This is a genomic window from Rothia sp. HMSC072B03 (genome assembly GCF_001809565.1).
GTDB lineage: Bacteria > Actinomycetota > Actinomycetes > Actinomycetales > Micrococcaceae > Rothia > Rothia mucilaginosa_A.
The window spans coordinates 267,583-325,253 of sequence record NZ_KV797969.1; the positions used below are offsets into that span (position 1 = coordinate 267,583).

At 61.4% G+C, this 57,671-nt stretch carries 48 protein-coding genes, 4 tRNA genes and 1 pseudogene (1 of these 53 running past the window's edge); 36 read left to right on the plus strand and 17 right to left on the minus strand.

Annotated elements, in window-relative coordinates:
- From HMPREF2630_RS04505 to HMPREF2630_RS04520, 4 genes and pseudogenes are all read left to right on the plus strand, one after another.
- Positions 1-233 (plus strand): annotated as a pseudogene (locus HMPREF2630_RS04505) (ATP-dependent RNA helicase); the annotation flags it as partial.
- Positions 234-491: 258 nt separating this feature from the next.
- A tRNA-Thr gene (locus tag HMPREF2630_RS04510) sits at positions 492-563 on the plus strand.
- Positions 564-597: 34 nt separating this feature from the next.
- Positions 598-671 (plus strand) — tRNA-Met (locus HMPREF2630_RS04515).
- Between the two features lies 1 nt (position 672).
- Positions 673-744, plus strand: a tRNA-Thr gene (locus HMPREF2630_RS04520).
- 173 nt (positions 745-917) lie between these two features.
- On the opposite strand, the gene HMPREF2630_RS04525 is transcribed toward HMPREF2630_RS04520, so the two are convergent.
- Positions 918-1,919, minus strand: coding sequence for an LLM class flavin-dependent oxidoreductase (locus HMPREF2630_RS04525; protein ID WP_070483610.1), 1,002 nt, complete (start codon positions 1,917-1,919; stop codon positions 918-920).
- Positions 1,920-2,123: 204 nt separating this feature from the next.
- Here HMPREF2630_RS04525 and HMPREF2630_RS04530 point away from each other — a divergent pair, with 204 nt between their 5' ends.
- From HMPREF2630_RS04530 to HMPREF2630_RS04540, 3 genes are all read left to right on the plus strand, one after another.
- On the plus strand, positions 2,124-2,576 hold the full coding sequence (locus tag HMPREF2630_RS04530) for a MaoC family dehydratase N-terminal domain-containing protein (protein ID WP_070483612.1): 453 nt from the start codon (positions 2,124-2,126) through the stop codon (positions 2,574-2,576).
- A complete protein-coding gene (locus HMPREF2630_RS04535; protein ID WP_070483614.1) occupies positions 2,576-3,037 on the plus strand; it encodes a MaoC family dehydratase in 462 nt (153 codons plus the stop codon). The genes HMPREF2630_RS04530 and HMPREF2630_RS04535 overlap by 1 nt, the downstream gene beginning before the upstream one ends.
- 234 nt (positions 3,038-3,271) lie before the next feature.
- On the plus strand, positions 3,272-4,378 hold the full coding sequence (locus HMPREF2630_RS04540) for a UDP-N-acetylmuramate dehydrogenase (RefSeq protein WP_049343279.1): 1,107 nt from the start codon (positions 3,272-3,274) through the stop codon (positions 4,376-4,378).
- Positions 4,379-4,521: 143 nt separating this feature from the next.
- On the opposite strand, the gene HMPREF2630_RS04545 is transcribed toward HMPREF2630_RS04540, so the two are convergent.
- Both HMPREF2630_RS04545 and HMPREF2630_RS04550 read right to left on the minus strand, forming a co-directional pair.
- Positions 4,522-5,526: a histidine kinase gene (locus HMPREF2630_RS04545; RefSeq protein ID WP_070483616.1), complete on the minus strand. Its 1,005-nt coding sequence runs from the start codon at positions 5,524-5,526 to the stop codon at positions 4,522-4,524.
- Between the two features lie 117 nt (positions 5,527-5,643).
- Complete coding sequence (locus HMPREF2630_RS04550; RefSeq protein WP_083298885.1) at positions 5,644-7,047, minus strand: MFS transporter; 1,404 nt, start codon at positions 7,045-7,047, stop codon at positions 5,644-5,646.
- Between the two features lie 311 nt (positions 7,048-7,358).
- Between HMPREF2630_RS04550 and HMPREF2630_RS04555 the strand changes: the two genes are divergently transcribed.
- Positions 7,359-7,619 carry a PGPGW domain-containing protein gene (locus HMPREF2630_RS04555; RefSeq protein WP_239653565.1) on the plus strand — a complete coding sequence of 87 codons (261 nt, stop codon included), beginning with the start codon at positions 7,359-7,361 and terminating at the stop codon, positions 7,617-7,619.
- A gap of 126 nt (positions 7,620-7,745) precedes the next feature.
- On the opposite strand, the gene asd is transcribed toward HMPREF2630_RS04555, so the two are convergent.
- The 7 genes from asd to HMPREF2630_RS04590 form a co-directional block, all read right to left on the minus strand.
- Positions 7,746-8,885, minus strand: a complete 1,140-nt coding sequence (gene asd / locus HMPREF2630_RS04560; RefSeq protein ID WP_070483620.1) for an aspartate-semialdehyde dehydrogenase — start codon at positions 8,883-8,885, stop codon at positions 7,746-7,748.
- Positions 8,886-9,089: 204 nt separating this feature from the next.
- Positions 9,090-9,764 (minus strand): dihydrofolate reductase, encoded by a 675-nt coding sequence (locus HMPREF2630_RS09420; protein WP_070483622.1) that lies wholly within the window; start codon positions 9,762-9,764, stop codon positions 9,090-9,092.
- A 24-nt stretch (positions 9,765-9,788) separates the two neighbouring features.
- Positions 9,789-10,670 (minus strand): thymidylate synthase, encoded by an 882-nt coding sequence (locus tag HMPREF2630_RS04570; protein WP_070483624.1) that lies wholly within the window; start codon positions 10,668-10,670, stop codon positions 9,789-9,791.
- A gap of 153 nt (positions 10,671-10,823) precedes the next feature.
- Positions 10,824-11,831: an NUDIX hydrolase gene (locus HMPREF2630_RS04575; protein WP_049343275.1), complete on the minus strand. Its 1,008-nt coding sequence runs from the start codon at positions 11,829-11,831 to the stop codon at positions 10,824-10,826.
- Positions 11,832-12,086: 255 nt separating this feature from the next.
- Positions 12,087-14,357, minus strand: coding sequence for an RNA degradosome polyphosphate kinase (locus HMPREF2630_RS04580; protein WP_080975241.1), 2,271 nt, complete (start codon positions 14,355-14,357; stop codon positions 12,087-12,089).
- A 114-nt stretch (positions 14,358-14,471) separates the two neighbouring features.
- Positions 14,472-15,506, minus strand: coding sequence for a mycothiol synthase (gene mshD / locus HMPREF2630_RS04585; RefSeq protein WP_143131605.1), 1,035 nt, complete (start codon positions 15,504-15,506; stop codon positions 14,472-14,474).
- Positions 15,507-15,628: 122 nt separating this feature from the next.
- Complete coding sequence (locus tag HMPREF2630_RS04590) at positions 15,629-16,306, minus strand: winged helix-turn-helix transcriptional regulator (protein ID WP_049343273.1); 678 nt, start codon at positions 16,304-16,306, stop codon at positions 15,629-15,631.
- Between the two features lie 502 nt (positions 16,307-16,808).
- On the opposite strand from HMPREF2630_RS04590, the gene HMPREF2630_RS04595 reads away from it, so the two are divergent.
- The gene (locus HMPREF2630_RS04595; protein ID WP_049331824.1) at positions 16,809-17,501 is read left to right on the plus strand and encodes a heme-binding beta-barrel domain-containing protein; all 693 of its coding nucleotides are present in this window, start codon (positions 16,809-16,811) and stop codon (positions 17,499-17,501) included.
- A gap of 70 nt (positions 17,502-17,571) precedes the next feature.
- Positions 17,572-18,825, plus strand: coding sequence for a CAF17-like 4Fe-4S cluster assembly/insertion protein YgfZ (locus HMPREF2630_RS04600; RefSeq protein ID WP_070483627.1), 1,254 nt, complete (start codon positions 17,572-17,574; stop codon positions 18,823-18,825).
- A 99-nt stretch (positions 18,826-18,924) separates the two neighbouring features.
- On the opposite strand, the gene HMPREF2630_RS04605 is transcribed toward HMPREF2630_RS04600, so the two are convergent.
- Both HMPREF2630_RS04605 and HMPREF2630_RS04610 read right to left on the minus strand, forming a co-directional pair.
- Positions 18,925-19,956, minus strand: a complete 1,032-nt coding sequence (locus HMPREF2630_RS04605; RefSeq protein ID WP_049343271.1) for a 6-phosphofructokinase — start codon at positions 19,954-19,956, stop codon at positions 18,925-18,927.
- A gap of 356 nt (positions 19,957-20,312) precedes the next feature.
- On the minus strand, positions 20,313-21,515 hold the full coding sequence (locus HMPREF2630_RS04610) for a pyridoxal phosphate-dependent aminotransferase (RefSeq protein WP_070483629.1): 1,203 nt from the start codon (positions 21,513-21,515) through the stop codon (positions 20,313-20,315).
- A 363-nt stretch (positions 21,516-21,878) separates the two neighbouring features.
- Between HMPREF2630_RS04610 and HMPREF2630_RS04615 the strand changes: the two genes are divergently transcribed.
- The 12 genes from HMPREF2630_RS04615 (at position 21,879) to HMPREF2630_RS04670 (ending at position 33,596) form a co-directional block, all read left to right on the plus strand.
- Positions 21,879-21,951: transfer RNA gene (locus HMPREF2630_RS04615), tRNA-Trp, on the plus strand.
- Between the two features lie 76 nt (positions 21,952-22,027).
- The gene (secE, locus tag HMPREF2630_RS04620; RefSeq protein ID WP_049331833.1) at positions 22,028-22,306 is read left to right on the plus strand and encodes a preprotein translocase subunit SecE; all 279 of its coding nucleotides are present in this window, start codon (positions 22,028-22,030) and stop codon (positions 22,304-22,306) included.
- Between the two features lie 124 nt (positions 22,307-22,430).
- Positions 22,431-23,177 (plus strand): transcription termination/antitermination protein NusG, encoded by a 747-nt coding sequence (nusG, locus tag HMPREF2630_RS04625; protein ID WP_049331835.1) that lies wholly within the window; start codon positions 22,431-22,433, stop codon positions 23,175-23,177.
- A gap of 287 nt (positions 23,178-23,464) precedes the next feature.
- Positions 23,465-23,893, plus strand: coding sequence for a 50S ribosomal protein L11 (gene rplK, locus HMPREF2630_RS04630; protein WP_049331838.1), 429 nt, complete (start codon positions 23,465-23,467; stop codon positions 23,891-23,893).
- A 136-nt stretch (positions 23,894-24,029) separates the two neighbouring features.
- Positions 24,030-24,725 carry a 50S ribosomal protein L1 gene (rplA, locus tag HMPREF2630_RS04635; RefSeq protein ID WP_049331841.1) on the plus strand — a complete coding sequence of 232 codons (696 nt, stop codon included), beginning with the start codon at positions 24,030-24,032 and terminating at the stop codon, positions 24,723-24,725.
- A gap of 292 nt (positions 24,726-25,017) precedes the next feature.
- On the plus strand, positions 25,018-25,992 hold the full coding sequence (locus tag HMPREF2630_RS04640) for a TDT family transporter (RefSeq protein WP_070483631.1): 975 nt from the start codon (positions 25,018-25,020) through the stop codon (positions 25,990-25,992).
- Positions 25,993-26,093: 101 nt separating this feature from the next.
- A complete protein-coding gene (locus tag HMPREF2630_RS04645) occupies positions 26,094-27,257 on the plus strand; it encodes an ABC transporter ATP-binding protein (protein WP_070483633.1) in 1,164 nt (387 codons plus the stop codon).
- Between the two features lie 406 nt (positions 27,258-27,663).
- The gene (gene rplJ / locus HMPREF2630_RS04650) at positions 27,664-28,194 is read left to right on the plus strand and encodes a 50S ribosomal protein L10 (RefSeq protein WP_049331849.1); all 531 of its coding nucleotides are present in this window, start codon (positions 27,664-27,666) and stop codon (positions 28,192-28,194) included.
- Positions 28,195-28,346: 152 nt separating this feature from the next.
- The gene (rplL, locus tag HMPREF2630_RS04655; protein ID WP_049331852.1) at positions 28,347-28,721 is read left to right on the plus strand and encodes a 50S ribosomal protein L7/L12; all 375 of its coding nucleotides are present in this window, start codon (positions 28,347-28,349) and stop codon (positions 28,719-28,721) included.
- 169 nt (positions 28,722-28,890) lie between these two features.
- On the plus strand, positions 28,891-30,432 hold the full coding sequence (locus tag HMPREF2630_RS04660) for a glycoside hydrolase family 32 protein (RefSeq protein ID WP_070483635.1): 1,542 nt from the start codon (positions 28,891-28,893) through the stop codon (positions 30,430-30,432).
- A 239-nt stretch (positions 30,433-30,671) separates the two neighbouring features.
- A complete protein-coding gene (locus HMPREF2630_RS04665; protein ID WP_049343265.1) occupies positions 30,672-32,663 on the plus strand; it encodes a PTS sucrose transporter subunit IIABC in 1,992 nt (663 codons plus the stop codon).
- A gap of 270 nt (positions 32,664-32,933) precedes the next feature.
- The gene (locus tag HMPREF2630_RS04670; RefSeq protein WP_049331860.1) at positions 32,934-33,596 is read left to right on the plus strand and encodes a GNAT family N-acetyltransferase; all 663 of its coding nucleotides are present in this window, start codon (positions 32,934-32,936) and stop codon (positions 33,594-33,596) included.
- 125 nt (positions 33,597-33,721) lie between these two features.
- Here HMPREF2630_RS04670 and HMPREF2630_RS04675 read toward each other — a convergent pair whose 3' ends face one another.
- From HMPREF2630_RS04675 to moaA, 5 genes are all read right to left on the minus strand, one after another.
- On the minus strand, positions 33,722-34,816 hold the full coding sequence (locus HMPREF2630_RS04675) for a LacI family DNA-binding transcriptional regulator (protein ID WP_070483637.1): 1,095 nt from the start codon (positions 34,814-34,816) through the stop codon (positions 33,722-33,724).
- A gap of 136 nt (positions 34,817-34,952) precedes the next feature.
- Positions 34,953-36,248 carry a molybdopterin molybdotransferase MoeA gene (locus HMPREF2630_RS04680; RefSeq protein ID WP_049331865.1) on the minus strand — a complete coding sequence of 432 codons (1,296 nt, stop codon included), beginning with the start codon at positions 36,246-36,248 and terminating at the stop codon, positions 34,953-34,955.
- A 69-nt stretch (positions 36,249-36,317) separates the two neighbouring features.
- A complete protein-coding gene (locus HMPREF2630_RS04685; RefSeq protein ID WP_070483639.1) occupies positions 36,318-37,022 on the minus strand; it encodes a molybdenum cofactor guanylyltransferase in 705 nt (234 codons plus the stop codon).
- A gap of 1 nt (position 37,023) precedes the next feature.
- Positions 37,024-37,290: a MoaD/ThiS family protein gene (locus HMPREF2630_RS04690; protein ID WP_070483641.1), complete on the minus strand. Its 267-nt coding sequence runs from the start codon at positions 37,288-37,290 to the stop codon at positions 37,024-37,026.
- Between the two features lie 62 nt (positions 37,291-37,352).
- Positions 37,353-38,564, minus strand: coding sequence for a GTP 3',8-cyclase MoaA (gene moaA / locus HMPREF2630_RS04695; RefSeq protein WP_070483643.1), 1,212 nt, complete (start codon positions 38,562-38,564; stop codon positions 37,353-37,355).
- A 236-nt stretch (positions 38,565-38,800) separates the two neighbouring features.
- On the opposite strand from moaA, the gene modA reads away from it, so the two are divergent.
- From modA to gcvT, 14 genes are all read left to right on the plus strand, one after another.
- Positions 38,801-39,592: a molybdate ABC transporter substrate-binding protein gene (gene modA, locus HMPREF2630_RS04700; RefSeq protein WP_049345765.1), complete on the plus strand. Its 792-nt coding sequence runs from the start codon at positions 38,801-38,803 to the stop codon at positions 39,590-39,592.
- A gap of 163 nt (positions 39,593-39,755) precedes the next feature.
- Positions 39,756-40,616, plus strand: a complete 861-nt coding sequence (locus HMPREF2630_RS04705; RefSeq protein ID WP_070483645.1) for an ABC transporter permease — start codon at positions 39,756-39,758, stop codon at positions 40,614-40,616.
- A gap of 99 nt (positions 40,617-40,715) precedes the next feature.
- Positions 40,716-42,095, plus strand: coding sequence for a molybdopterin molybdotransferase MoeA (locus tag HMPREF2630_RS04710; protein WP_049345772.1), 1,380 nt, complete (start codon positions 40,716-40,718; stop codon positions 42,093-42,095).
- An 88-nt stretch (positions 42,096-42,183) separates the two neighbouring features.
- Entirely contained in the window at positions 42,184-42,678 is a 495-nt protein-coding gene (gene moaC / locus HMPREF2630_RS04715) for a cyclic pyranopterin monophosphate synthase MoaC (protein WP_049345775.1), read from the plus strand.
- A gap of 56 nt (positions 42,679-42,734) precedes the next feature.
- On the plus strand, positions 42,735-43,253 hold the full coding sequence (locus HMPREF2630_RS04720; RefSeq protein ID WP_049331881.1) for a MogA/MoaB family molybdenum cofactor biosynthesis protein: 519 nt from the start codon (positions 42,735-42,737) through the stop codon (positions 43,251-43,253).
- Entirely contained in the window at positions 43,243-43,749 is a 507-nt protein-coding gene (locus HMPREF2630_RS04725) for a molybdenum cofactor biosynthesis protein MoaE (protein ID WP_049331883.1), read from the plus strand. Before HMPREF2630_RS04720 ends, HMPREF2630_RS04725 begins: the two co-directional genes overlap by 11 nt.
- Positions 43,750-43,869: 120 nt before the next feature.
- Positions 43,870-45,063, plus strand: a complete 1,194-nt coding sequence (locus HMPREF2630_RS04730) for a ThiF family adenylyltransferase (RefSeq protein WP_070483647.1) — start codon at positions 43,870-43,872, stop codon at positions 45,061-45,063.
- Between the two features lie 76 nt (positions 45,064-45,139).
- Positions 45,140-48,859: a nitrate reductase subunit alpha gene (locus HMPREF2630_RS04735; protein ID WP_070483649.1), complete on the plus strand. Its 3,720-nt coding sequence runs from the start codon at positions 45,140-45,142 to the stop codon at positions 48,857-48,859.
- The gene (gene narH, locus HMPREF2630_RS04740; RefSeq protein ID WP_049343399.1) at positions 48,859-50,472 is read left to right on the plus strand and encodes a nitrate reductase subunit beta; all 1,614 of its coding nucleotides are present in this window, start codon (positions 48,859-48,861) and stop codon (positions 50,470-50,472) included. The genes HMPREF2630_RS04735 and narH overlap by 1 nt, the downstream gene beginning before the upstream one ends.
- A gap of 3 nt (positions 50,473-50,475) precedes the next feature.
- Positions 50,476-51,216, plus strand: a complete 741-nt coding sequence (narJ, locus tag HMPREF2630_RS04745; protein WP_049343398.1) for a nitrate reductase molybdenum cofactor assembly chaperone — start codon at positions 50,476-50,478, stop codon at positions 51,214-51,216.
- A gap of 23 nt (positions 51,217-51,239) precedes the next feature.
- On the plus strand, positions 51,240-52,073 hold the full coding sequence (gene narI, locus HMPREF2630_RS04750; RefSeq protein WP_049331893.1) for a respiratory nitrate reductase subunit gamma: 834 nt from the start codon (positions 51,240-51,242) through the stop codon (positions 52,071-52,073).
- 30 nt (positions 52,074-52,103) lie between these two features.
- Positions 52,104-53,327 carry an MFS transporter gene (locus HMPREF2630_RS04755; RefSeq protein WP_049343397.1) on the plus strand — a complete coding sequence of 408 codons (1,224 nt, stop codon included), beginning with the start codon at positions 52,104-52,106 and terminating at the stop codon, positions 53,325-53,327.
- A 306-nt stretch (positions 53,328-53,633) separates the two neighbouring features.
- Positions 53,634-56,474, plus strand: coding sequence for an aminomethyl-transferring glycine dehydrogenase (gene gcvP, locus HMPREF2630_RS04760; RefSeq protein WP_049343396.1), 2,841 nt, complete (start codon positions 53,634-53,636; stop codon positions 56,472-56,474).
- Positions 56,475-56,636: 162 nt separating this feature from the next.
- Positions 56,637-57,671 carry the 5' portion of a glycine cleavage system aminomethyltransferase GcvT gene (gene gcvT / locus HMPREF2630_RS04765; protein ID WP_049343395.1) on the plus strand. Its footprint extends 84 nt past the window's final position, so the window shows 1,035 of its 1,119 coding nt (coding positions 1-1,035); its start codon is at positions 56,637-56,639; the stop codon falls past the right edge of the window.

Sequence of the window (57,671 nt, forward strand, 5' to 3'; positions counted from 1 at the left end):
GCCGTAATAACCGTCGTGACGATAACCGTCGCGAGGGTGGTTACCGCGGTAATCGTGACGGTGGCCGTGACTTTGGAGGCGACCGCGACTTCAAGCGTCGTGACGACCGCGGTGCTCGCCGCGATGACCGCGGCGGCCGCGAGTACGGTAACCGCGACTTCGGCGGCCGTAATAACCGTCGTGACGATAACCGTCGCGACGGCTACCGCGGCGGTCGCGGCAAGCGCTACTAAGCGGGCGTTGTAGCCCGGAAGCCGTATCCCGCGCCGTGTGACCGGAGCGTCGCGTAGCGCGGGGAGGGCCCAAAGCGTCCAGGCCGGTGGGGGACGAATTATCCGTTTCTCCGCCGGCCTTTTGCCTGTCTTAGGCGTCCGGCTGCGGCGGCATGGCGGGGAGCATGGAGGAGTGGATTCCCGAGGATAAAATTGTGGTGTATGCCATACTATTCGCGCTTGCGGGTGCCCCCAAAGCCATGTATAGTTTTACCTGTTGCCCCGATAGCTCAGTGGTAGAGCGCCATCTTGGTAAGATGGAGGTCCCGGGATCGATTCCCGGTCGGGGCTCTGTCATTAGCCCGTTATGCGGCGTTAATGATGTGGCGGTGTAGCTCAGCTGGTTAGAGCGCACGACTCATAATCGTGAGGTCGACGGATCGAGCCCGTCCACCGCTACGCCCCGATAGCTCAGTGGTAGAGCGCCATCTTGGTAAGATGGAGGTCCCGGGATCGATTCCCGGTCGGGGCTCAGATAAGCCTGCCTCTTCGGAGGCAGGCTTTTTTGTTTGCTCAAAACGGCCGCGGGTATTCAACTTCTGCAGGCTGTGGAATCTAGAGACGGCGAAGCCCCCGAGAAATATCATTCTCGGGGGCTTCAGCAATGTCGGAGTTTTACGTGCTCTTGGGTGCTCCTAGCGCGTTCTAGGAGGCGCGGCGCACCACCGGCAGCTGGGACAGCAGCTCGTAGGAGCGCAGGCGGTCCTCATGCTCCCACGCCTCGGTCATGATGATGAGCTCGTCGGCACCGGTGCGCGCCACCAGGTCCTCAATGCGAGCCTGCGCGGTGGCGGGGGAGCCTACGATCGCTTCGGCGGTCATGCGGTCGATGTGCATCTTCTCCGCGTCGGTCCAGACGGCGTCCATATCTTCCACGGGAGGTGCGAAGGACAGATTGCCGCGCACCACGCCCAGGAAGTGCTGCTGCTGGCTCGTGTACAGGTAGCGTGCGCGCTCATCGGTATCGGCGAGCATTGCGGTTGCACCCACCATGACGTAGGGCTCGGCCAGATGCTCGGAGGGCTTGAAGTTTGCGCGGTAGGTGTCTACCGCCTCCTGCAGCATTGCGGGCGCAAAATGCGAAGCGAACGCGTAGGGCAGACCCCGCTGCGCGGCAAGCTGCGCACCGAACAGGGAAGAACCCAGAATGTACATGGGAACCTTCGAACCCTGGCCCGGGATGGCGTGCACGCGGTGCATGGGGGAGGGTTCGCCCAGGAAGCGCTGTAGCTGCTGCACCTCGGCGGGGAAGCTCATGGCGGCAGAATCGTCGCGGCGCAAAGCGGCGGCGGTCATCGGGTCGGTGCCGGGCGCACGGCCCACACCCAGGTCAATGCGGCCGGGGTGGAATGCGTTGAGGGTACCGAACTGCTCCGCCACCACGTAGGGTGCGTGGTTGGGGAGCATAATGCCGCCCGAACCCACGCGAATACGCTCGGTTGCGGCGGCAATCTCGGCCATGACCACGACAGTCGCGGAGGACAGCAGGGAGCCGGCATTGTGGTGCTCGGCGACCCAGAAGCGCTCGTAACCGTAGGACTCAGCCGCGCGGGCGGCATCGATGGTGTTGAGCATGGTCTGGTGCTGGCTCTGGTCGGGGCGGTGCGGCATCAGGTCAAGCACCGAAATTTTTACGTTGGAAGACATAACTTTTCCTTCTGAAATAGATTGCAGGTACCCGTCCAGCCTACGCCTGCTTGGGCTGGACGGGTAGGGGCCTTCGCTAGCAGGTAAAAATGCGACGAAATACTGCGCGCGTGTGTTCTGCGTGTGCACCGCGCGGATCCATTCTGCGTGTCCACTCCGTGTACCCGGGCTGAACACCGTGCACGGGGCCGGTAGACTGAAATCATGAGCATTAACCCTGAGATTGTGGGCAGGGTCTACCCGTCCGAGAACACCTACGTTGTCGGTCGCGAAAAGATCCGCGAGTTTGCCCGAGCAGTTCACGCAGAAAACCCCCTCCACCACGACGTTGAGGCAGCCCGCGCGGCAGGGTACGCAGATGTGATTGCCCCGCCGACCTTCGCCATTATCCTGGCGCAGGCTGCCGACGCGGCACTCATCAACGACGAGTCCGCGGGCATCGACTTCTCGCGCGTCGTGCATGCCGACCAGCGTTTCACTCACCACCGCCCCATCGTGGCCGGTGACGAGCTGCGCACCGAGGTTCACGTGGACTCCGTGCGCGTTATGGGTGCCGGCGCAATGCTGACCACCCGTGAAGAAATCGTTGACGCGCAGGGCGAGCCGGTCACCACCTGCATTTCTTCCCTGTTGGTTCGTGCCGAGGAGGAGAACTAATGGTGCGTTTTGAAGATCTTGAAAAGGGCCAGGACATCGGTTCGCGTACCGTGGAGCTCTCCCGCGCTTCGCTGGTGCGTTACGCTGGCGCCTCCGGTGACTTCAACCCGATTCACTGGAACGAGCGTTTTGCTCAGTCGGTGGGTCTGTCCGGCGTGATTGCTCACGGCATGCTGACCATGGGTACCGCCGTGCAGCTAGTGAGCGACTGGGTGGGCGACCCCGGCGCGATTGTGGACTACCAGACTCGATTCACCAAGCCCGTTCCCGTGGCGGATGCACCCGGCGGCGAAAACCCCGACACCCCCACGAACGCCCTGACTATCAGCGGTAAGGTGGGCGCCCTGAATGAGGAGGAGCGCACCGCCCGCATCGACCTGACCGTCACCGCGCGTGACGAGGAAGGCAAGGAGCAGAAGGTTCTGATGAAGAGCCAGGCTCTGGTGCGTCTTTCGGCATAGTCCCTCGGCACAGAGTTTCTGTGCTCGCAGATAGCTGCGTGAAGGCCCCGACGCTGCCCGTTGCGGTGGTGCCGGGGCTTTCGCGCGCTCACCGCTTTTGTGCGCTTACCGGCGGGGTAGTTGCGTTTTCTGAGAAAGGTGCGGCGGAAAATGAAGGCAAAATCACCATAAGGTTTCAGTGACTTTAACGCGTGGCGGGTGTTGACCTCCCGCAACGCCCGCTATTCTTAACCTATGACTGAAAAGCTGTTGAGCGAACTGACCACCGCCCAGGTAGGCGGCCCCGCCAAAACCTACGTCCGTGCCACCTCCGAGGCAGAAATCATCGAAGCAGTCTCCGCTGCAGACGCCGCCGGTGACCCCGTCCTGATTGTCGGTGGAGGCTCCAACCTGCTGGTTTCCGACGCGGGATTCGACGGAACCGTCGTGCACATCGCCTCCGACGGCGTGGAGAAGCTACCCATTCCCGCCTGCGGCGGCGCCAACGTGCGCGTGCAGGCTGGCACCATCTGGGACGACTTCGTGAAGCTCAGCATCGAGAACGAATGGGTTGGCCCCGCGGCTCTTTCCGGCATCCCCGGCACCGTGGGTGCGACCCCCGTGCAGAACGTGGGAGCCTACGGCGTGGAGGTGGGTGAGTTCATCGCCTCCGTACGCACCTGGGACCGCGAGAAGAACGCCCTGAAGACCTTCGCCGCCGCCGACCTGCGCTTCGGCTACCGCGACTCGGTGCTCAAGCGCGCAACCGTCAACGGCTCGCCCCGCTACGTGGTGCTGACCGTCGATTTCCAGTTCACCCTGGGTAGTCTCTCCTCCCCGATTAAGTACGCCGAGCTGGCTAAGAGCCTGGGCGTGGAGCCCGGTCAACGCGCCGACTCCGCGCTGGTACGCCAGAAGGTTCTGGAACTGCGCGGCTCCAAGGGCATGGTGCTCAACCCCGAGGACCGCGACACCTTCTCGACCGGTTCGTTCTTCACCAACCCGATCGTTCCGCGCTCGACCCTGGATTCCCTGCCGGAGGGCGCCCCGAACTTCCCGGTCATTACCAAGGTCACCCCCTTCGGCCCCGGCACCGAGGACCCGGACCGCGTGAAGCTCTCGGCGGCCTGGCTGATTCAGCACGCCGGTTTCGACAAGGGCTTCGGTCTGGAGGGTGAGTCCCGCGAGATTGCCCACGGCCGCGCAAGCCTGTCGACCAAGCACACCCTGGCCATTACGAACCGCGGCGGCGCCTCCGCCGAGGATATCTTCGCGATTGCCCGCGCCGTGCGTGACGGCGTGCGCGAGCGCTTTGGCGTAACCCTGGTTCCCGAGCCCGTCGTGGTCAACGGCGAAATTTAGACGCCATTGTAGTGAGGATGCCCCGGTTCCGTTTCGTGTGAAGCGGAACCGGGGCATCGTGCGTTAATGGGGCGGCAGTCATTCCGCCCGGAGCCTGCCTGACCGCAAGCGACTGTGCCGGAAGTGACCGTGCCGGATGCAACCTAACGGGGATCGGCCGAAGGGGACTTGCCGGGGGCCGGTAGGTTCTGGCTCCGCGGAGGGGCCTCGCGGCCGGTAGCTGCGGGAGCCTCGGGCAGATGCCGCACGAGTGCCTGTACGGCAAAGGGGACCCGTTCGCGGGGGCAGGGGACGTGGAAAATCGGCTTGTGCCTCACGGGACGGTAGGGGAAGTATTCGGCGTCCTCGCGGGTGGACCAGACGATATTGCCGAACTCGTTCGGCACGGGCGAGAGCACGTTGGCGTAGTAGGCGCGGGCCTCCCCGCCCGCGGATTCATCCTGCTCAATGATGAGCGCGCGCACCATGCCCGCGGAAACCTCCCGGCCCGCCTCTGCCTCATCCGGGCGTTCGGAGGGGTTCAGATGTACAGCCCGTAGCCTGTCCCCGAGCTCGTCCACGCGGGCCTCGCCGGGGGCCAGAACAGAGGCCTGTGCCGCGAGAGATGCGCAGAGGCCTTCACAGAGTGCACGAATCAGCGCCATGCGGGCCGGGTAGATGTCGGTGATATCCCAGCCGAGCAGAGGCGGGGCGGAAGAGACCTCGGGGGAAGAAGCCCCTTCCTGGCGTAGATTCTCCTCGCCCCGGTTCTCATCGCGCCGGGGCGTTCCGGGCGCATCCAGCGGAAGGTAGCCACGGGCAATCAACCCGCGCTCCACCGCGCGACCGTCGCGCTGCTCCCAGAAGCTACGCGAGGACACGCTGAAAAGGAGTTGCGCATCGCGCACCTGCACGGTGAGCACGAAGTCCTGCGGGTAGGAGTTCTTGTACCGGGGCCTCAACGCAATCGGCTTATCGGTGGGCCCGAAGTTCTCGGGCCAGTCCAGGTAGTAGCTCATGGAAGCCCCGTCGCTACGATGCACCGTGAGCTCGCCGGGGAGCAGCTGGGCCTCGGGCGTTCCCGCGCGGCGGGCGGTGGCGTAGCGCTCGCTCACGGGCCAGGGCGTGAACTCTGTCCGGTAGGCGGTGGGTACAAAAGAATCAAGCATTGCGGTGACCCCTCACAGACGTATTCTAGGTCTTCAACCATTATGGCCCACAAGAACGCCGTGCCCTCCCCAAAAGCTGCGGGAGGGCACGGCGTGCGGGTTTACAGCGAATCGCGGTTAGAGCGACTGGCCGCGACGTTCAGGCAGGAAGAACACCGTGGTTGCGGCGGTCAGGAAGGCCAGAGCGAAGAGCGTGAACAGCAGCGGGGTGCCGCCGAAGGCCACGAGCGGGGGCACGATGAGCGGTGCCGCAATCGAGGCCAGGCGTCCAATACCGGCCGCAGCACCGGTGCCGGTGCCGCGCAGGTGAGTCGGGAAGATTTCCGGGCTCAGGGCGTAGAGCGCACCCCAGGCACCCAGGTTGAAGAAGGAGAGCAGGCAACCGGCGATGATGATGAACACGTCGGAGTGCGCCAGGCCGTATCCCGCCGCGGCCAGCGCGGATCCAATCAGGAAGACGGCCAGGGTGGCGCGGCGGCCCCACTTCTCGATGAGGTAGGCGGCCACGGCGTAACCGGGCAGCTGCGCGAGGGTCATGATGAGTGTGAATGCGAAGGACTTGACCAGGCTGAAGCCCTGAGCGCTCAGCAACGCCGGAATCCAGATGAAAGCGCCGTAGTAGGAGAGGTTAATGCAGAACCAGATGATGCACAGGGCGATGGTCTTGCGGCGCTGACCCGCGGCCCAAATCGAGTGGACCTTGGCGGATTCGGCGTTGTCGGTGCTCTCCTCGGTGCCGTGGACGGCGGTCTCCTCGGCCTTCTGCGCCTTGGGGAAGAGAGCGGGGGAGGCTTCGAAGCGTTCGACGACGCGGCGGGCGTCATCGTGCTTGCCGACGGACTCCAGGAAGCGCACGGACTCGGGGGTGCCCATGCGGACCACCAGCGAGTAGATGGCGGGAATCAGGCCGATGGCCAGGGCCCAGCGCCAGCCGTTGGCCTGGGGAACGACAAAGGTGCCGATGACGGCGGCCAGAATCCAGCCGACCGCCCAGAACGCTTCAAGGGCGACCACGACGCGACCGCGGATGGAACGGGGCGAGAACTCGGAGATGAGCGTGGAGGCCACGGGCAGCTCGGCACCCAGACCCAGGCCGACCAGGAAGCGGAAGACCAGCAGTAGCCCCAGCGAGGTGGACAGCGCGGAGGCGCCGGTCGCCAAGCCGTAAATCAGCAGGGTGAGGGCGAAGATATAGCGGCGGCCGAGCTTATCGGCGAGCAGACCGCCGAAGGTTGCGCCGAGTGCCATGCCGGCGAAACCGATGGAACCGAGCCAGGAAGCCTCGGTGGGGCTGAGGTGCCATTCCTTGAGGAGCGCGGCCATAACGAAGGAGATGAGGCCGACGTCCATGGCGTCTAGGGCCCAGCCGAGCCCCGAGATGCCTAGGAGCTTGCCGTGGGTGCGGGTGAAGGGAAGATTTTCGAGGCGTTCGTTGAGGGTGGGTGCGGTGTTGTGTTCCGGGATGGACGCAGCGGCGCGGGCGCGGGGTGAGTCCGTTGATTCGGGGCGGGAGGAGGACACGGTGGTGGGTCGCTTCCTTAGTGTTTAGGCGTAATGCCGGGTGAATTGTTTCCTTTACAGTGTATAAAGGTATTTTCGACTTGAACACTATAGAAACGAAAAAAATTGAAGATAACAAAAAATCTCAAAGGTTAAGAAATCCTTCACAGCCCCCACCCAGCGGCAGATGATATTCTCTAACCAGCCCGCCGCTTGGCGATACTCACCGCCCAACCCGTTTGGAAGGACCACCCCTGAAAACCCTCGAAGACGAAGTCAAGGAAAGCGAAACCAGCCGCTTTCACCGCTGGCTCGAAGCCCGCAAGGAACGCATGAACGCACATCCGGTTCTGCGGCACCTCTACAAGCCCCTCGTGATTGGTGTGGGTGCCTTCTGCTTTATTGCCGGCCTGATTATGCTCGTCACCCCCGGCCCCGGCTGGCTCTTCATCTTCATCGGCCTGGGCATCTGGGGCACCGAATTTACCTGGGCCCGCCGCGCCAACCGATTTATGAAGCACGTGGTGCTCACCGCCTGGTATCGCTACCGCGCCTGGCGCCAGCAGCGTAAGGAACGCAAAGCCGCACGCTAGGCGGCTCATACTCAATAGCGCTAATACCGGCTCCCACCCGCCGGCCTGATGTACATGGCAAAAGCCCTCGCTCCCATCCACACAGGATGGAAAGCGAGGGCTTTCGTATGTTCTAGTCAGCGAGCTTTAGAGCTTGCCCACGGCAATCTGCAGCATACGGCGAATCGGCTCGGCAGCACCCCACAGCAGCTGGTCACCCACGGTGAACGCGCTAATGTACTCGGGGCCCATCGCGAGCTTACGCACGCGGCCAACCGGGATCTCCAGGGAGCCGGACGCAGCCACGGGGGTCAGCTGCTCCATCGAAGCCTCACGCTCGTTCGGCACGAAGCGAACCCAGGGGTTATCCTCGGCGATGATGCGCTCAATCTCCTCCAGCGGCAGGTCCTTCTTGAGCTTGATGGTCAGCGCCTGAGAGTGCGAGCGCATCGCGGCGATACGGACGCACAGGCCGTCCATGGTTACCTTATCGTCGGCGGAACGGCCCAAAATCTTATTGGTCTCAACCTCGGCCTTCCACTCCTCACGGGACTGGCCGTTACCCAGGTCAGAATCAATCCAGGGAATCAGGGAGCCGGAGAGCGGCACACCGAACTGGGTAGAATCCAGCTCACCGGAACGCTGCTTGGCCAGAACCTTGCGGTCAATATCCAAGATTGCGGATGCGGGGTCGTCCAGCTCGGCGGACACCTCGTTGCCCAGGTCCCGGAACTGTGCGAGCACCTCACGCATGTGGCGGGCGCCGCCACCGGAAGCAGCCTGGTAGGTCATGGAGGTTGCCCACTCGACCAGGTCGTTCTTGAAGAGGCCGCCCAAGCCCATCAGCAGGCAGGAGACGGTGCAGTTGCCGCCAATGTAGTCCTTAATGCCGGAAGCCAGACCGCGGTCGATGACGTCGCGGTTAATGGGGTCCAGCACGATGATGGAGTCATCGTTCATGCGCAAGGTGGAGGCGGCGTCAATCCACAGGCCGTCCCAGCCGGCTGCGCGCAGCTTCGGGTGCACAGCCTCGGTGTAGCCACCGCCCTGAGCAGTCACAATAATCGAGTGCTTACGCAACTCGTCGACGTCGTATGCGTCCTTCAGTTCGGACGGCTCGAGAACGCCGTCGAAGGTGGGCGCCTGGCCACCAACGTTAGAGGTGGTGAAGAAGACGGGGGTAATGCCCTCGAAGTCGCCTTCCTCAACCATGCGCTTCATGAGGACCGAGCCCACCATGCCGCGCCAGCCAACAAAACCTACAGAGTCACCGGGATTAAAGTTCATGGTTCCCAGTGTACTCTCAGGTTGGCGCATCCGGGATAACACCGTACAAAAAATCTGGTATTCGGAACGGAACATCCCGCGGAGGCGCGGAGCTTACCGCCGAGGCTTATCCTCGGGGTGCTCGGGGCGGGTTAAACGCTCAAGCCCGCGGCACTCCAGGTGAAGTATCCGCGGGCTTGAGATGCAGTTTACGGGATGCGTCCTTTAGGGGAGACGTTCGAGCCTCTGGAAGGAGAAGTACATGGGGTTCTTCGTGCCCGACTCATCGAGCAGATACCCCTTCTCGCTCTTCTCCCAGGCCGTCTCGGAGACCACGTGCCAGCATCCGTTCGGGGAGCCTACCGCGCAGTTTCCGTGAGAGTCCGCGAGCTGCAGTTCGGGCGCTCGCGTATCGCCGGTAATCTCGTTGCCTTCCTGGCAGTAGAAGAACGTACGCTCCACCACTTCCACCCGACCGAAGGCGGGCAGGTCGTTGCGGGAGAGCGCCTCCGCGTACACGGAACCGCCGCCAAGAATCCAGGCATCAACGGTAGGGGTGTTAGCCGCGGTGCTTTCCGGCAGCTCGGGATTCGGCTCAATCGGTGCGCCCACGGCGTCGCGAGCCGCGTACAGGGCCGCATCCAGCGAGGGAACCCACAGGGCACCATCGCGTTCTTCAGCCTCAGAAACCGAACGGCTAATCACAATATTCGTGCGGCCCGGCAGCGGACGGAAACGCGGCGGGAAGGACTCCCACGTGCGGCGCCCCATGATGACCGGAGCCCCCAGGGTGACCGCCTTGAAGTGCGCCAAATCCTCCGGGGCGCGCCAGGGCATATCCCCCGCGCGGCCAATGACTCCGGCATCGGTTTGAGCCCAAATAGCGCCCAGACAATACATCATGCCTCCTAGAGCTACCTGCAGTTAGACCGCAATCGGGGCGGCAATGCCCGGGTGGTGCTTGTAATCCACCAGCTCGAAGTCTTCATACTCGTAATCGAAAATAGAAGGCTTCTTGGTTTTAATAACGAGCTTCGGGTACGGGTACGGCTTACGCGGCGGGTAGGGGTTACCCTCCGGGTCGGTGCCGTAACCCAGCTGCTTCTTCACCTGCTCCAGGTGGTTCGAGTAGATGTGGCAGTCGCCGCCGGTCCACACGAACTCGCCCGGCTCCATGCCCACCTCCTGCGCAATCAGGTAGGTCAGCAGGGCGTAGGAGGCGATGTTAAAGGGCACGCCCAGGAACATGTCCGCGCTACGCTGGTACAGCTGGCAGGAGAGCTCCTTCACGCCGTCCGGGCGCTCGTGCACGTAGAACTGGAAGAGCGCGTGACAGGGCGGAAGTGCCATGTTGTCCACCTCGACCGGGTTCCACGCCGAAACGATGTGGCGGCGCGAGGCGGGGTTGTTCTTGAGCGAGTCGATGACCTTGGCAATCTGATCGATCGTGCCTCCGTCGGGGGTCGGCCAGGAACGCCACTGCACGCCGTACACCGGACCCAAGTCACCGTTCTCGTCGGCCCATTCATCCCAAATGGTCACGCCGCGCTCCTGCAACCAGCGGACGTTCGAGGAACCGCGCAGGAACCACAGCAGTTCAATTGCCACCGACTTAAAGTGCACGCGCTTGGTGGTAATCAGCGGGAAGGAATCCCGCAGGTCGAAGCGCATCTGGCGGCCAAACACGCCGAAGGTACCGGTGCCGGTACGGTCGGAACGCTGCGCATCCGCCGCGATGGCGTCCTTGTTCTCCTCGAGGATTTCGCGCAGAAGATCTTCATAGGGAGTGGGGATTGCGTGAGTCATAAGAAAAACCTTGAATCCTGTCAGTAGACGTGAGAGACGGCAAAGAAGCAACCGCCCCTCTATTGTACAACCCGCAAACGGGGTGCAGGTAGAGCAAACGCGCTGAGCATAAAGCCCAGCGCGCTCGCCGTTAGAAGATAAAAGATATGGATGCTAGTCCAGTGCCGCGCGTACACGCTCCACCGAGACAATACGCGGGTCATCGCCCTCGGTCACCTGCAGGACCAGGGCATCGCCGGGCTCCAGGTACGGGTCCTCAGTCGGAAGGACCTCCGCGGAACCCTCAAACAGGTACTCGCGCAGAACATCCATCACCTGCGGCAGTACCGGGCGGTGGGTGCACAGCAGGGATGAAGAATCCTTATCGAACAGCGAAGCCACCACGCGGGCAGTACGCGCCGGGTGACGCTGAGCCCCAGCCTCCGAGAGGGACTTCTTCTCCTTGACCGCCACGCCGTGCTCCACGGAGTAGGGGGTCACCGTCTGCAGGCAGCGCAGCCACGGCGAGGAGAGGATTCGGTTGGGTGCCCAGGCAGCATAGAGGCCACTGGAGGCGAGGGCCTGGCGCTTACCGGTGCCGGCTAGCGGACGGTCATCCTCGGCGGCGGCCCAGTGCGAACGCGGCTTGGCCTTCGCGTGGCGGGCAATGATGACGGGGCGGGTGCGTAGCGCATCCGCCTCGCGCAGAGCCTCGAGGGAATCTAGCGGGCCCAGGTCATCACGGTTGGTCAGCAGGGCGCGGGCCACCTCGGGGGTCACCCAGCGAAGCTCGTCCACTTCACCCTCATCGGCCAGGGCGCGAGCGCCCTCGGGGAGCTGAGCGGACCAGTAGAAGACATCCTTGGGACGGCCGCCCACGGGGTAGGAGGTGACAGCCAACGGCACGCCCAGGGTCACCTGCAGGCCCACTTCCTCACGAATCTCGCGGATTGCGGTTTCTGCGAGGGACTCGCCCGGGTCCTGCTTGCCCTTGGGCCAGGACCAGTCGTCGTAGTTGGGTCGGTGAATGATGAGCACCTCGAAGACATCGTCGCGCACGCGCCAAATCAGCGCGCCGGCAGCAACGATTTCTGCGGTGTTGGCGGGGGAACGGTCGACGCTGTTCACCGCGTCGAAGCGTCGGGCCGAGTAGTAGATGGAGGAGGAATCCTGCGGGGCCATGTCTCTCTAGTCCTTGGTGGTTGGGTCTGCACGGCGCGGTGGAAGCGCCGGGTTCCGCGTCTTATTGTACGGGAGAAAAACCACAACCTGTCACCTTGACGTAACCTTCTGTTCACCTTTGCGTCCGGGTTGCATCCGGGTTATGTCTGGGTGGGCGTGCGGGAACCGGCAAACCGACGCAGGATAGCGAAGGAGCCCCGCTCCCCACCGTACGGGGTGGGAAGTGGGGCTCCTTGTGGAAGGGACGATACCGGCCTAGACCTTATCCACGTTCTTACGCGAGCGCGAACGCAGGTAGTAGGACTGCACATCCTGCAGGGGCTTGCCCTCGCTATCGGTGTTGTGACGGGTCCAGGTGCCGTCCGCGGCCAGGTGCCAGGTGCGCGAGGAATCACTCATGTAGATGGTGAACATATCGAGCAGGTACTTGATGTGGCGCGGATCCTTGATCTGTACGAGCGCCTCGATGCGGCGGTCCAGGTTGCGGTGCATCATGTCGGCCGAGCCGATGTACACGACCGGATCGCCCGCATTCTCGAAGGCGAACACGCGCGAGTGCTCCAGGAAGCGGCCCAGAATCGAGCGCACACGAATGTTTTCGCTCAGACCGGGAACGCCGGGGCGCAGGGCGCAGATACCGCGTACGACCACATCCACCGGCACGCCCGCCTGGGAAGCGCGGTAGAGCGAGTCGATGACGGCTTCGTCCACCATTGAGTTGCACTTGATCTGAATCTTGGCCGGCTTACCCGCCTGGTGGTTCTCAATCTCGCGGTCGATGCGCTCAATCAGGCCGCTACGCAGGGAGCGGGGTGCAACCAGCAGCGACTTGTAGCTGGTCTTCGGGGCGTAGCCGGAGAGCTGGTTGAACAGGCGCGAGACGTCCTCGCAAATCTGCTCGTCGCAGGTGATGATGCCCAGGTCCTCGTAGAAACGGGCCGTGGAGGGGTGGTAGTTACCGGTGCCGATGTGGGCGTAACGACGCAGGTGGTTGCCCTCGCGGCGCACCACCAGGGAGAGCTTGCAGTGCGTCTTCAGGCCCACGATGCCGTACACCACGTGCACGCCGGCGCGTTCGAGCTTGCGAGCCCACGAGATGTTGGCCTCCTCGTCGAAGCGGGCCTTAATCTCGACCAGCGCCACGACCTGTTTGCCGGCCTCGGCGGCCTCAATCAGGGCGTCCACGATGGGGGAATCGCCGCTGGTGCGGTACAGGGTCTGCTTGATGGCCTGCACGCGCGGGTCGGCGGCGGCCTGAGCCAGGAAAGCCTGCACACTGGTGGCGAAGGAATCGTAGGGGTGGTGCAGCAGCACGTCGTGGTCGCGGGCTGCGGCGAAGACATCCGCTTCCTTGGCGGTCTCGGCGGCGTTGAGCCAGCGGGAGGTGTGCGCAATGTGCTTGGGGTAGTGCAGCGCCGGACGGTTGGCGCGCACGATGGCACTCAGGCCACGCAAATCCAGCGGGGCCGGCAGGCGGTACACCTCGGACTCGTCGATGTTCAGTTCAGAAATCAGCAGGTCGAGGATGGTGGGGTTAATAGTATCCTCAACCTCCAGACGCACCGGCGGGCCGAAGCGGCGGCGCAGAAGCTCCTTCTCCAGGGCCTTCAGCAGGTTCTCGGCGTCGTCCTCTTCCACCTCGAGATCCTCGTTACGGGTCACGCGGAAGACGTGGTGCTCCACAACCTCCATGCCGGGGAAGAGCGTGTCGAGATGCTCCGCGATGATGTCCTCAAGCGGAATGTAGCGGCTCTCGCGGCCGGCGGTGTTGGCGGCGCGGGCACCGTCCACGGAGACCATACGGTCCAGCTGATCGGGTACCTTGACGCGGGCGAAAAGCTCCTTGCCGGTCTGCGGGTTGCGCACCAGCACGGCAAGGTTGAGCGAAAGACCCGAGATGTAGGGGAAGGGGTGAGCCGGGTCCACGGCCAGCGGGGTCAGAATCGGGAAGATGTCGCGCATGAAATCCTGGCGCAGGCGTACCTTGGCGTCGGTGTCCAAATCCTCCCAGCTCACGATGCGGATGTTCTGCTCCTCCAGGGCGGGCAGCACCTGCTCGTGGAATACCTTGGCGTGGCGCTCCTGCAGCTTGTGGGCGCGCTCGGCAATCTCCTCCATCTGCTCCTCGGGGCTCAGACCGGCGGCGGAGGGCACGGCCAGTCCGGTGGCGATGCGGCGCTTCAGGCCGGCCACGCGCACCATGAAGAACTCGTCGAGGTTGGAAGCGACGATGGACAGGAAGTTCAGGCGCTCCAGCAGGTACAGGTCCGGATCCTCCGCCAGCTCCAGCACGCGGGTGTTGAAGTCGAGCCAGCTGCTCTCGCGGTCGAAGAAACGCTCGGGGCCGAACTCTTCCTCCAGGCTGAAGTAGGATCGCTTCTCGCCCTTCTCGATGCGGTCGCCGCGGGAGTCCGCGCGCTCGATCTTGGAGATGTCGTTGCCGATGTGGATAACGCCGGTCATGGGCGCCGGCTCGGTGGGCTTGGGTTTGGGTGCCTTATTCAGACCGTTAGGGGCGGGTACCATACTGTACTTCCTTTCCTGTGTAGTGGTTAGCTAAATCGGTGGGCGCACCCGCGGCGGCGCGCCGGGGCGGGCCCGGCATGCAATGAGGCCTGAGCGGGCTCGCGTGCGGGAGGGCTAGGCGGCGTGACCGGGAGCGTACATACGGTCCACCGTGGCCACGCTGAATCCCAACGAGGTGTACAGCGAGTAGGCCGCGGTGTTGTCGGCATCCACGTAGAGCTCGATGGCGTGCAGGGGCTCGCCCGATTCGTCGGCGGCCAACGCCAGGTAGGCCAGCGCTCGCAGGGTCAGGGTGCGGCCCAAGCCGCCTCCCTGCGAGTCGGGGTTCACTCCCACCACGTAGATTTCGCCGGCGGGGGAGAGCTCGCCCCTCACCTGCCCGGTCGGAATCTTGGTCCAGGTAAACGCAGCAATCGAAGCGTCGTCTTCCTTCTCGGAGGCGATGAAGAAGCCCTCGGGACGGAACCAATCGGAGCCGGTGCGCTCGCGCAAATCGGCCAGGGTGAGCTTGCCCTGCTCAGGATGGTGCGCAAAGGCGGCCGCGTTGACCCGCAGCCAGGGGAACTCGTCCGCGCCCGTGTAGGTGCGCATCCGCAGGTTCTCGGGGAGCGCGCGCGCGTCGGAGCGTTCAACGAGGTCCTCGCGGGTTGACTCGTCCAGCGGCAGAACCATCTTGTACAGAACGCGCACCGGGCTGAACCCGTGCAGGGTCGCGAAGGCGTGCGCGGGGGTTTCGATGCCGGTGTCGTTGGCGCTTCCGTGCACCCAGAGGCGGTATCGCACGGCGTCCTCCCCGAGCTGACGGACGGCGTGCTCGAAGAACGCGCTTCCCGCGCCGCGACCGCGGTAGGCGGGAGCCACGGCCGCCTCGATGACGCCGCCGTCCTCATCGGAGATGGGAGTGAGGGCCACGAAGGCGGCCGCGATGGTGCCGCCGTCCTCGGCCAGGAAGAGGCGGGGAGGGGTGAGGGTGCGCTCGCGCAGGGCCTTGGTGAGTTCGATGCGGGTCTGCTCGGAGAACGCCGAGACGCCGTCGTGGAGCGCAACCTCGCGGGCAAAAGTATCGAAACGGTCCAGCAGCTCGGCGGTGAGTGCGGGTTCGGTGTAGACAAGGTCGGTTGAGGGAGGGGTTGTCTGACTGGTGGCCATCATTGCCTTCTTTCGTAGCCTTCCCTTTAACTCTACCGGGGAATATTGTTCTTTGAAGAGTTTGGTCTAGGTTACGAACGAATATGACGGGAACCGACCGTCCTACGCCCCTCGCGTGTCGGTTAACGGGTCGAGCTGAAGGAATATCCCACGTTGCGGACGGTCGAAATCATCTGCTCGTGCTCGGTGCCCAGCTTCGATCGCAGGCGACGCACGTGCACGTCGACCGTGCGGGTGCCGCCGTAGTAGGAATCGTAGCCCCAGACCTCCGAGAGCAGCTGCGCGCGCGAGAAGACGCGGCCCGGGTGCATGGCCATGAATTTGAGGAGCTCAAACTCCTTGAAGGTCAGGTTGAGCGCGGCCCCGGAGAGATGTGCCGAATAGGCCTGCGTGTCGATAACCAGGTTGCCGGCCCGGATGATGCGTTCCTGCGTCGAATCGTCCTGGGGCTCGGCCTCACTCACGATGGCCAGGCGCAGGCGGGCGTCCATTTCGGAGGGGGAAGCCTGATCCGAAACGATGTCGTCCACCTGCCAGGAGGAGGCAACCGCCGCCATGCCACCCTCGTTAAGAAGCGCGATGAGGGGGAGCTGTAGGCCGGATGCACGGAGCAGCTGGGCGCTGTGGCGAGCCTGCACGAGCGCGGTGCGGGCATCCAGTATGACCAGGTCAAACCCCTGATCCTCGAGGACCTTATGCGCCGTGTCGAGGGGGAAGAGCTGCACCCGGTGGCTGAGGAGGCTCAGAGAGGGAACGACGTCCTGAGCCGTGGTGTCGCTCAGAAGCGCAATACGGTACACGTTCTCTCCCTTCCTACACGTCACGCGGCGGCTTGATAAATCTCTTCTAGTGTACCCGCCCGGCCCCCAACCGCCGGGAGCGGCGCCAGCCTCAGACTAAGGACACCCCGCCGCCAGCCCCTCGTGCGCTCTTTCGCGCTGGGGCGTGTGGTAGCTTTAAGACATGGATAACAATCTTATGGCTCTCGAAGCTTTCTTCATGGTGCTGATGGCTATCATCTCCGTGTGCATCGCAATCGGTGCTTTCGCGGTGTTGCGCGGCCTCTTCAGCGGTCAGAAGTAATCTTCCGATAAGGGCAGAAGTATAAGCCTGACATAGGGCATTGGGCGGTTCGCGAGCCGCCCGCGCCAATGACGGCGTAAACCCCCGTCCGGGTTCATCCGGGCGGGGGTTTCCTATGCCTGTTTTCTCCGGTGGGCTACCGGCGGTAGGCTTCTGGGCCGCTGGCGAACTCGTAACATATCTCTATCCGTTGCCTGCCCTAGCCGGTAAAATGTGGGTATGGCTATTGAAATTCCTTCCAACCTAACCCCTGAACTCGTTCCCTTTGCGTGGCTCCTCGGCACCTGGGAAGGCACCGGAACCATGTGGTACGAGGGTCAGGAAAACACCCCCTTCGGCCAGATTATTACCTTTGAGCAGGATGGCCTGCCCTTCATTGAGTACCGCGCCGAATCTTTCCTCCTCGACGACGAGGGTAAGAAGCTCCGTCCCATCACCGTAGAGACCGGCTTCTGGCAGATCGATCGCCCGCTCACCGATGCCGACGGCGGCTTCGGCATCGTGCCCAAGGACGTTGTTCCCGCCTTCGCCGACGCGGAGAGCGTCGAGACCCTGCGTAACGAGGACGACGGCTTCTCCCTGCTCGCAACCATCGCCCACCCCGGCGGTATCAGCGAGAACTACGTGGGCATGGTTAAGGGCCCGGTCGTGCGCATGCAGACCGGCAACCTGCTGCGCGACGAGATTTCCCACGAGTACGCCGGCTCGGTGCGCCTGTGGGGCCTGGTCAACGGTAACCTCATGTGGGACTGGGAGATTGCGGACGCCGAGGGCAAGCTGCACAAGCACGCTTCCGCCGAGCTGCGCAAGACCTCCTCGATGACCGGCGATTCCTTGGGAACCTCGATGTTCGGTTCCCTGGACGGCGAAGAGCCCACCGGCGAGCCTTCCGATAAGCCCGCCGCCGAATAGTTTGTGCCAATCATCAGAGCCTGCCCCGCTCCCCGGTGGGGTGGGTTCTTTCGTGTGAAAGGTTTCCTCCGTGACTGAATCTTTGACCGACCCGGTCCGGGCCGAACAGGACCGGACCGCACGCCTCGCAAGCCCCCTGCTTTCGGTGAGCGGGGCTTTCGCCGCCGGCGGCCCCGACGAGGGTGTGGCGGCCCACTACGGCGACCCCATCCACGAGCAGCGAGCCCTGAGCCGCGACCGTTCCGCCGGGGCGGACGAACCCCTGGTGGTGGTAGACCGCTCGTCCCTGGGTATCGTGCGAGTGACGGGCCCGGACCGCCTGACCTGGCTGACCTCCATCGCCTCGCAGATTCTGAGCGATATGAAGGCCGGCGATAGCCGTGAATTCCTGCTGTTGACCCCGCAGGGACGCATCGAATACGCCCCCGCAGCCTTCGAAGACGGTGAGGCCCTCTGGCTCATCGTCGAGGGTGACCAGGCCGAATCCCTGGAGGAGTACCTCAACCGCATGAAGTTCATGTTGCGCGTCGAGATTCAGAATCTCAGCGACGAGTACGCGGTGCTCGAGACGAGCCGCGATCCCCGCGGTGCTGATGGAGTAGTACATCCGGCCCTGGCCGCGGCGCTCGCCGGTGCCTCCGCCGAAGGCCTGCCGGTGTGGGAGGACCCCTGGAACACCCCCGCCCCGGGTGGCTACCGCTACGACGAGGCCGGGGATGCGCACCCGGGCGCCGACTACGTGCGGTTCTGGACGATTATTCCCCGCGGGACGCTAGATGCCCTGGCGGAGAACCGCGAGGGCGTTCGTCTCGCGGGTGTATGGGCCGCCGAGGCCCTGCGCATCGAGGCCTGGCGTCCCCGCTACGGCACCGAGGTGGATGACAAGAGTATTCCGCAGGAGCTGGACTACTCCCGCACTGCGGTGCACTTCGATAAGGGATGCTACAAGGGGCAGGAGACGGTTGCGCGCGTGCACAACCTGGGCCGCCCGCCGCGCCGCCTGGTATTCTTGGACATCGATGGTTCGGAGCACACCCTGCCGGCCGTCGGTAGTGAGCTCTTCGTGGAGGGCAAGGCCCGCCCGGTTGGCCGTATCACTTCGGTGGCGCTGCACCACGAGGCCGGGCCCATCGCCCTGGCCGTCATTAAGCGTGGCGTTGATCCGAAGGCGCCCCTGCGCGCGGTAGACGGTGGGGATTTCCTGCCCGACGGGTCCCCGGCACCGGCCACGGAGTATGCGGTGGCTCAGACGACTGTGGTTTCGCCCGATTCGGGCGAGGTGGCGCGCCGTTCCCTCTCCGGCCAGGATTTCTTGAAGCGTTAGAAACCGACTCTCTGTTCTTTCTGGAAGCGTAGAAACCGCTGAGGCGGGCACTCGCGATGGAGAGTGCCCGCCTCAGCGGTTTTGTGTACGGGGAGCGGCTTAGCGGCCGAAGAGGACAGAGGCCTCGTCCCAACGTTCCTGCGGAACGGACTTCAGGCCGTCCAGAGCCTCTTCCAGCGGCACGTACTTGACGACGGTGCCCTGGACCGAAACCATCTTGCCCCACTGCTTCTGCGCGACCATGTCCACGGCGCCCATGCCCAGGCGGGTTGCCAGCACGCGGTCGAAGCCGGTGGGGGCGCCACCGCGCTGGATGTGGCCGAGGATGGTGTTACGGGTCTCGATGCCGGTCATGCGTTCGATTTCGTGGGTCACGTATTCACCAATGCCGCCGAGGCGCGGACGACCGTCCTTCTCGGTACCCTTGTTGGCCATGACATCGTCGAAGCCCTCGGGGATGAAGCCCTCGGCAACGACGACCAGGGGAGAACGGCCGCGGTCGTGTACCTCGGTGACCCACTCGGCGACCTGGTCCATGGAGACCTTGACCTCGGGAATCAGGATGGCGTGTGCGCCTGCCGCCATGCCGGAGTGCAGCGCAATCCAGCCGACGTGACGACCCATGACCTCTGCGACCATGCAACGGTGGTGCGACTCACCGGTGGTGCGGATGCGGTCCATAGCCTCGGTTGCGATGGAGACTGCGGTATCGAAACCGAAGGTGTAGTCGGTCGCGCGCAGGTCGTTATCAATGGTCTTGGGCACGCCGATGACGGGCAGGCCGGCGTCGGCCAGGCGCTTGGCGCCGGCGAGGGTGCCTTCACCGCCGATGGCGACGATGGCGTCGATGCCGTGACGCTCCATCATGATTTCGATGTTTTCGGGGCCGCCGTTGGGGCCGTCGAAGGGGTTGGTACGGGAGGTGCCGATGATGGTACCGCCCTGGGCTGCCAGGCCGCGGACCTTCTGGCGGGGCAGGTCCATGTAGTCGCCCTCGACGACGCCTCGCCAGCCGTCACGGAAGCCGACGAATTCGTAACCGTACTTCTTGACACCGTTGAGCACGGCACCTCGAATGACAGCGTTCAGGCCGGGGCAGTCGCCGCCGGAAGTAAGCAGACCGATCTTCATGTTGGCTCCTTGTGAATGTCTGCGCGTCGGGGGTGTGTTGCGCGCGTATATAACTATGGCCTCCACGAAGTCGGCACGCACGAAAGTGCCGCTCGGGAGGTCATTCTCTTGGTCTCTATTTTAGCGGGGTTTGGGATGTGTGGGTAGTGGTGGATTGGGGTGGGAATGGCCTCATTCCGGCATAAAAGTTCAGGTGCTTTACACCCTCAGTCGGCATATTTTGAGCGGGTGATTGCCGCATCCGCGCCCTGACAACGAAGAGAGGCCCGGGGCCTGCCTCCGCCGCAGCGGTAGAGGCAGGCCCCGGGCGCTCAAAAAATATTTAACGATTCATGAAACGCACTCGCGAGAGGCGACTAATCGCGCGCACGACCCAGTAGTTCCTGCAGGCGGGCAACGCCCTCGGCCAGGTCGTCATCTCCCAGGGCGTAGGACAGGCGCAGGTAGCCGCTGGGGCCGAAGGCCTCGCCGGGGACAACGGCAACTTCGGCCTTCTCGAGGATGAGCTCGGCGAGCTCGGCGCTGGTCTGCGGGCGTACGCCGTCGATTTCCTTGCCCAGCAACTCGCGAACGTCCGGGTAGGCGTAGAACGCGCCGGTGGGAACGGGGCAGTGCACGCCCTCGATAGCGTTGAGGCCCTCGACGATGGCGCGGCGGCGGCGGTCGAAGGCGGCGTGCATGACCTTCACGTCGTCCTGCGGGCCGGTCAGAGCGGCCAGGGCGGCACGCTGGGCGATGTTATTGACGTTGGAGGTCATGTGCGACTGCAGGTTAGAAGCCGCCGCGATAACGTCGCGAGGACCAATCATCCAGCCCACGCGCCAACCGGTCATGGCGTAGGTCTTGGCCACACCGTTGAGGATTACGCAGCGATCGGCCAGCTCGGGCACAGCCTTCAGAATCGAGACCGAGTCGGCGTCATCGTAGGTGAGGTGCTCGTAGATCTCGTCGGTCAGAACGAAGATGCCCTTCTCCAGAGCCCACTGGCCGATGGCGCGGGTTTCCTCTTCGGTGTACACGGCACCGGTCGGGTTGGAGGGGGAGACGAAGATGAGCGCCTTGGTTGCGGGGGTGTAGGCTTCCTCGAGCTGCTCGACGGTGACCTTGTAGTGCTGGTCGCTACCGGCAAAAACCTCGATGGGGTTACCGCCGGCCAGGCGGATGCATTCGGGGTAGGTGGTCCAATAGGGAGCCGGCAGCAGAACGTCGTCGCCCTCGTCAATGACCGTGGCGAAGGCCTGGTATACGGCCTGCTTGCCGCCGTTGGTCACGATGACCTGGGAGGGATCGACCTTAACGCCGGAGTCGCGCAGGGTCTTGTCCGCGATGGCCTTCTTCAGCTCGGGCAGGCCGGAGGCGGGGGAGTAGCGGAAGTTCTTGGGGTCCTTCAGCGCTTCGTGGGCGGCATCCACAATGTGTGCGGGGGTAGCAAAGTTGGGTTCGCCGGCGCCGAAGCCGATGACGGGGCGTCCCTGAGCCTTGAGTGCTTTGGCCTTTGCATCAACGGCAAGGGTTGCGGAGGGTGCAATGGCACCGATACGGCTGGAAATGCGCGCCATGGGGGCTCTCTTCTCTCTTGTTGTGTGTAGCGGGGGCGAAACGCCGGTGAGGTCGTAGCCGGCGGGCCCGTTGGAGGGCGTACGGGTGCGTCACCTCGTGCGTTCCTCGTGTGCAAAGATGCGTTCTTCCTTATAGGATACGGGGCATCGCCGGAGATAGGATACCTCCGAAAGAAAGAATGGACAGCCTTTTTCTGAAAAAATATTGCGTTCTGGAGTTGCACGAGCGCGTCGGCATGGTTTAGAGTTAGTTCTGCACCCGCAAGGGTGTAATTGTTTGCCCCTCTAAAGCCCACTGGCTTAGGAGGCAATGGAGGAGCGAACGAGTGAGAAGCAACTCTCACGCCGAAGCTCAGGCTTCAAAGGGTGGTGGCTCAATTGGTAGAGCAGCGGTCTCCAAAACCGCAGGTTGCAGGTTCGAGTCCTGTCCGCCCTGCTCAAATTGCCTCAATAAACGATTGTACGCCCGCACTCCGGGCGTACTTTTTTAGATACAGAAAGGGGCAGAAGAAATGGCATCGTCTGCTACTGCCACTCAGGCTGCTGAGTCTGGCGCATCCTCAAAGAGCGATGAGAAGCGCGGTTTCTTCGGCCGTATTTTTGCATTCCTTCGCGAAGTTATCGCGGAGTTGAAGAAGGTTACCACTCCCACCGGACGCGAGCTGATTGGTTACTTCCTCGCGGTTCTGCTGTTCGTCGTGGTGATGCTCCTGCTGATTTCCGGCCTGGATTATCTGTTCGGCCAGGGAGCATTCTGGATCTTTGGTAACGGAACGATTCAGCGTAACTAGCTAACCGATACCGAGCGCATCCCCGGTGGGGTGTTGCGCCGAGTATCATAATTTTTCCCGGATTATTGATCGGTGCTGCGTATGCAGCGTAGCCAGATCGTAAGCGATAGAAAGTAGGAGCGACGTGTCCGAGCAGGAACTGGTATCCGAGATTGAAGAGGTCGAGGTAGCCGCTGCTGAGGCTGCCGAAGAGGCCGAAGCTGTCGAGCAGCTGGCCGAGGAGGCTACCGAGGCTGTTGAGGCAGCCGAGGAAGTTGCCGAGGTGGCTGAGGAAGTCGACGCTCTGGAAGAATTCAAGTCGAAGCTACGCCGTCAGGTGGGCGATTGGTACGTGGTGCACACCTACTCGGGTTACGAGAACAAGGTGAAGACCGGTATCGAGACCCGTATCCAGAACCTTGAGGCCGAGGATGAGATCTTCGAGGTCCAGGTTCCCATGGAGACCGTGGTCGAGTTCAAGAACACCGTGAAGAAGACCATCCGCCGCGTGCGCGTTCCCGGCTACGTGCTGGTCCGTATGGAACTGACCGACCACTCGTGGGGCGTTGTGCGCCACACCCCGGGCGTGACCGGCTTCGTGGGCCAGGATGCGTACAACCCGGTTCCGCTGCGCATGGAGGAGGTCTTCGAGATGCTCCTGCCCGTCTTCGAGGAGCAGCAGCAGAGCCAGGGCCTGCCCGTCTCCAAGCCCGTCGTTGAGTCCGACTACACCGTGGGTGAGAACGTCCGCGTGAAGTCCGGCGCATTCGAGGGTATGGACGCCACCGTGTCCGAGATTAAGGCCGAGGCTCAGCAGATTGTCGTGATGATTTCCGTCTTCGGCCGCGACACCCCCGTGACCCTGAGCTTCACCGAGATCGAGAAGATCTAGCGAGGCTGTAGCGCATGAGCGAGCCCGGTACCCGAAAGGGGCCGGGCTCGCTCTGCGTTAACCCGCATCTTTTCATTCCCGCCGCCGGTCGTTCGTTCCGCCGCGCGCCTCCGATATTAGTGAATACCGATGAACACTGGATTAAGCGGCGGATTAACGCTAAAATTTTAGTTTGTGTATGCGCACGTCACGCTTTCGTGCGCGCACGCCGATGGCCGCGCCACGGTCATCACCCTGCCGGCGTACGCTCCTGTGCGTCGGTTCCCAGCTAAGAAAAGGACCCTACATTGGCTCCCAAGAAGAAGGTCACTGGCCTCATTAAGCTGCAGATCCAGGCAGGCGCCGCTAACCCGGCTCCCCCCGTCGGCCCCGCACTGGGCTCGCACGGTGTGAACATCATGGAGTTCTGCAAGGCATACAACGCTGCAACCGAGTCGCAGCGCGGTAACATCATCCCCGTTGAGATTACCGTCTACGAGGATCGCTCCTTCACCTTCATCACCAAGACCCCTCCGGCTGCCCAGCTGATCAAGAAGGCTGCTGGCGTTGCTAAGGGTTCCGCTGTTCCCCACACCACCAAGGTTGGCTCGCTGACCGAGGCTCAGGTGCGCGAGATCGCAGAGACCAAGATGCCCGACCTGAACGCAAACGACCTGGATGCAGCATCCAAGATCATCGCAGGTACCGCTCGTTCCATGGGTATCACCGTCGAGTAATTTCGGTTCGCCGAATAGCCGAGTGATCGGCACCGTAGATTTTTCTACACAGAACTTGTAAATGCCCGTCGAGTGACGGGATGTGGCAGAGCCGAGCGCGGCTCACGAGACCACAACTGCATAAGGAGAAAAGCAGATGGCAAAGCGCAGCAAGGCGTACAAGGCAGCTGTAGCCAAGATTGAAGAGGGTAAGCTCTACACCCCCGCCGAGGCAGTCGCCCTGGCGAAGGAGACCTCTTCCACCAAGACCGACGCAACCGTTGAGGTTGCAATGCGTCTGTCCGTTGACCCCCGTAAGGCAGACCAGATGGTTCGCGGTACCGTGAACCTGCCCCACGGCACCGGTAAGACCGCTCGCGTGGTCGTTATCGCAGCAGGCCCCAAGGCTGCTGAGGCCGAGGCAGCTGGCGCTGACTTCGTTGGCTCCGACGACCTGATCGCAAAGATTGCCGGCGGCTGGACCGACTTCGACGCAGCGGTTGCAACCCCCGACATGATGGGCAAGGTTGGTCGCCTGGGTAAGATCCTGGGTCCCCGTAACCTGATGCCGAACCCCAAGACCGGTACCGTGACCATGGATGTTGCAAAGGCTGTTGCAGACATCAAGGGCGGTAAGATCGACTTCCGTGTTGACCGTAACTCCAACCTGCACTTCATCATCGGTAAGGCTTCCTTCACCGCTGAGCAGCTCGAGGAGAACTTCCAAGCAGCACTGGAAGAGATTAACCGTCTGAAGCCCTCTTCGGCTAAGGGTCGTTACATCTCCAAGGCAACCGTTGCTACCACCTTCGGCCCCGGTATCCCCGTTGATCCGGCTTCCGTTGCTGCCTAAGGTATGCACCTGTAGCGTCTAGCATTCGCTAGTGATCGCCCCTGACGTTTAGGCGTCGGGGGCGATTTTTTGTGCATGATTTTGTCTATGTGAGGATTCAAAACACAGTGTGAAGATTCAAGACATTGCGTGACTGGCGTCAGTTAAAGTGCGTCATGGACTTCCAGTTTTTATAGGCTTAAAACGTAGAATGAACTCCTGGCCGTGATTACCCCGGCACCTCTAAAACCGATGGCGGAGGAAGCCCAAGCGCTTCCTATCCGCTCCCAATCTATGACGAGAGATAGAACCCATGTCTTCTTCCACCCAGAACGCGCAGCTGGCCCGTTGCGGCCTCAGCCTGCCGGTCAACTATTTTGCCGTGGCACTGGGCACCGGGGCCCTGGGTGCGGCCTGGCGTACTGGTGCTTCGAAGGGTATGGCGCCTGACTGGGTGGGTGAGAGCATCCTGGCTTTTAACGCCGTGGTGTGGCTGCTCCTTGTGGGTTTCCTGGTTCACGCGGTGGTGAAGTACCGCGCATGGGTGTGTAGTTTTTGGGAGCATCCGGCGCGTACTTGCTTCTTTTCGCTGATTCCGGCGACGACGGCGCAGGTGGGCGCGGCTCTCTACCCGTATGCGGAGGTTCCGGCTCTCACGCTGGTTGTGCTGGGCGCTGTGGGTCAGTTGTATTTCGCCTCTCATCGTATTGCCGGTACGTGGCGTGGCGGGCATGCACCTGAGGCAACCTCACCGGTGCTGTATCTGCCGACGGTTGCGACAAACTTCGCGACTGCTACGGCGATGGGCTTTGTGGGTTGGCATGATATGGCGATGCTCTTCTTCGGCGCGGGCCTGATTTCGTGGTTTAGCATTGAGGGCGCGATTCTGAGCCGCCTGCGCACCCTGACCCCCTTGCCGCAGGGGGAGCGCGGCATTATTGGTATCCAGATGGCACCGCCTTTTGTGGGTGGTAACGCCTACCTTGCGGCTAACGGTGGCACGGTGGACTGGTTCTTCCTGGTGCTGACCGGTTACGGCATTTTGCAGCTGATTTTCCTGATGCGTCTGCTCCCCTGGGCTCTTGAGGGTGGTTTCTCGATGAGCATGTGGGGTTTCTCGTTCGGTATGGCTTCCATGGCGGCGAGCGGTATTCGCTTGACGGCTGCTGGCTCGCTGGGGTTGGTGGGTCCTGCGCTAACGGTGGCGGGTACGGCTTTCTTGATTTTCCTGTGGGCGGGCACGCTGTACTTGGCTGTGAAGGGACGCCTGTTGGTGCGCCCGAACTAAGGTTCCCGTGTGAGGTGCCGGCGTGAAGTTAGTGCGCTGTTGTATGACGGCGCTTATCTTCTGCGCCTATGCCGCGGGTGGGTTTCGGCGATAATGGGGGAATGACTTCTGCATCCTATTCTTCTGCCGCGGCTGAGCCTTTTGAGGGCCTGCGTATTCGAGGCGTCGCGAAGACCTTTGGCGCCGGTACGACGGTTCTGAATGAGATTGACCTGGATGTGCACCCCGGCGAGTTGATTTCGCTGGTTGGTTCCTCGGGTACCGGTAAGTCAACGCTTCTTCGCATTATTGCCGGCCTGGAGGACCCCACGACGGGTCGGGTGACCTACGGCGGTCAGCCTCTGGAGCGCGGCTCTGTGGGTGTGGTGTTTCAGCGTCCCATTCTGTACCCGCACCTGAGCGTGAAGGATAATATTCTCTTCCCCACGCGTCTGCATGCTTTTTCCGGTGAGGTCGATATTGACTATTACCGCGAGCTGCTGGCAGCCCTGAAGCTTGAGGGCTTGGAGAACCGCAAGCCTTCGCAGCTGTCGGGCGGTCAGGCCCAGCGCGTGGGCATTGCCCGAGCCCTTATCCGTCGTGCTCCCGTGGTTCTTTTTGACGAGCCCTTGGCCAGCGTTGACGAGGAGATGAGCGCGAGCATCCGAGCCGATATTGTGCGCCTGCACGAGCGTTACGGTTTCACCGGCTTGTACGTGACTCACGATCAGAATGAGGCGCTCATGCTGGGTCATCGTGTGGCGGTCATGGACTCCGGCTACCTGGTGCAGGTGGATACCCCGGGTCGTCTTTTGGACTATCCTCACACCCTGCAGGTGGCGAAGCTGCTTTCGGCCCCCGCGCTGAATCTGCTGGATATCGAACCGGAGGATTCCCTGCCCGCCGATTGCCGCCTGGTGATTCGCGCCTCCTCCTTCTACGAACTGGGTGGGGGAGAATCCGAACAATCGCACGGTGTCCTGTCGGCGCAGGTTCTGGGGCAGCGTCACCTGGTGGGCGGTATGCTCTACCGCGCGGCTCTGAGTGAGACCGCAACTTTGCCTGTGGCTTCGGAACAGCTGGGGGCGGACGGTCATCCCGTGGAACCCTCGAATGTTGAAAATGCTGAGTACTCGGTGCGTGTGCCGGCCGGCCAGGAGCTGGAATTCTTCCTCTCTGATGCCGGGGGAATCTCCTACGCAATTGGTAGCGATGTGCAGCTGGGTGTTGCTCCGCAGCGGTGCTTCCTCTTCTCCGGGGGCAAACGCTTCTACCTGGGCGGATAGCTCGAGTTTCGGTGTTGTTTCGACGTCGAGCTGAGGCTGGTAAATCCCGCTGTTGGCGGAGGTTCTGAGCTTTTAAGTGATTAACCCCGCTTAACGGCGGGATTTTCCTGTTTTAACTTGCGGCCTGCCCGAGAACCTGAGATGATAAACGAACCAAAGACCGCCGGTCTAGGACTATGTCCTTTATCACCACTTCGGTGGAGGTTAAGAACAGGGTTCTGATAAGAGCTGATTTCCCTCAAGAAATCGCCGCCCGCGTAGGTGACTCGAAGTGAATAGCCGCAAACCCCTGAGGGTTTCGTCTATCGTGCCTCGTACGCCTGCGCGTCGAGGCATTTTTTATTGCTTGCAATAGTGCTTCGAGGCTCTACCGGCGACCTTACAAGAATCGGAAGAAGGAACTACCATGGCGACTCAGGAAAAGATCGCTGCAGTATCCGAGCTGAAGGAACTCTTCGAAGCTTCGAACGCAGTCATCCTGACCGAATACCGCGGTCTCACTGTTGCACAGCTCAAGGAGCTGCGTCGCGCACTCGGTGCAGAGACCGAATACGCCGTGGTGAAGAACACGCTGGCTGCTATCGCAGCTAAGGAAGTTGGCATCGACGCATTCGAAGGCCACCTCCACGGTCCCTCCGCGCTGGCATTCATCAAGGGCGACCTGATCGATGCTGCCAAGGGCCTGCGTGACTTTGCCAAGGCTAACCCCCAGCTGATCGTGAAGAACGGTTACTACGAAGGTGCCGCTCTGTCCGAGGACGACGTCAAGCGTTACGCTGACCTGGAATCCCGCGAGGTTCTGCTGTCCAAGGTTGCAGGTGGTGCAAAGGCTACCATCGCACGCATCGCACAGGTTGTGGACGCACTGCGCGTCAAGCTGGAGGAGCAGGAAGGCGCAGCTCCCGCTGCTGCCGAGGAGGCTTCGGAGGAGGCATAAGCCCCTTCGTGCTACTGCACCAGCCGCTGAGATACTCAGCAGCGCACAACGCAACAGCGTATGCGCACCCTTAGTTTGACCGACCCCTACGGGGTGGGTACCCAAGATTTACACAGCGGGGCGACCCGCACAGATAGTGAAGGAGCCAAACAATGGCTAAGCTGTCCATCGAAGAACTCATTGCAGCATTCAAGGAACTGTCCCTGGTTGAGGTTTCCGAGTTCGTCAAGGCATTCGAGGAAGAGTTCGACGTCACCGCAGCTGCTCCCGTTGCAGTTGTCGCAGGCGGCGCAGCAGGCGAGGCTGCTGAAGAGAAGTCCGAGTTCGACGTTGTCCTGGAGTCCGCTGGCGACAAGAAGATCGCAGTGATCAAGGAAGTTCGTGCCCTGACCTCCCTCGGCCTGAAGGAAGCAAAGGACCTGGTTGACGGCGCTCCCAAGACCCTGCTCGAGGGCGTTTCCAAGGAAGACGCTGAGAAGGCTAAGGAGCAGCTCGAGGCTGCCGGCGCATCCGTCACCCTCAAGTAATCGACTTCTTCTCGATTCTTACGCGGGCGGTACATCCACTGGATGTGCCGCCCTGCGGCATTTAACGTCCTCTGTGGTGCCTCTCTCCTTGGCCCGGTACGGGGCTCCGGGGTGCCGTATGATGGGATGAGACAACCCAGACATTCTTCCTGACGAAAACGGATAAGACATGAGCGAGCAGAAGAAAAAGAATCAGAAGTCCTCGCCCCGCCCCGCCCGTGACCTGGCGGCAGAGGCACAGCAGATCCTGGATGCTTTTGGTGCCGGAGTTCGCGAAGATCGCGACTACCCCGCCCTGCACCTGGCTCCTCCGGTCGGCCGCCTGAACGACCCGAACGGCCTTGTCTTTGACGGCAAGCGCTACCATGCTTTCTACCAGTACTCGCCCCTGCACCCCGAGCGCATGGTGTACTGGCGTCACGCCGTGAGCGAGGACCTGACCCACTGGACCGATGAGGGCACCGCACTGGTCCCGGACAGCCGCTACGACTCGCACGGTTGCTACTCGGGTTCCGGAATTAAGGTTCCCGGCGGTTTTGAGTTCTTCTACACCGGTAACGTCAAGGACTCCAAGGGCAACCGCGAGACCTACCAGATTCTTGCCACCGCCGGTGAGGACGCCAAACCGACTCGTCAGCTGCCCCCGCTGATTTCCGGCCCCGAGGAGGGCTACACCGCCCACTACCGAGACCCGCACGTGTTCCAGCGTGACGGTCGCTGGTGGATGGTCATCGGCGCTCAGCGTGAGGACCTGACCGGTGCCGTGGTCGTGTACACCTCCGCCGATCGCCGCGAGTGGACCTTCCGCGGTGAGCTGGGCATTAAGGATAAGACCCTCAAGGGCACCTACATGTACGAGTGCCCCTCCCTGCTGAGCATGCGCGATGAGCTGACCGGCGAATTGCGTGACGTGCTGATCTTTAGCCCGCAGGGACTGGAGCCGCTGGGGGAGAAGTACAACAATATCTTCCAGAGCGGTTACATTGTGGGCTCGCTGGATAACAAGACCCTCAAGTTTAAGGTGGAGACCCCCTTCACCGAGCTGGATGCGGGCTTCGAGTTCTACGCCCCGCAAACTATCTCGGGCACCGGTCTGAGCGCCGACCCGGAGGTACCGCACACCGCAAGCGGCGATGCCCCGGTGATGATCGCCTGGCTCGGAAACGCGGATCAGGATGACCTGCCCTCGTGGAGCCACCGCTGGGTGCACATGTTCACCTACCCGCGTGAGCTGCACCTGCGCAACGGTAAGCTCTTCCAGCGTCCGGTTCCGCAGCTGAACGACGCGATGGAGATGAAGCCGCTGTACCGCGAGGAGGAGAAGGGCAAGCTCGTCGAGCTGAAGAACGCCCTGACCTTCCGCCTGCGCGGCCGCGTGAACGTGGCTGATGAACGGGTGAAGATCAAGATTAAGGACACTCACGGCGTGGCCCTGAGCATCGTTCTGGATAAGGACTTTGTGCAGATGGACCGCGGAGGTACCCGCTACACCGAGGGTGGTAGCCTGCGCCGTCGCAGCCTGAAGCGTTCGAAGATTCGTGAGTTCGACCTACTGGTGGACGGCTCGGCAACTGAGCTGTACGTGGGCGGCAAGCTGGCCGCCTCTATGGGTGCAGAGGTTATGACGGCTCGCACCTTCTTCAAGGGGGATAAGCGCCGCGTCCGCCTGACCGGTGGCGAGGTGCTGTCCCTGGAGTACGGCCGCCTTTAGGCCCGCCGTGGCTCGTCCGCGGGTTGAGGCTCGTGCGGACCGAGCGGAAAGTGAACAAATGTGCCGGAGGGCTCACTCTCTTGAGAGGGTGGGCCCTCGCTTTGCGTTATTCTGCGTGATACCATGTCTTACATCCGATATGTCAAACGTATGACATATGCATGACATGCACACACAGACATATCTCACCTCATTCACAAAGCATCATCCGGTGGTGCTCCGAACAAAGGAGAGCGAGCGTGGACCACAAGTCAGTGGCACAGCGCGTGCTGAAGGACGTCGGTGGCGCCGGCAACATCGTTGCAGCCGCGCACTGCGCAACCCGCCTTCGCCTCGTCCTGAAGAACCAGGACAAGGTCGACCAGGCAGCAATCGACAACGACGAGGATCTCAAGGGTAGCTTCCTCAACGCTGGCCAGTTTCAGATTATCGTCGGCCCCGGCGACGTCAACGAGGTGCACAAGCACCTGATTGCCGCTGGCGCACCCGAGGCATCCAAGGATGACCTCAAGAGCATCGCCGCGAAGCAGGGTAACCTTGTCTCCCGCTTCATCAAGACCATTGCCGACATCTTCGTGCCGCTGATCCCGGTGCTGGTCGGTGGCGGTATGCTGATGGCGCTCAATAGCCTCCTGACCTCTAAGGGTATTTTCGGTCCTCAGGCTGTTATTGAACTTTTCCCCGAATGGGCTGACTTTGCAGACATTGTCAACCTGCTCTCCGCCGCTCCCTTCGCCTTCCTGCCCGTGCTGGTCGGCTTCTCCGCCACCAAGGTCTTCGGCGGTAACCCCTACCTCGGTCTGACCATGGGTGCCGCAATGGTCTCCCCCGCCCTGATGAACGGCTACAACGTCGCAGCATCCCTGGCAGGTGCCGAGGGTACCGACCCGATGAAGTACTGGAACCTCTTCGGTCTGCAGGTTCAGCAGGCGGGCTACCAGGGCACCGTGCTGCCCATCATGCTGGTTGCCTTCATCCTCTCCCACATTGAGAAGTTCTTCCACAAGGTCCTCAAGGGCACCATCGACTTCATCTTCACCCCGACCCTCACCATCCTCATTACCGGCTTCCTGACCTTCCTGCTGGTTGGTCCGCCGATGTTCCAGCTGGGTACCTGGCTGGGTGAAGGTATCAACTGGCTTTACACTGTTGCCGGCCCGCTGGGTGGTCTGATTTTCGGTACCTTCTACGCATTCATCGTGATGACCGGTATGCACCAGGCATTCCCGCCCATCGAGATGAGCCTGTGGGCAACCGGTGGTTCCTTCATCTTCGTCGTTGCCTCCATGTCTAACGTGGCTCAGGGTGCTGCCGCAGCCGGTGTCGCACTGACCACCAAGAACAAGAAGATTAAGGGTATTGCTTCGGCAGCCGCACCCTCCGCATTCCTGGGCATTACCGAGCCCGCAATGTTCGGTGTGAACCTGGCTCTGCGCTGGCCCTTCTACATTGCAATCGTTTCCGCGGGTATTGGCTCGATGGTTACCTCTATCCTTGGAATTAAGGCGGGTAAGCTGGGCGCTGCTGGTTACCTTGGCTTCCCCTCGATTGAAGCAACCGTCGGTGCCGGTATCCCGGGCTTCTTGGGCTGCCTCGTCCTGACCACCGTCATCGCTTTCGTTGCCTCCTTCATCTGGGGCAAGAAGGTCGAGTCTGGCAACACTGAGGAAGCTGAGGCTCCTGCCGTTCCCGCAGCTACCGAAGCTTCCACCGAGGCTCCCTCGGTAGCTTCTGCCGAGGCCTCCGGCGAAGGCGTTGAGCTGGGCGCTCACCTGGTGGGTACTGTGGTGCCTCTCGTAGACGTCAAGGACCCCACCTTCTCCTCCGGCGCACTGGGTGCAGGCACCGCAGTGGAGCCCACCGAAGGTAAGCTCTACGCACCGGCTGACGGCAAGATCACCGTCGCCTTCCCCACCGGCCACGCATACGGTCTGCGCACCGAGGACGGCCTGGACCTGCTGATGCACATCGGCATGGACACCGTGGAGCTGGACGGCAAGCACTTCACCCCGAAGGTCGCTAAGGGCGACACCGTCAAGCGCGGCGATGTCATCGCTGAGTTTGATATTCCCGCGATCAAGGCAGCCGGCTACCCGCTGGCCACTCCGCTGGTTATCACGAACTCCAAGAAGCTGGCCGAGTCGGTGCAGGACGCTCAGAATTCCGGCGCGGCTGTGACCAACGCTGACTCCGTGCTGAAGGTTGTTCTGAAGGCTAAGGCTAACGCATAGTCTGTACACAGAGTGAGTAGATAAACTCTCCATTTTTGAACACCCCGTATCTTTTCCTTGAAATGATGCGGGGTGTTCAAATTTTTTATAGGCGGCTAAATAGAAAGGGTGAATAACTATTCATATAAATTATGCATAATGGTGCAATATTTACTGCCGGGAGTCTGTGCATATGCATGTAAAATGTCTTGATTAGGCACGATTTGTTAGCCAGGAGGACGGAATACAGCTAATATTTATGTAGACTTCAAGCTTTCGTAAAGGGTGAATATGTCCTCGGAATCCTATACCGTCCGCACCGCCGAACCTCACGAGTACTCGGAGGTAGTGGAGGTGCTTATCTCGGCTTTTGACGGTGACCCCGCCATGATGGCCATCATCGGTGGCAAAAACCGCCGTAAGGAGATGGAAAAGCTCCGCGCTATTATGACCCTGCAGGTTTACGGTAATTTCAAGGACCGCGGACGAATCGACGTTGCCGTGGATGATTCCTCGGGCAAGATTGTTGGCGTCTGCCTCTGGAATAACCCGGAGTCCCAGGAGGGATCATTCCTCAACGAAATCAAGCAGATTAGTGCCTACTACCGTGGACTGGGGCCGGTTACCCTGGTTCGCGCCATCATGATGGAGCTACACCTGCTCAAGTATCGCCCCTCGTACAAGCACTGGTATCTCTTCAACATTGGCGTGCTGGAGGAGCTACGCGGCCGCGGTATCGGCAGCAAGCTCCTCGACTACGGCACCGCGCGTCTTGAAGGCTACCCGGCCTACCTCGAAGCGTCGACCTACGACAGCGCTCGCCTCTACGAGCGTCGCGGCTTCCTCTCCCTGGGGCCTCTCGGAGGTATCTTCCCGAAGGCTCACGCGGTCGGCATGGTGTACCCCGCAATCGGCCCCGCGGAAGTCGTCGCCCGTGCCGCCGGTCAGGCCTAGCGCGACGGCCCGGTCGTAACTCGGGTACTCAAGAGCCCCACAAGATCCTAAACGTAAAGATTTGCCCCACCGCTCCACGTTTGTGGAGTGGTGGGGCGAATCTTTGGAAGAAAAGCGGGGGAGAGCTACTGCAGCTCGTCCGGCGCCGAGGTGTCCGGCTCCACGAGCGAGAGATCGGGGATGGTTCGCACGGTGGCCCCCAGGTGTAGCTCGATGGGCAGCACATCCCCGGGAAGGTACGCGGAACCCTCGGAAGTCGAATCTGCGGGTGCCGCGGAGGCGGTCGATGCATCCTGTCTTTCGATAAGCTCCAGCAGGCGCTGAACGGCTCGTTGAGCGATTCCCTCGATGGGCTGAATGACGGTTGCGAGTTCCGGCATGAGCAGCTGAACGGTCTGTGTACCGTCGTAGCCGATGACCTGGAAATCCTCGGGAACGCGGATACCTCGCGTGCGCGCCCAGCCCAGGGCCAGCGCGGCGTAGTTATCGTTGGAGGCGAACACTGCATCCACAGGCTCGGCGCTATCGGCTCGCTCGTCCAGGTAGCGGTATAGCATCTCGCGCTTAAGGCCGAGGGAGGGGCGGAAGCCAAGCTCCACAAACTCGGGGGTCAGGCCAGCATCGAGCATTGCTTCGCGGTAACCGCGCTGACGCTCATTGTGCTCGCCCAGGGTTGAGGTTACGTGCACAATTGTCTGGGCGCCCGTGGCGATAAGGTGCTCCGTGGCCGCGTGTGCGCCGCCGTAGTTATCTGAGCGGATGTTGGGGTAAAAACCGGTCTCGCGACGGTCTACCGTCACCAGGGGGGCCTGGGCATGCGGGACGTTCACAAGCGCATCCGAATGGGCGCCGGTTATGATGCCATCCACCTGATTGGCGAAGAGCATATCGAGATAGCGCTTCTCCTGCTCGGGGTGGTCTTCGCTATTGCAGAGAATCACCCTGTACCCGGCATCGGCCAGGTGATTCTCGAGCTGGTACACCATCTCCCCGTAGAAGGGGTTGGCCACGGTGGGGAAGATGAGACCCACCGTCTGGGAGCGCTGACCCTGCAGGCTTCGGGCGATGGCGTTGGGCCGGTAGCCGAGTTGCTGGACGGCCTCGTGCACCTTGGTGCGGGTGGCCTCGCTCAGGTAACCGCGGTTGTTGAGCACTCGGGATACGGTGGTGGGGGAGACGCCCGCCAGTGCGGCAACGTCGCTGAGTTTGGGCTTCGCCACGGGGCTCCTTTGTGGTTGAGACAGGATATGCTAAACGATTGGCATATCTCTATCAACTATACCTTCTGCTGGATGGGAACGCCGATAACACCCACGGTGAAACCAGCCTTCCCACCCCGCATGAAGTGTCCCAGGCTTAGAAGACCGGAATAATGCGCGCGCGTGAACCCGCAGGATGCGCCCCGCCGGTTACCGTGGAATCGTCGAGCACCGCAAAGTGCGTGGCGGCTGCCAGGGAAGATAGCATGTGCGAAGCCGACTTCGGTAGCGGATAGGCAACGCCCTCGGTCACCCGGACGGGCACCAGGCGAGTCGTCACAGCCTTGCGCAACGTGGGAACATCCTCGGCAAGAACGGCCGCGTCTGCTGCGGGCAGGGGCATGGAGCGCAGGCCGGCAAGAAGAGGCGGCAGATAGGAGTAGAGAGCCGTATAGGCGGCCAACGGGTTACCCGGAAGGCCCAGTACGAAACGCTGGTGACCGGCGTTCGGCCCGGTTTCGGGTACCGGCAGGCTTGCGGCCAGGGCCGGGTGGCCCGGACGCACATCCACCGACTCGAAGATATAGGTCGCTCCCAAATCGTTGAGGGCCTTACGCACCATATCCACGCCCGAGGTGCTCGAGCCGCCCGTAAACACCAGGATGCGCGCGGTGGAGGTCGTCAGGAAGGTCGAGAATTCGGACTCGACGTCGGCCAGGCGGGCCGAGGGGCGAACCTCGCATCCGGCCGCGGCGATGGCGTGCTCCACGAAACCTCCGAAAGCGTCGCGCACCTGGCCCGGGTCGGGCAGGCCAAAGGTAATCACCTCGTTACCGGTGAACGCGCAACGCACCGGGATGGGCGCGTAGACGGGCAACTCATCGAAACCGTTCGTGCCCAGAAACGCTGCCATGCGGGAGGAGATGCGCTCGCCGTGGCGAGCCAGGTAATCACCGTGCTGTAGCTCCACGCCGGCGAAACGAATATCGGTTCCGGGGGCGGGCGGTTCAAATCCCTCAGCCATCTCCAGGTAGTGGATGCTGGCTCGGGTATCGGCGGAGGCCAGGGAATCGGCTCCCTCGTAGTTGCTGGTATGCTCCTCGCGCACGATGGCCTCGGTGCCTTCGGGAATCAGACCACCGGTTAGAATCGGGGTGGCCTCGCCCGGGCTAATCGGCACGGTGAGACGGTGAATATTGGCTCGAGAATCCTCCGGGTAGGAAGGCCTCACCAGACGCCAGGGCGGGTTGCCCGCCACAGCGTAGCCGTCCATCGCGGAGGAGCTGTAGTGCGGCACCGGCATCATGGCGTGCACGTCTTCGGATAGGTAATGGTCAATCGTCGCTAAGAGAGGAAGAGCCTCGGCCTTGGTGTCCGGGGCGGCCTGTGTGCCGGCGGCGTGCAACAGCTCGCGCGCCTGATCCCATGAGACGGCGGGAATATGGTGGGACATGGTACCTCGTGTGTGCTGAAGCGGCGCTAGTTGGCCGCTGAAAGTAGATGCCCGTGGTAGCGGGGCGGTCTAGTAGCTAGACCACAGGGAAGTGGTGTACCCCAGTCGCTCCGCTTGCTCCCAGGTATCGACATCGGCGGTGTGCTGGGCGGAGAGCTCAACGCTGACCGGGTTGAGACGGCGCAGGAAGGAACGGACGGAGGCGTTGGTGGTGCCCTCTGAAAACACCGAACGGATGCTCTCATAACGGTAGATACCCACCAGCGGCTGGTAGATGCCCCCAGAAACCCCCCAGAAGCCCTCGGACGCGGGGGAATCCCCCTCATGGCTGAGAGGCCGGGTAGTCGCATCGTTGGCCGCGGCGGTACGCATAAGTCGCTGCACCGCGGGAGCGATGCGCGGGGTATCAACGCCCAGGATGAGGCACCATTTCGGCGTCGGGGTACCTGAGCCCTCGCATTGGGCCGCCACACGTTCTAGGCCTGCGTGAATGGCCGCGGCCGGTCCAGAGAAGGGTGGGTCTTCTCGGGTGAGTAGAACGTCGGAGGGGACGGGCAGGGTATCGGGCCCGACCACAACTCGCGGCGAGGCCTGCCGTACCGCCTGTAAAGCGCAGCCGAGAAGCGTGTTCGTGCCGTCCGAGAGCGAGGCCTTGGGCACATGCCCTAGGCGACTGGACTGCCCGCCGGCCACGACAACCGCGGCGCAGGAGAACTCGGGGTACTCGGGAAGAATCGGGGGAATCGCGGCGGGCGACGGTGAAGAATCGCTCATCCTAACCACCCGCGAAGGGGGGAAGGACGTCAACTCGATCGCCATCGGTTAGTGGCGCGTCGGCATCGGAGCGGGTGCCGTTGACCAGGAAGGAACACTGCTCCATAACCTGAGCCAGAGTCAGACCGGAGGGGGTGGTCCCCGTAAGCTCCCGGCCCAGGTAGGCGATGAGCGCGCCCAGGGTCGGCGAATCAATGTCGCTCGGGGCTACCGACAGTTCGGCGGTACCCGCCGCCGCGCGCGCGGCAGCAAAGAAATGAACCTGCATCATGCTCCTAATGCTATACGAGGGGGCGCGAAAAACAAGGGGGTGCGCGGGGCGGCTAGGGGTTAGCCTCCGATGGCGCTCATGGAGCGGCTCGCCTTAGCAAATTCCTCAATATCGAAGTCTGCGTCTTCCTTGCCGTGGGCGCGCGGCTTGAACCACATGCCTTCACGCCAGCGCAGGGCCAGCTCATCGTCCGTGGCGCCGGAGCGCAATAGCTGCATGAGGTCAGTCTCGGTATCGGAGAAGAGGCAGGAACGGATCTTGCCGTCGGCCGTTAGGCGGGTGCGGGTGCAGGCGCCGCAGAAGGACTCGGTCACCGAAGCGATGATGCCCACGCGGCCCAGGGATTCGGTGCCGTCGACGGGGAACCCCGCCTCATCCAGCACGGTGCCGAGCGGGTAGACCTCCCACAGTCGGGCGGGGGAATCGCCGCGTGCTTCGCGTACCGAACCGAGCACGTAGGCGGCCGAAAGCTTCTCTCGAATCTCAGCAGCGGTGATGGTACCCTCACGGGTCCAGCGGTTGTCTGCGTCCAGGGGCATCTGCTCGATGAAGCGCAGCTGGTAGCCACCCTTGAGCGCCCACTCGAGGAGCTCGGGAGCCTGCCCGTCGTTGAGGCCGGGCATGAGCACGGCATTAATCTTGATGGGCCACAGGCCGGCTTCGGCGGCGCCGTCGATACCCTTGAGCACGGCCTCCAGCTTGTCGCGTCGGGTGAGCTCGGCGAAGGTCTCGCGGCAGATGGTATCCAGCGAGACGTTGATGCGGGTCAGCCCGGCCTCGGCAAGGGCTGCGGCCCGCTTGTCCAGGCCGATGCCGTTGGTCGTAATGGACAGGGGAACCTCGGGGTGCTCCTGATGGATGCGGGAGATAATGTCGACCAAATCAGCGCGGACGAGGGGTTCACCGCCCGTGAAGCGAATCTCTTCGACGCCCAGCTGGGAGATAGCAATATCTGCAAGGTGCGCAATTTCTTCGGCGGAAAGCAGGTTTTCCTTGGGGAGCCACTGCAGTCCATCGGCCGGCATGCAATAAATGCAACGAAGATTACATTTATCGGTTAATGAGATGCGCAGGTCGGTTGCGGTGCGTCCCCAGCGGTCGAGGAGCGGACCGCTGTTCGTAATATTTGGGAGCTTCCTCCGCGGCTTTGTGGAGGTCTCAGATTTTCCGGGCGTCACAAAAGCAGCACCGCTGTTATCCGCAGAAGATAAGGTGCTTAACAAAGGGCCTGCAATCAGCTGAGAGCGGCCAGAATCTGCCGTGTACGCCATGGAAAACCTATGTAGAAAATTAGTATATTTCGGGTAACAATATGATTATTCCACGTTCGAAGACCCATTACATAGTGTGTGAAGGGTAAGTTACATTCGCGGTGACCCAAAGAAACCGCGATAACGTGTCATGGTGTACGCAAGCTAGGGGGCGTACATAAATTGTCACAAAAGCCTCGCGTGGAGCACCTCACCTCATGCAACTAACACGACTAGTTCAAGGACAAAGTACTTTCATGAAGACTCCTCTCGCCGCTCTTAGCGCACTGGCAGCTGCAACCCTGGCCCTGACCGGTTGCGGCTCTTCCCAGGCCTCTTCCTCCGCTGCATCTCAGGCATCCTCCGGCAAGATTCAGGTCTTCGCCGCAGCATCCCTGAACAATGCGGGCGCCGACCTGGAGAAGGCCTACGAGGCAGCTAACCCCGGCGTTGACATCACCTTCGTCTACGAGGGCTCCGCAAAGCTCGTCACCCAGATCGAGCAGGGCGCAACCCCCGACATGCTTATCACCGCAGACACCAAGAACATGGACAAGGCTAAGAAGCTGGACGAGTTCTCTGGATCCGACTCCACCGTTCTGGTCACCAACAAGCTGGTTCTCGTTACCGCTGAAGGCAACCCCGGTAAGATCAACAGCCTCGACGACCTGAAGACCACCGAAGGCGTCGTCGCAGTCTGTAAGGAAGACGTCCCCTGCGGCACCCTGGCACACGAAGAGCTGAAGAAGCACGACATCACCCTCAAGAACGCAACCACCGAGGGTAAGGTCACCGACGTGGCCACCAAGGTCACCACCGGTAACGCCGATGCGGGCTTCATCTACACCACCGACCTCGCAGCTGCCAAGAAGAAGGGCGTAAACCTCGGTTCTGTCGACCTGCCGGACGTTGAGCCCAACGAATACCCTGCAGCGCTGAGCAAGACCGGCGCATCCTCAGATGCCGCTAAGAAGTTCAACGAGTGGCTGAAGACCTCCGACGAGGCCAAGAAGATTCTCGCCGGCTACGGCTTCAACACCACCAAGTAGTCTGTAAACGCTAACCCGCCCGCTCAGCGGGGTTAGCGCGAAAAGCCGGGATGCGGTGGCACCTTATAGAAGTGTGCCACCGCATCCCGTCCCAACTTTTACCCACTACTTGTGGGATACCCTGCCTCATTCACCGCCTTCGCCCCCAACCCCTCACGAATCCATGTCTGCATCTTCTTCTGCCCGTCGCGCGCAGCGATCTTCGGCGCGTCTTTTTGCGTCGGTTCCTCGCTCCTTCACCATCCCGGCTTTCATCGGTCTTCTGATGATTGCTGGTCCGCTCCTGGGCCTGTTCCTTAACGTCCCGTGGAGCCAGCTCGGGACCGTCTTCACTCCGCAGGTGATGGGTGCGGCCAATCTTTCGCTCTCAACGGCTGCCGTCTCAACCCTGATTTGCGGTCTTCTGGGTGCCCCCATCTCCCTGCTCCTGTCCAAGGTGCTGAATCGTTCGCGCCTGCACCGATTCGGTGCGGTTCTCTACGCCATCATCTACACCCCGGTGATTCTCTCCCCGGTGGTTTCGGGTCTGGGGCTACTCTTCTTCTGGGGCCGTAAGGGTCTAATCGGCTCGTACCTCTATCAGGCTGGTATTTCGATTCCCTTCACCTCGAACGCCGTGATTATTGCGCAGACCTTTGTGGCTCTTCCCTTCTTCGTGGCCACCGCGGTTACCACGTTGCAGGCCATTCCCCGCGAGTACGAGGAAATCGCGCTGGTCGAGGGTGCCGGTCCCGCCGAGGTGACTTTTAAGGTGCTCCTGCCCCTGGCGGCTCCCGGTCTTGCCACCGCTTTTCTGCTCTCCTTTGCTCGTGCGCTGGGTGAGTACGGTGCAACCGTTACCTTTGCCGGTAACGTGCAGGGTAAAACCCAGACTATTCCCCTCGCGATTGACCTAGCCATCAACAGTAGTGACCTCCCGAGCGCCCTGGGTAGTGCCCTCATCCTCATTAGCCTCTACCTGGGAATCTTTGGCGTGCTGGGCCTGGCTCGCACGCTCAAGAAGCTACGCGAGCGCCTCGGGTAGCCAAGTTACGGGGGCAGGCCGTTAGGTGGCACTGTATTTACCCGCCCCCGGGTGCACCGTACACTGTTTATATCCGTATGTCGCACGATAGGAACCGCAATGATCGCTCCCGAGTTCAACGGAACTCCCAACACCGAGGAATACCGCGCCTACCTGGCCCTTCTCCTGCGGGAGGTCTTCATCGGCACGGCGGAGACCGTTCCTCTCGATCATGCGGCAGGCCGAATCCTCGCCCAGGATGTCACCGCCCGCATGGATGTGCCCAGCTTCGACAACTCGCAGATGGACGGCTACGCGCTCACCGCGGCTGCCGTCGATCGTGAGGACCGCATCTTTACGATCGGCCGCGAGATTCCCGCGGGTCGGCCCCTGCAGCGCTCCCGCGCATCCGATGACCTGACCTACCCGATTATGACCGGCGCTCCCATCCCCAAGGGATACGATGCGGTGATTCCCGTGGAGCAGTCGGAACGTATCGAGTACCCCGACCTTCCCGAGTCTTTCGGCCGTCCTAGCGAGAAGATTAAGCTGGCCACCGGCCGCGTGGGGCAGTTCGTGCGCCGCCGCGGCGAGGATGTTGTGACCGGCCAGGTGCTTGCCCGCGCCGGACAGCGTGTGACCCCCGCTCTGCTGGGCGCGCTCGCCTCCCAGGGGTACGCACGTTTGACCGTTGCGGCGGGTCCTCGCGTGCTGGTGTGCACCGGCGGCGACGAGATTCGCTCCGGTACCGCCGGTGAGGACAACGCCTCCCCGGACGACCTCGCGCAGGGCCAGATTTTTGACGCCAACGGTCCGATGCTCAGCGCCATGCTACGTGAGGACGGCGCGACGGTTCGCCGTATCGCAATCGGTGACGACCCCGTTGAACTGCTACACCGCCTGGCTGCCGAGTACGAATCCTTCAAACCGGACATCATTATTACGTCCGGCGGTATCAGCCACGGCAAGTACGAGGTTGTGCGTAACGCCATCGCTAAGGCGCACGAGGCGGACATCCTGGTGCCCGTCTCATGGTTCGGCCACGTGAGCCAGCAGCCCGGCGGTCCCCAGGGCGTGAACGTCCTGGACTTCAAGGGGCACCGCGTCCCCATGATTTCCTTCCCCGGCAACCCCGTGAGTACCCTCATCTCCTACGCGCTGATTCTGCGCCCCTACCTGCGCGCTGGCGGCCCCTACGGTGTACCCCACGCGGTAGCCTCCGAGCAGGCCACCCTTGATAACGCACCCCGCGGTGTGCTGGTGACCGATACTTCGCTCACCGCACCGCCGACTAAGCGCCAGTTCCTGCGCGGCACCCTCGCCATGGTGGAAACCGAGCCGGGCACCTACCGCGTGGAGCTGTATCCGGACGTCCTCTCCGGTTCGCACCTGCTACATCGTGCCGCCCAGGCCGACGTGCTCATCGAACTTTCCCCGGGCATGACGTACACCGGGGGAGAGGCCGTACCCTACCACCGTATCCGCCTTACCGACGATTAATAGACACCCCTTGAGACGCGCCGAGGTAGCCCCTACGGTGCTCTATCGACGAACACGATACGTCAATTTATAGATTCCAGGAGACACGATGACCTCTACCCCCGAACAGGACCTCACCCATGTGCGCGCCGACGGCTCGGCACACATGGTCGATGTGACGGAAAAATCCGTAACCACCCGCACCGCGGTGGCTGAGGCAACCGTCCACACCCGCCCGGACGTCATCGAGAAGATTTTTGACGCCGACCTGCCCAAGGGCGATGCTCTGCCTGTGGCGCGCGTTGCGGGCATTATGGGCGCCAAGCGCACTCCCGAGATCATTCCGCTCTGCCACCCGCTGCCCCTGGGCAAGATTACGGTGGATTTCGAGCGCGGACCCGACTTTGTGCGTATCGAGGCGTCCGTCAAGACTCGCGGTGTGACCGGTGTTGAGATGGAGGCGCTGACCGCGGTTTCCTCGGCCGCGCTGACCGTCTTCGACATGATTAAAGCCGTTGACAAGCACGCCGTGATTACCGATATTCGGGTCCTGGAGAAGAGCGGCGGTAAGTCCGGCGATTGGTCCGTGCGCGCAGATTCGTAGAATGAAGAAACGGGGTTGGCGTAGTGGTGCGCCGTCCCAAAGGAGGAAAGTATTCAATGAGCACTGACGATTTCACGATGCCTGAGAACCTGACCGGTCTGGTGATTGTCGCCTCGACGCGTGCGGCTCGCGGTATCTACGAGGATAAGTCCGGTCCCATCGCGGTGGAGTGGCTACGCTCGCGCGGTTTCGAGACCCCGGATCCCGTGGTGATTGAGGACCGCGAGATTATCGATTACTTCAACACCTTGGTGGCCGAGGGTAAGAAGAACGGTAACCTGCCGACGTTCATCCTGACCAGCGGTGGTACCGGCCTAAACTCTGACGACCAGACCGTGGAGGCGGTTCGTCCCCACCTGGATAAGGAAGTGCCCGGCATCATGCACGCCTTCTGGATGAACGGTCTGAAGAATGTTCCCTCGGCGGTGCTTTCACGCGGCGTGGCGGGCGTGATTGACCGTACCTTCGTGATGACTCTGCCCGGTTCGCGCGGTGGCGTGAAGGACGGCGTGGCAACCCTCGATCCGCTTGTTGAGCACATTTGCCGTCAGATGGAGGACTACCATGACCACTAAGCCGCAGAAGGAAGAACCCTTGGATCATTCGGGCGCGCACGGTGCTGAGCCGAGCGGCTCGACCGTGGTGTTCACCGATATTACGGAGGCTCCGCTAGAGCCCCTGTACGCAGCGGCTAAGGCTGAGGTTATGACTGACGCCATGGGTGCCCTGGTAATTTTTGACGGCATTGTGCGCAACCATGATCACGGTAGCGCGGTGCGCGGGCTGTCTTACAGCGCGCATCCGCAGGCTCGTGAGTATATTGCCGAGGTTGCCGCTGAGGTTGCCGCCGAGCTGGATGGCGTGCGTCTGTGGGCTGTGCACCGCGTGGGTCCGATTGCTATTGGCGAGTCGGCTCTGACCGTGATGGCGGCGGCTGCTCACCGTGGTCGCGCGTTTGATGCCTGCGAGCTGGTGGCTGACCGGGTGAAGGCTCGCGTGCCGATTTGGAAGGAACAGGAACTGCTCGATGGAAGCATCGAGTGGGTTGGCGTGGATACTTCGTCCGTCTAGCCTTCTGAATATTCTGAATATAAGCCTGTCAGGGGGATTTCTCTCGGGCAGGCTTATTCTCCTTGAAGCTTGGACCCCTAAAATTCAAACCATCTCTACTATTTGATGCGAGGAACCCCTATGTCTTCTCACACCTCTCGTAGCGCGAGCGAGCTCTCTGCCGCTGAGCGTGCGTTTTACTCTCGTCAGCTGATTCTGCCCGAGATGGGGTACGAGGCCCAGCTGGCACTCAAGTGCGCGCGTGTGGTGGTGCTGGGAGCCGGCGGCCTGGGGGCTCCTTCTCTGCTATATCTGGCGGGTGCAGGTGTGGGGCACATCGTTGTGATCGACGACGATCGGGTGGATACTTCCAACCTGCACCGCCAAGTGATTCACACGTATGCTCGCGTGGGCAACTCCAAGGCTGAGTCGGCGGCGGAGTCTCTTCGCGCTCTGAACCCTCACATTCAGGTTGATGCGGTGTGCGCACGCCTGGCGGCTGAGAACGTTGATGAACTGCTGGCCGGCGCAGATCTCGTGCTCGATGGCAGCGATAACTTTGAGTCGCGTTACCTGGTATCGGAGGCTGCAGCTCGAGCCGGTATTCCTCACGTGTGGGCCGCCATTCTTGGATTCGATGCGCAGCTCAGTGTTTTCTGGGCAGGCCACGGCCCGGTGTACGAAGACCTTTATCCTCATGCTCCCGCTGAGGGGAGCGTACCCTCGTGCAGTACCGCGGGGGTCGTGGGGGCTATGGCTGGTGTTGTGGGTGCCGCGATGGCGATGGAAGCTGTAAAGCTTTTGACGGGGGTGGGTAACCCCCTTATAGGTGAGGTAGGCCTATATTCGGCATTAGGTGGAAGGTGGGAATATATACCCCTTGTAGCTAGTGCGCAAGCTGAGCCTAAGAAAACGCCTGAATTGCCCCAAAAAACGAACAAGAAGGCCCAAAATCGCGTAATAATTCGTAATATTCCAAATGATTTAACTGGCTCTTCCATACCTTCTACCCCCTCTGTGGTGAGTGCTCGGGGGCTTAAAGCGATGCCAGAGGGCGAAAAGATTGCCCTTTTGGATGTTCGAGAACGAGTCGAATTTGCTGCTTTTGCTATAGAGGGGGCGATTAACCTACCCCTGACGGAGATTCTGGAATCGTCTCGAAAAGGTGATTTAAAGGCGCTAATTGGGCGTAAAATCCCTCCAAACGCTCGAGAAATCGTTATTTACTGCACCGGGTATACGCGAACGGTTGAAGCGGCACGTGAGATAGCGCCCTTGGAAGACCGTCCGGTGCGTATGCTCGAAGGCGGAATCTCGGCCTGGCTTACGGTTTAGATAACCTTTTAAATTCTTAATTAGGGTAGGTTTTTATTCTGTATTTTCTATGCTGAGTTTCCGATATATTGGCAGTATGGAACAAGCATCACAGATTAAGGGCCCGGACGGCCCCCTTACCGATCAGCTGATTAAGTTCGGTAAGTTCTTCTCCCGCTGGGACGAGACTGACGACGGCCGCGCCGTCTTCCGTGAAGGCGGCCGTGAAGGTGACGCCTTCTACCGCGACCGTTGGAGCCACGATAAGGAAGTTCGCTCGACCCACGGCGTGAACTGCACCGGCTCCTGCTCCTGGAAGGTGTACGTCAAGGACGGCATTATCACCTGGGAGGCGCAGGAAACTGACTACCCCTCGGTTGGCCCCGATCGCCCCGAGTACGAGCCCCGCGGTTGCCCCCGCGGTGCAGCCTTCTCGTGGTACACCTACTCGCCCACCCGAGTTAAGTACCCCTACATTCGCGGTCCCCTGCTGGAAATGTACCGCGAGGCAAAGGCTATCCACAGCGATCCCGTGGACGCCTTCCACTCCATCGTGTCCGACCCCGCTAAGCGTTCCCGCTACGTGAACGCCCGCGGTAAGGGCGGTTTGGTGCGCTCGACCTGGGCTGAGGCTCTCGAGCTGATGGCCGCTGCCCACGTGCACACCATTAAGTACTACGGTCCCGACCGCAACACCGGCTTCACCCCGATTCCGGCAATGTCCATGGTCTCCTTCAGCGCGGGTGTTCGCTACATCCAGCTGATGGGTGGCGTGATGACCAGCTTCTACGACTGGTACGCCGACCTCCCCGTGGCTTCCCCGCAGGTCTTCGGTGACCAGACCGACGTTCCCGAGTCCGGTGACTGGTGGGACGCTGCGTACCTCATCATGTGGGGTGCAAACGTTCCGCTGACCCGTACCCCGGATGCCCACTGGGTCTCCGAGGTCCGCTACCGCGGTACCAAGGTTGTCACCGTGAGCCCCGACTACGCCGACAACACCAAGTTCGCTGACGAGTGGCTGCCCGCACAGGCAGGTACCGACGCAGCGCTGGCAATGGCTATGGGCCACGTCATCCTCAAGGAAAACTACGTCGACCAGCGTGTCGAGTTCTTCGAGGACTTCTCCCTGACCTACACCGACCTTCCCTTCCTGGTCACCCTGGAGACCCGTGAAGACGGTGTGAAGGTTCCCTCTAAGTTCCTGACCGCAGCTAAGCTCGCTGGCGAGGCTGAGCAGGCTAACTCCGACTTCAAGCCTGTCATGATGGACCGTGAGACCGGTGAGGTCTTCGTTCCTAACGGCACCATGGGTCACCGCTACGCAGCCGAGGACCAGGGCAAGTGGAACCTGGACCTGCAGGGCCGCAAGCCGATTCTGTCAATCCGCGACCTGCCCCAGGGCGAGTCCGCTGCCGTCGAGATTAAGATGCCGACCTTCGACGACCCGAAGGGTCACGGCGACGTCATCACCCGTGGTGTGCCTGTTGCCTACGTTGAGGGCCACGAGGTCACCACCGTCTTCGACATCATGCTGGCACAGTACGGTGTTGGCCGTGAGGGCCTGCCCGGTACCTGGGCTAAGGACTACGACGACTGGAGCGTTCAGAACACCCCGGCATGGCAGGAGCCGATTACCTCCGTGCCCGCCGAGGCCGTTATCCGCATTGCCCGTGAGTTCGCTAAGAGCGCCCTGGATTCCGGCGGCCGTTCCATGGTGATTTTCGGTGCGGGTATCTGCCAGTGGTACCACGCTGACACCACATACCGCGCTATCCTCGCCCTGCTGAACCTGACCGGTTGCCAGGGTCGTAACGGCGGCGGTTGGGCTCACTACGTGGGCCAGGAGAAGGCACGTCCGCTGACCGGTCTGACCAACATTGCAAACGCACTGGACTGGAGCCGTCCGCCGCGTCACATGATTGGTACCGGCTTCTGGTACATGCACACTGACCAGTTCCGTCAGGACGCATACTCCACCGACTACCTGCAGTCCCCGCTGGCTAAGGGCGAGCTGCGCAACGTTCACACCGCTGACGTCGTGGCACGCTCCACCCGCATGGGCTGGATGCCGTTCTACCCGCAGTTCCCCGAGAACTCGATGGACCTGGCAGACAAGGCAGAGCAGGCAGTGGCACGCGGCGAGGCATCCTCGAACGCAGACTACATTGCTCAGCGCCTGAACTCCGGTGACCTGGAGTTCTCCGTCGAGGACGTTGACAACCCCGTCAACTGGCCCCGTACCCTGACCCTGTGGCGTTCGAACCTCTTCGGTTCCTCTGCAAAGGGTGAGAGCTACTTCCTGAAGCACCTCGTCGGTAGCATGGACAACGTCCAGGGTGAAGACGCAGAGACCCACCCGAAGGAAGTTAAGTGGGTTGACGAGGCTCCCCAGGGCAAGCTGGACCTGCTGGTCACTTCGGACTTCCGTATGACCTCCACGACCCTGCTGTCCGATATCGTTCTGCCGACCGCTACCTGGTACGAGAAGCACGATATCTCCTCGACCGATATGCACCCGTTCCTGCACGCGTTCTCCCCGGCAATTGACCCGCCGTGGGAGGCAAAGACCGACCACGAGACCTTCAAGGCACTGGCGTTCGAGTTCAGCCGCCTGGCTAAGAAGCACCTCGGCGTCCGTAAGGACATCGTTTCTGTCCCGCTGCTGCACGACACCCCCGGCCAGATTGCTCAGCCTGGCGGCCACGCACCCGACTGGAAGAACACCCCCGGTATGGTGGGTGTACCCGGCAAGAACATGCCGAACTTCGTCACCGTCGAGCGCGACTACGGTGCACTGTACGACATGTACACCACCGTTGGTCCGCTGTTCGACAAGCTCGGTGCTACCACCAAGTTCGTGACTTACGACCTGAAGCACGAAGTTGCCAAGATGGCTAAGGAATTTGGTGTGATGGACTCCGGTAAGGGCGCAGGCCGTCCCGCACTGGACACCGACGTGAAGATTGCCGAATCCATCATGATGATTTCGGGTACTTCTAACGGTGAGGTTGCTGTCAAGGGCTTCAAGGAGCTCGAGAAGCAGACCGGTCTGCACCTGATGGACCTGGCAGAGGGTAACGAGGAACGTCGTATTACCTTCCCCATGACCCAGGCCGCACCGCAGCCCGTGATGACCTCTCCCGAGTGGTCCGGTTCGGAGACCGGCGGTCGCCGCTACGCTCCGTTCACTGTCAACATCGAGAAGAAGAAGCCGTTCCACACCCTGACCGGCCGTATGCACTTCTTCCTCGACCATGACTGGATGCACGAGATGGGCGAGGCCCTGCCGATTTACCGTCCGCCGCTGGACATGACCGGTCTGTACAACGAGCCCGAGCTCGGCACGACCGATGGTGTTTCGGTTGCTGTTCGCTACCTGACCCCGCACAACAAGTGGGCTATCCACTCGCAGTACTTCGACAACCAGTACATGCTGAGCATGTTCCGTGGTGGTCCGGTCGCTTGGATGAGCCCCCAGGACGCCGAGAAGATTGGCGTCAAGGACGGCGAATGGGTTGAGTGCGTGAACACCAACGGTGTCTTCGTGGGTCGTGCGGTTGTCTCGCACCGTATCCCCGAGGGTATCTCCTTCGTTTACCACGCTCAGGAGCGTATGGTCAGCCCGAAGTCTGAAATCACCGGCAAGCGCGGTGGTATTCACAACTCGGTGACCCGTATTCTGCTGAAGCCCACCCACATGATTGGTGGCTACGCTCACTTGGCGTTCGCCTTCAACTATCTTGGACCGACCGGTAACCAGCGAGACATCGTCTCGTACATCCGTCGCCGTAAGTCCCAGGAGGTAACTTTCTAATGCGCGTTATGGCACAAGTTGCTATGGTGATGGCACTCGATAAGTGCATCGGTTGCCACACCTGCTCCGTGACCTGTAAGCAGGCATGGACGAACCGAGCCGGTACCGAGTACGTCTGGTTCAACAATGTGGAGACTCGCCCCGGTCAGGGTTACCCCCGCCGTTACGAGGACCAGGAAAAGTGGAAGGGCGGCTGGGTGCTGAACAAGCGCGGTCGTCTGGAGCTCAAGAGCGGTAACCGCTTCCAGAAGCTCTTCTCGATCTTCGCTTCCCCGATTCAGCCCGAGCTCAGCGACTACTACGAGCCCTGGACTTACGATTACCAGAACCTGACCACCGCGCCCCTCGGTGATGACTTCCCGGCAGCAAAGCCGGTCTCCCTCATCACCGGTGAGGACACCAAGGTCGAGTGGGGTATGAACTGGGACGACAACCTGGCTGGTGCAACCGAGTATGGTCACCTGGACCCGCTGGTTGAGAAGGTCCGCAAGAAGGCTGAGGACAAGATTAAGTTCGAGTTCGAGCAGACCTTCATGTTCTATCTGCCTCGTATTTGTGAGCACTGCCTAAACCCCTCCTGCATGGCTTCCTGCCCCTCCGGTGCTATCTACAAGCGCGCCGAGGACGGTATCGTGCTGGTGGATCAGGACCGTTGCCGTGGTTGGCGTCAGTGCATCACCGGTTGCCCCTACAAGAAGGTGTACTTCAACCACAAGACGGGTAAGGCTGAGAAGTGTACCTTCTGCTACCCCCGTATTGAGGCTGGTATCCCGACCGTGTGTGCTGAGACCTGCGTGGGTCGTATGCGCTACATCGGTGTCTTCCTGTACGACGCAGACCGTGTGACCGAGGCTGCTTCGGTTCCGGACGAGAAGGATCTCTACGAGGCTCAGCTGTCGCTGATGCTTGATCCTTACGACCCGGCCGTGATTGAGCAGGCGCGTAAGAACGACATCCCCGATGCGTGGATTACTGCGGCTCAGAAGTCTCCCGTGTACAAGCTGGCCAAGGAGTGGAAGGTGGCTCTGCCCCTGCACCCCGAGTACCGCACCATGCCGATGGTTTGGTACGTGCCGCCGCTGTCCCCGATTGTCGACCTGCTCAAGGAGCAGGGCCACGACGCTGAGAACAGCAACAACCTCTTCGGTGCTATTGAGGCTCTGCGTATTCCGGTGGAATACCTGGCTGAGCTGTTCACCGCAGGTGATACCGAGGTCGTGACGAACGTTCTGCGTCGCCTGGCTGCTATGCGTTCGTACATGCGTGACATCAACCTGGGTGGCGAAGGCAATGAGGAGATTGCCCAGGCGGTTGGCATGACCGGTCAGCAGATCTACGAAATGTACCGTCTGATGGCTATCGCAAAGTACAACGAGCGTTACGTCATTCCGAAGGCTCACATGGAGGACGCCCACAACCTCGAGGAAATGGGCTGCTCCCTGAGCGTGGATGGCGGACCCGGCATGTACGGCGATGCGTTCAACGACATGGAGGGTCGCCCGACCCCCGTGTCCACCGGTGTCTACGAGGCTAACAACAAGGTCAGCTTGTTCAGCTGGGACGGTTCTTCCCGCCCCGACGGCCTCTTCCCGAATACCACCGGAAAGAAGTAATAAGTGGCTGGATTCTTTTCCAAGCTCATGGGCAAGGCCGGTTCCGAGGCTCAAGCCTCGGAACCGGCTCAGCCGGAGAATCCGTTCGATATCGACTACGGACCCGGCGAAGACAAGGACTCGGTGATTTACCAGGTCAGCGCTATGCTCCTGGGCTATCCCGATGAGCAGATGCTGGAGGTTCTCCCCGAACTGGTCGCCATCACCGCGGCTACTGAGGACGAGTCCTTCATCGCAGCTGTTGATGCGATGCAGAAGTGGCTTACCTCCAAGGATCTGGAGGACGTGCAGTCTGAGTACGTGCAGGAATACGATCTTTCGCGTCGTCACTCCCTGCACCTGTCGTACTGGACTGATGGTGATACTCGCCGTCGCGGTGAGACCCTTCTGCGTTTCAAGCAGATGTACCGCGACTCCGGCATGCTGACCGTTTTGAACGGTGAGCTTCCGGATTACCTGCCGCTGGTGCTCGAATTCTGTGCGCTGGTTGATCGCCGTAAGGGTCGCTCGGCTCTGCAGGCGTACCGTCCTTCCCTTGAGCTTCTCCGCCTTGCAATGAAGGACGGAAGCTTGCCCCACTACGGGTTGTTGCAGAGCATCTGCGCGACCCTTCCCGGCGTCTCTCCCGAGACCCAGGAAGAGGTCCAGCGGATGGCCGGCTACGGCCCGCCCGTCGAGACTGTTGGCCTGAATGGTTACGCTGATCATCAGCTACTCCAGCAGGCTCAGGCTCGTTCTAACTAGTTTTATCCCTGAGGAGACAACACGTGTACGTACTTGCTTCTGAGAGCGCAGAACACGCTGCACACGCTGTAGCCGATCCGGGCGTCGTAGACATCCTGCTGTGGGGCGTTCTGCCCTATGTTGCACTGGTCGTTCTGATCGGTGGCACCATCTGGCGTTACCGTACCGACCAGTATGGCTGGACGACCCGCTCGTCGCAGATTTACGAAGGCAAGTGGCTTCGCATCGGTTCGCCGCTGTTCCACTACGGCCTGGCCGCCGTCTTTATGGGCCACGTTGGTGGTCTGGTGGTCCCCAAGTTCCTGACTGACCTCGTCGTTTCGGATGAGACTTACCACATTGTGGCGCTGGTTGCAGGTTCTGCAGCGGCTGTTGCCACCATCGTTGGTATGTTTATCTTGCTGGGTCGCCGTGCAACGAACTCTGAGGTTCGTGCGGCTACCACTCGTAACGATGTTTTCATGTACATCGTCCTGGTTCTGGTGATTCTCGCCGGTACCGCGGCTACCCTGATTTCGGCAGTGAACCCGTCGGGCGGTCTGCCTCCGGTCAATGGTCACGAAGTTCACTTCAACTACCGTGAGACCATTGCCGTGTGGTTCCGTTCGCTGTTCTACTTCCACCCCGAGGTGGCCCTGATGGTGAACATCCCCGTGGCTTTCAAGATTCACATCGTCGTAGCTATGGTTCTGTTCATTATTTGGCCCTTCACCCGCCTGGTGCACGCACTGACCGTGCCGTTGCACTACGTCTTCCGCCCCTACACCGTGTACCGCACCCGTGGCGGTCAGCGTGTGGGCGCACGTCGAGGCTGGGATCCGGTGGGTACTCTCCCGCGTGAGCGTGCCGACCGCTAATACACATATCCATATTGCAAAAGAGGAAATATGAGCACCCCTGCTGCACCGAGCTACGACCTAAAGAATGGTCAGCTTTTTAACGTTCTGCTGGCTACCTTCGTCTCTACCATTGGTTTCTGGGCATGGACCATCGTTGGCCCGCTGGCGAAGATGTACGCGAAGCAGATGCACCTGGACGCTGGTATGACCAGCCTCCTGGTGGCTATGCCGATTTTTATCGGCGCTATTGGCCGTATTCCCGTCGGCGGTCTGACTGACCGTTACGGTGGTCGTATTATGTTCACCATTGTTCTGGCTGTCAGCGCACCGCTGGTTCTGCTGGTGGGCGTGGCTGGTCAGATGAACTCTCTGCCCATGCTGCTGATTGTCTCCTTCTTCCTGGGTATTGCGGGTACCGTGTTCGCTGTGGGTATTCCCTTCAGCTCGGCATGGTATGACGCATCGAAGAAGGGCTTCGCAACCGGCGTGTTCGGTGCAGGCATGGTGGGTACCGCGGTTTCCGCATTCGCTACCCCCCGCCTGGTGCAGGGTATCGGTTACTTCCCGACTCACATTCTGATTGCTGTGATTTGTGCAGTAACCGCCGTGATTTCTTTCGTGTTCCTGAAGGATTCCCCGGCAACCATTGGCCGTGAGGTCACTCCGCTGATGCCGAAGATTGTTCAGGCATTCAAGGTGAAGACCACTTGGCAGCTGTGCTTCCTCTACGCTGTTGTGTTCGGTGCGTTCGTGGCATTCTCGAACTACCTGCCTACTTACCTGAGCAACATCTACAACTTCAACGCTAACGACGCTGGTATGCGTGCGGCTGGCTTTGCGGTTGCTGCTGTGATTGCTCGTCCCTTCGGTGGTGTGCTGGCTGATAAGTTCGGTCCGAAGATTATCACCCTCATCTCCCTGGGTGGTGTGGTGATCCTGGCAGTTATTACCGCGTTTCAGCCTGATGCTGAGCACGTGTATGGTGCTGTTTTCATCCTGATGGCTGCTCTTCTGGGTCTGGGCCACGGCTCGGTCTTCGGCTGGGTGGCTCGTGCGGCTGATCCGAAGAACGTTGGTGCGGTGTCCGGTGTGGTTGCTGCTGCTGGCGCTCTGGGTGGTTTCTTCCCGCCGCTGGTGATGGGTGCAACCTACAACCAGGCTGAGAACAACTACTTCATCGGTCTGATGCTGCTGGCCGTGACCGCGTTCCTCGCCTTTCTGTCGGCATTCCTCGTGCCGCACGGTGGCAAGCCGGATCACGCTAAGAAGTAATCCATTGAAGATATTTAGATATTCCTCGTAAGAGGTATATCTGAGCTTGTTTTCATAGGGACCCCGGTTCGTTCTTCCGGTAACGGAGAACGAACCGGGGCCTTGCTCTGTTCGGTATCAGGGGCGAGAGAATCCTTCGAGTCGTCAATATGAGGGTTAGGAGAAGAGTTATCGTCTCCGAGCATGTCGAATCGTGATAATGGTGAGAAAAATGTGCGGAGATGTGGGACACTTAAAGCGTTCGACTCGTCGCAATAGCGCGACGTGACCCCTCTACGGTTTGCGCCGACCAATAGGAGAATCCCTATGTCCTTTATTGATCGTCATCTCGGCCCCCGTTCCGCAGACGCAGAGCAGATGCTCGAAACCCTGGGATATTCTTCCCTGGATGCGCTGATGGACGCTGTTGTCCCCTCGCAGATTCGCCTCGACGGCGAGCTGCAGCTTCCCGCCCCGCTGTCGGAGCATGAAGCTCTTTCGAAGATTGCCGGCTACGCCGCTAAGAATAAGGTCCTGGCACAGATGATTGGCGCCGGTTACTACGACGCTGTGACCCCCGCTGTTCTGCGCCGCAATATTCTGGAGAACCCCGGTTTCTACACTTCCTACACTCCCTACCAGGCTGAGATTTCTCAGGGTCGCCTGGAAGCTCTGCTGAACTTCCAGAACACCGTGATGGAGCTGACCGGCCTGGAGATTGCTAACTCCTCGCTGCTGGATGAGGCTTCCGCTGTCGCTGAGGCCGCAGTTATGATGCACCGTGCGAACCGCAAGGTGAAGAACGGCTTCTTCGCTATTGACTCTCGATGCCTGCCCCAGGTTATTTCGGTGACCCGCGGCCGTGCGGAGATGCTCGGTATTCCCTTTGTCATCACCGATTTCTCCGAGGGCCTGCCCGAGGGCGACCTGTACGGCATTATCCTGGCTTACCCCGCCCAGGACGGCGAAATCCGTGATATCGAACCGCTCATCAAGGCTGCTAAGGAACGTAACGCCCTGGTGACGGTGGACGCCGACCTGTTGGCTCTGACCCTGCTGAAGTCTCCCGGTGAACTGGGCGCAGATATCGCAGTTGGTAACACCCAGCGCTTTGGCCTGCCCTTCTTCTTCGGCGGCCCGCACGCTGGCTACATGGCCGTTCACAAGGGCATGGAGCGCACCATGCCGGGCCGTCTGGTGGGTGTCTCGAAGGACCCGACCGGCAAGCCGGCCTACCGCCTGGCCCTGCAGACTCGTGAGCAGCACATCCGCCGCGAGAAGGCTACCTCTAACATCTGTACCGCTCAGGCTCTGCTGGCCATCGTCGCGGGTGCTTACGCGATGTACCACGGTCCCGAGGGGCTGCGCGCTATCGCGAACCGCCTGCACACGAACGCTGCACGTATGGCAACCGCTCTGGAGGCTGCAGGCTACGGCATCGCTCACGAAACCTTCTTCGACACCATCGTGGTAGAAGCCCCCGGCCGCGCTGATGAGCTCGTCGCAAAGGCCCTGGACGCCGGTATCAACATCCGTCGCTTCGACGAGGACCGCGTAGGTATTTCGGTGGGCGAGTCCCACGACGACGAGGTGCTGAAGGCCCTAGTTTCCGCTCTGGGCGGCACCCTCGGTGAGGCAGATTCGAAGTACGATCTGCCCTCCGACCTGCTGCGTACCGACGACTATATGCAGCACCCGGTCTTCCACAAGTACCGCTCCGAGACCGAGATGATGCGCTACCTGCGTCACCTCGCTGACAAGGATCTGGCACTTGACCGCACCATGATTCCGCTGGGTTCGTGCACTATGAAGCTGAACGCGGCTGCTGAGATGGAGCCCATCTCCTGGCCTGAGTTCGCGAACATCCACCCGCTGGTCCCGGAGGATCAGGCTGAGGGCTGGCACGAGCTGATTAAGGATTTGAGCGAGTGGCTGGTTGCTATTACCGGTTACGATGCTATCTCGCTGCAGCCGAACTCGGGTGCGACCGGTGAGTACGCTGGTCTGCGCGCTATCCGTTCCTTCCATGAGGCTAACGGTGACCACGAGCGCGATACCGTCCTGATTCCGCTGTCTGCTCACGGCACCAACGCGGCATCTGCTGCTCTGGCTGGTCTGAAGGTTGCCGGTGTGGCAACTGCGGCTGACGGTTCGATTGATGTTGACGACCTGAAGGCAAAGATTGAGAAGTACGGCCCCAAGGTTGCCGGCATCATGATTACCTACCCTTCCACTCACGGTGTGTTTGAGGAGCAGGTTGCTGAGGTTTGCCAGCTGGTTCACGAGGCTGGCGGCCAGGTGTACCTGGATGGCGCGAACTTGAACGCTCAGATGGGCTTCGCTCAGCCCGGCAAGTTCGGCGGCGACGTTTCGCACCTGAACCTGCACAAGACCTTCTCCATTCCGCACGGTGGTGGCGGCCCCGGTGTTGGCCCGCTGGCTGTTCGCGAGCACCTGGCGAAGTTCCTGCCCGGTGACGCATACCGCGCTGACTCTGAGGGTAAGCTCCCCAACGATGCTGCTCTGCCGATTTCGCAGGCGTTCTTCGGTTCTGCCGGTGTTCTGCCGATTAGCTGGATGTACATTGCGATGACTGGTGCTCAGGGTCTGAAGGACTCTTCGCAGTACGCGGTTCTGAACGCTAACTACATTGCGAAGAAGCTTAACGACAAGTACCCGGTGCTGTACACCGGCCCCGGCGGTCTGGTCGCTCACGAATGCATTCTGGACCTGCGTCACCTGACCGATAAGTCTCACGTGACCGCAGAGGACGTCTGCAAGCGTCTGATGGACTACGGCTTCCACGCACCGACCCTGGCGTTCCCGGTTCCCGGCACCCTGATGGTTGAGCCGACCGAGTCCGAGTCCAAGGAAGAGCTCGACCGCTTCATCGAAGCGATGGAGACCATCTACGACGAGATCATCGAGGTCGCCGAGGGTAAGGTCGCCGTTGAGGACTCCGTCCTGCGCAACGCACCGCACACCGTTGATGTGGTCAGCGCAGACGAGTGGGATCGTGCGTACACCCGCACCCAGGCTGCCTTCCCGGTTCCGAGCCTGCGCGTCAACAAGTACTTCACTCCGGTGGGCCGTATTGACGGTGCCGGCGGTGACCGTAACTTCGTGTGCGAATGCCCCCCGATGGAGGCTTTCGACCTGGAAGCATAAGGAGCGTTTGACGCTCTAGGGGTAGCCACTGGGCTCACCCCGCCCCGCCCGTCTCCTCGCGAGACGGGCGGGGTAGGCTCCCTACCTGGTCCTCTGCCGGAGAGGGAGATATAACCACAATGATTGCAATAACAGCACAAAGCTGTGCGTGAGGAGAATCTAATGTCCCCCAAGAAGACCTCCCTGTACCCGGTTCACGAGAAGCTGGGCGCATCCTTCACCGATTTCGGTGGCTGGGATATGCCCCTGAAGTACTCGAACGACGTTGCCGAGCACGAAGCCGTTCGTACCCGCGCGGGTATCTTCGACCTCTCTCACATGGGTGAGTTCCGTGTGACCGGTCCGGATGCGGGTGCGTTCCTGGATTACGCTCTGGTGTCGAACATGTCCATCCTGAAGGTCGGTAAGGCAAAGTACTCGATCCTGGTCAATGACAAGGGTGGCGTTATCGACGATCTGATTACCTACCGCCTGGGCGACGAAGAGTTCATGGTTGTTCCCAACGCGGCCAACATTGACACCGATTACGCTGCTATGAGCGAGCGCCTGGGCGACTTCAACGTTGAGTTCGTCAACGAGTCGGATCAGACCTCCCTGATTGCTGTTCAGGGCCCTCGCGCGGAGGAGATTCTGCTGGCAGCCGGTGCCTCTGACGAGAATGCCGTGCGCGAGCTGAAGTACTACGCATCCGTGCCGCTGACCATCGCCGGCGTTGACGTTCTGCTGGCCCGCACCGGCTACACCGGTGAGGACGGCTTCGAGCTGTTCGTACCGAACGAGCACGCAGTTGAGCTGTGGGACAAGCTGGCTGCCGCCGGTGAGCCCTTTGGCCTGACCCCCGCGGGTCTGGCTTCCCGCGACTCCCTGCGTCTTGAGGCCGGTATGCCCCTGTACGGCCACGAGCTGGGTCTGGACATCACCCCCTTCGAGTCCGGCCTGGGCCGCCTGGTTGAGATTGCGCTGGAGAAGAAGGCCTCCGACTTCGTGGGCCGCGAGGCACTGTCCGAGCTGGCAAAGTCCGAGTCTAAGCGTATCCTGGTGGGTCTGAAGGCTCAGGCAAAGCGTCCTGCTCGTGCCGGCTCCAAGCTGGTGGACTCCGAGGGCAATGAGATTGGTGAGGTTACCTCCGGTATTCCTTCCCCGACTCTGGGCTTCCCGATTGCTATGGCACTGGTGAACCGTGAGTTCTCGGAGCTT

Coding starts and splice junctions, on each gene's coding strand:
- HMPREF2630_RS04755 (WP_049343397.1), top strand. CDS start 52,104: ATGAGCACCCCTGCTGCACCGAGCTACGACCTAAAGAATGGTCAGCTT.
- HMPREF2630_RS04725 (WP_049331883.1), top strand. CDS start 43,243: ATGACCACTAAGCCGCAGAAGGAAGAACCCTTGGATCATTCGGGCGCG.
- HMPREF2630_RS04595 (WP_049331824.1), top strand. CDS start 16,809: ATGGCTATTGAAATTCCTTCCAACCTAACCCCTGAACTCGTTCCCTTT.
- secE (WP_049331833.1), top strand. CDS start 22,028: ATGGCATCGTCTGCTACTGCCACTCAGGCTGCTGAGTCTGGCGCATCC.
- narH (WP_049343399.1), top strand. CDS start 48,859: ATGCGCGTTATGGCACAAGTTGCTATGGTGATGGCACTCGATAAGTGC.
- HMPREF2630_RS04710 (WP_049345772.1), top strand. CDS start 40,716: ATGATCGCTCCCGAGTTCAACGGAACTCCCAACACCGAGGAATACCGC.
- HMPREF2630_RS04610 (WP_070483629.1), bottom strand. CDS start 21,515: ATGGCGCGCATTTCCAGCCGTATCGGTGCCATTGCACCCTCCGCAACC.
- HMPREF2630_RS09420 (WP_070483622.1), bottom strand. CDS start 9,764: ATGTATTGTCTGGGCGCTATTTGGGCTCAAACCGATGCCGGAGTCATT.
- HMPREF2630_RS04540 (WP_049343279.1), top strand. CDS start 3,272: ATGACTGAAAAGCTGTTGAGCGAACTGACCACCGCCCAGGTAGGCGGC.
- moaC (WP_049345775.1), top strand. CDS start 42,184: ATGACCTCTACCCCCGAACAGGACCTCACCCATGTGCGCGCCGACGGC.
- HMPREF2630_RS04530 (WP_070483612.1), top strand. CDS start 2,124: ATGAGCATTAACCCTGAGATTGTGGGCAGGGTCTACCCGTCCGAGAAC.
- HMPREF2630_RS04575 (WP_049343275.1), bottom strand. CDS start 11,831: ATGGCCCCGCAGGATTCCTCCTCCATCTACTACTCGGCCCGACGCTTC.
- moaA (WP_070483643.1), bottom strand. CDS start 38,564: ATGGCGTACACGGCAGATTCTGGCCGCTCTCAGCTGATTGCAGGCCCT.
- HMPREF2630_RS04570 (WP_070483624.1), bottom strand. CDS start 10,670: ATGACTCACGCAATCCCCACTCCCTATGAAGATCTTCTGCGCGAAATC.
- HMPREF2630_RS04730 (WP_070483647.1), top strand. CDS start 43,870: ATGTCTTCTCACACCTCTCGTAGCGCGAGCGAGCTCTCTGCCGCTGAG.
- modA (WP_049345765.1), top strand. CDS start 38,801: ATGAAGACTCCTCTCGCCGCTCTTAGCGCACTGGCAGCTGCAACCCTG.
- HMPREF2630_RS04705 (WP_070483645.1), top strand. CDS start 39,756: ATGTCTGCATCTTCTTCTGCCCGTCGCGCGCAGCGATCTTCGGCGCGT.
- rplL (WP_049331852.1), top strand. CDS start 28,347: ATGGCTAAGCTGTCCATCGAAGAACTCATTGCAGCATTCAAGGAACTG.
- HMPREF2630_RS04605 (WP_049343271.1), bottom strand. CDS start 19,956: ATGAAGATCGGTCTGCTTACTTCCGGCGGCGACTGCCCCGGCCTGAAC.
- HMPREF2630_RS04690 (WP_070483641.1), bottom strand. CDS start 37,290: ATGCAGGTTCATTTCTTTGCTGCCGCGCGCGCGGCGGCGGGTACCGCC.
- HMPREF2630_RS04535 (WP_070483614.1), top strand. CDS start 2,576: ATGGTGCGTTTTGAAGATCTTGAAAAGGGCCAGGACATCGGTTCGCGT.
- HMPREF2630_RS04720 (WP_049331881.1), top strand. CDS start 42,735: ATGAGCACTGACGATTTCACGATGCCTGAGAACCTGACCGGTCTGGTG.
- HMPREF2630_RS04670 (WP_049331860.1), top strand. CDS start 32,934: ATGTCCTCGGAATCCTATACCGTCCGCACCGCCGAACCTCACGAGTAC.
- HMPREF2630_RS04660 (WP_070483635.1), top strand. CDS start 28,891: ATGAGCGAGCAGAAGAAAAAGAATCAGAAGTCCTCGCCCCGCCCCGCC.
- HMPREF2630_RS04640 (WP_070483631.1), top strand. CDS start 25,018: ATGTCTTCTTCCACCCAGAACGCGCAGCTGGCCCGTTGCGGCCTCAGC.
- HMPREF2630_RS04645 (WP_070483633.1), top strand. CDS start 26,094: ATGACTTCTGCATCCTATTCTTCTGCCGCGGCTGAGCCTTTTGAGGGC.
- asd (WP_070483620.1), bottom strand. CDS start 8,885: ATGAACTTTAATCCCGGTGACTCTGTAGGTTTTGTTGGCTGGCGCGGC.
- HMPREF2630_RS04735 (WP_070483649.1), top strand. CDS start 45,140: ATGGAACAAGCATCACAGATTAAGGGCCCGGACGGCCCCCTTACCGAT.
- HMPREF2630_RS04580 (WP_080975241.1), bottom strand. CDS start 14,357: ATGGTACCCGCCCCTAACGGTCTGAATAAGGCACCCAAACCCAAGCCC.
- gcvP (WP_049343396.1), top strand. CDS start 53,634: ATGTCCTTTATTGATCGTCATCTCGGCCCCCGTTCCGCAGACGCAGAG.
- HMPREF2630_RS04545 (WP_070483616.1), bottom strand. CDS start 5,526: ATGCTTGATTCTTTTGTACCCACCGCCTACCGGACAGAGTTCACGCCC.
- HMPREF2630_RS04525 (WP_070483610.1), bottom strand. CDS start 1,919: ATGTCTTCCAACGTAAAAATTTCGGTGCTTGACCTGATGCCGCACCGC.
- rplA (WP_049331841.1), top strand. CDS start 24,030: ATGGCAAAGCGCAGCAAGGCGTACAAGGCAGCTGTAGCCAAGATTGAA.
- rplJ (WP_049331849.1), top strand. CDS start 27,664: ATGGCGACTCAGGAAAAGATCGCTGCAGTATCCGAGCTGAAGGAACTC.
- HMPREF2630_RS04680 (WP_049331865.1), bottom strand. CDS start 36,248: ATGTCCCACCATATTCCCGCCGTCTCATGGGATCAGGCGCGCGAGCTG.
- HMPREF2630_RS04685 (WP_070483639.1), bottom strand. CDS start 37,022: ATGAGCGATTCTTCACCGTCGCCCGCCGCGATTCCCCCGATTCTTCCC.
- mshD (WP_143131605.1), bottom strand. CDS start 15,506: ATGGCCACCAGTCAGACAACCCCTCCCTCAACCGACCTTGTCTACACC.
- HMPREF2630_RS04555 (WP_239653565.1), top strand. CDS start 7,359: ATGAACGCACATCCGGTTCTGCGGCACCTCTACAAGCCCCTCGTGATT.